The organism is Pseudomonas syringae, from assembly GCF_023278085.1.
Taxonomy (GTDB): domain Bacteria; phylum Pseudomonadota; class Gammaproteobacteria; order Pseudomonadales; family Pseudomonadaceae; genus Aquipseudomonas; species Aquipseudomonas syringae_Q.
The window spans coordinates 4268425-4325772 of sequence record NZ_CP066265.1 but is presented as its reverse complement, the minus strand read 5'-3'; the positions used below and the strand labels follow the sequence as shown (position 1 = coordinate 4325772).

At 56.8% G+C, this 57348-nt stretch carries 50 protein-coding genes and 1 tRNA gene (1 of these 51 only partly in view); 17 read left to right on the top strand and 34 right to left on the bottom strand.

Annotated elements, in window-relative coordinates; translation table 11 throughout:
* From I9H07_RS19300 to I9H07_RS19270, 7 genes are all read right to left on the bottom strand, one after another.
* Positions 1-3582 carry the 5' portion of a glycoside hydrolase family 99-like domain-containing protein gene (locus I9H07_RS19300; protein WP_236432237.1) on the bottom strand. It extends 207 nt beyond the left edge of the window, so the window shows 3582 of its 3789 coding nt (coding positions 1-3582); the start codon lies at positions 3580-3582; the stop codon falls past the left edge of the window.
* A gap of 185 nt (positions 3583-3767) precedes the next feature.
* On the bottom strand, positions 3768-5219 hold the full coding sequence (locus I9H07_RS19295) for a hypothetical protein (protein ID WP_236427051.1): 1452 nt from the start codon (positions 5217-5219) through the stop codon (positions 3768-3770).
* Between the two features lie 243 nt (positions 5220-5462).
* Positions 5463-5981, bottom strand: a complete 519-nt coding sequence (locus I9H07_RS19290) for a transcriptional activator RfaH (RefSeq protein ID WP_236423447.1) — start codon at positions 5979-5981, stop codon at positions 5463-5465.
* Positions 5982-6081: 100 nt separating this feature from the next.
* A complete protein-coding gene (locus tag I9H07_RS19285; protein WP_236423445.1) occupies positions 6082-8502 on the bottom strand; it encodes a glycosyltransferase family 2 protein in 2421 nt (806 codons plus the stop codon).
* Positions 8502-10949 carry a glycosyltransferase family 2 protein gene (locus I9H07_RS19280; protein WP_236423443.1) on the bottom strand — a complete coding sequence of 816 codons (2448 nt, stop codon included), beginning with the start codon at positions 10947-10949 and terminating at the stop codon, positions 8502-8504. Before I9H07_RS19280 ends, I9H07_RS19285 begins: the two co-directional genes overlap by 1 nt.
* Positions 10950-11094: 145 nt before the next feature.
* Positions 11095-12555: a DUF4214 domain-containing protein gene (locus I9H07_RS19275; RefSeq protein WP_236423442.1), complete on the bottom strand. Its 1461-nt coding sequence runs from the start codon at positions 12553-12555 to the stop codon at positions 11095-11097.
* A 17-nt stretch (positions 12556-12572) separates the two neighbouring features.
* Positions 12573-13391 (bottom strand): hypothetical protein, encoded by an 819-nt coding sequence (locus I9H07_RS19270; protein ID WP_236423450.1) that lies wholly within the window; start codon positions 13389-13391, stop codon positions 12573-12575.
* Between the two features lie 816 nt (positions 13392-14207).
* Between I9H07_RS19270 and I9H07_RS19265 the strand changes: the two genes are divergently transcribed.
* Genes I9H07_RS19265 through I9H07_RS19255 form a run of 3 tightly spaced genes read left to right on the top strand, consistent with a single transcriptional unit; the run spans position 14208 to position 18692 of the window.
* Positions 14208-15953, top strand: coding sequence for a type I secretion system permease/ATPase (locus I9H07_RS19265; RefSeq protein ID WP_236423440.1), 1746 nt, complete (start codon positions 14208-14210; stop codon positions 15951-15953).
* 13 nt (positions 15954-15966) lie between these two features.
* Entirely contained in the window at positions 15967-17289 is a 1323-nt protein-coding gene (locus I9H07_RS19260; RefSeq protein WP_236423439.1) for an HlyD family type I secretion periplasmic adaptor subunit, read from the top strand.
* Entirely contained in the window at positions 17286-18692 is a 1407-nt protein-coding gene (locus I9H07_RS19255) for a TolC family outer membrane protein (protein ID WP_058825340.1), read from the top strand. Before I9H07_RS19260 ends, I9H07_RS19255 begins: the two co-directional genes overlap by 4 nt.
* An 11-nt stretch (positions 18693-18703) precedes the next feature.
* On the opposite strand, the gene I9H07_RS19250 is transcribed toward I9H07_RS19255, so the two are convergent.
* Positions 18704-19852, bottom strand: a complete 1149-nt coding sequence (locus I9H07_RS19250; protein ID WP_236423437.1) for a glycosyltransferase family 4 protein — start codon at positions 19850-19852, stop codon at positions 18704-18706.
* A gap of 276 nt (positions 19853-20128) precedes the next feature.
* Between I9H07_RS19250 and I9H07_RS19245 the strand changes: the two genes are divergently transcribed.
* On the top strand, positions 20129-21547 hold the full coding sequence (locus tag I9H07_RS19245) for a mannose-1-phosphate guanylyltransferase/mannose-6-phosphate isomerase (protein WP_236423436.1): 1419 nt from the start codon (positions 20129-20131) through the stop codon (positions 21545-21547).
* Between the two features lie 207 nt (positions 21548-21754).
* Here the strand turns inward: I9H07_RS19245 and ychF are convergent, their stop codons facing one another.
* The 8 genes from ychF to I9H07_RS19205 form a co-directional block, all read right to left on the bottom strand.
* Positions 21755-22855 (bottom strand): redox-regulated ATPase YchF, encoded by a 1101-nt coding sequence (gene ychF / locus I9H07_RS19240; protein ID WP_058825337.1) that lies wholly within the window; start codon positions 22853-22855, stop codon positions 21755-21757.
* Between the two features lie 21 nt (positions 22856-22876).
* On the bottom strand, positions 22877-23461 hold the full coding sequence (gene pth, locus I9H07_RS19235) for an aminoacyl-tRNA hydrolase (protein ID WP_024645458.1): 585 nt from the start codon (positions 23459-23461) through the stop codon (positions 22877-22879).
* A 163-nt stretch (positions 23462-23624) separates the two neighbouring features.
* Positions 23625-24236, bottom strand: coding sequence for a 50S ribosomal protein L25/general stress protein Ctc (locus I9H07_RS19230; RefSeq protein WP_024674198.1), 612 nt, complete (start codon positions 24234-24236; stop codon positions 23625-23627).
* 138 nt (positions 24237-24374) lie between these two features.
* Complete coding sequence (locus I9H07_RS19225) at positions 24375-25316, bottom strand: ribose-phosphate pyrophosphokinase (protein WP_003317125.1); 942 nt, start codon at positions 25314-25316, stop codon at positions 24375-24377.
* A 45-nt stretch (positions 25317-25361) separates the two neighbouring features.
* A tRNA-Gln gene (locus I9H07_RS19220) sits at positions 25362-25436 on the bottom strand.
* A gap of 38 nt (positions 25437-25474) precedes the next feature.
* Positions 25475-26323 (bottom strand): 4-(cytidine 5'-diphospho)-2-C-methyl-D-erythritol kinase, encoded by an 849-nt coding sequence (gene ispE, locus I9H07_RS19215; protein ID WP_024674199.1) that lies wholly within the window; start codon positions 26321-26323, stop codon positions 25475-25477.
* A 2-nt stretch (positions 26324-26325) separates the two neighbouring features.
* The gene (gene lolB, locus I9H07_RS19210) at positions 26326-26943 is read right to left on the bottom strand and encodes a lipoprotein insertase outer membrane protein LolB (RefSeq protein ID WP_024674200.1); all 618 of its coding nucleotides are present in this window, start codon (positions 26941-26943) and stop codon (positions 26326-26328) included.
* A gap of 4 nt (positions 26944-26947) precedes the next feature.
* Entirely contained in the window at positions 26948-28675 is a 1728-nt protein-coding gene (locus tag I9H07_RS19205; protein WP_080266613.1) for a tetratricopeptide repeat protein, read from the bottom strand.
* A 226-nt stretch (positions 28676-28901) separates the two neighbouring features.
* Between I9H07_RS19205 and hemA the strand changes: the two genes are divergently transcribed.
* From hemA to I9H07_RS19175, 6 genes are all read left to right on the top strand, one after another.
* Positions 28902-30179, top strand: a complete 1278-nt coding sequence (hemA, locus tag I9H07_RS19200; RefSeq protein ID WP_024645453.1) for a glutamyl-tRNA reductase — start codon at positions 28902-28904, stop codon at positions 30177-30179.
* On the top strand, positions 30176-31258 hold the full coding sequence (gene prfA, locus I9H07_RS19195; RefSeq protein WP_024645452.1) for a peptide chain release factor 1: 1083 nt from the start codon (positions 30176-30178) through the stop codon (positions 31256-31258). Before hemA ends, prfA begins: the two co-directional genes overlap by 4 nt.
* The gene (gene prmC / locus I9H07_RS19190) at positions 31259-32092 is read left to right on the top strand and encodes a peptide chain release factor N(5)-glutamine methyltransferase (RefSeq protein WP_236423434.1); all 834 of its coding nucleotides are present in this window, start codon (positions 31259-31261) and stop codon (positions 32090-32092) included.
* Entirely contained in the window at positions 32086-32856 is a 771-nt protein-coding gene (locus I9H07_RS19185) for a molybdopterin-synthase adenylyltransferase MoeB (RefSeq protein ID WP_236423432.1), read from the top strand. Before prmC ends, I9H07_RS19185 begins: the two co-directional genes overlap by 7 nt.
* A complete protein-coding gene (gene murI / locus I9H07_RS19180) occupies positions 32849-33664 on the top strand; it encodes a glutamate racemase (RefSeq protein WP_236423431.1) in 816 nt (271 codons plus the stop codon). Before I9H07_RS19185 ends, murI begins: the two co-directional genes overlap by 8 nt.
* Before the next feature lie 118 nt (positions 33665-33782).
* On the top strand, positions 33783-34301 hold the full coding sequence (locus I9H07_RS19175; protein ID WP_024674205.1) for an acyloxyacyl hydrolase: 519 nt from the start codon (positions 33783-33785) through the stop codon (positions 34299-34301).
* A gap of 409 nt (positions 34302-34710) precedes the next feature.
* On the opposite strand, the gene I9H07_RS19170 is transcribed toward I9H07_RS19175, so the two are convergent.
* From I9H07_RS19170 to I9H07_RS19115, 12 genes are all read right to left on the bottom strand, one after another.
* A complete protein-coding gene (locus tag I9H07_RS19170; RefSeq protein WP_032606082.1) occupies positions 34711-35025 on the bottom strand; it encodes a YkgJ family cysteine cluster protein in 315 nt (104 codons plus the stop codon).
* A gap of 17 nt (positions 35026-35042) precedes the next feature.
* Complete coding sequence (locus I9H07_RS19165; protein ID WP_058392486.1) at positions 35043-35543, bottom strand: DUF2878 domain-containing protein; 501 nt, start codon at positions 35541-35543, stop codon at positions 35043-35045.
* Positions 35536-36804, bottom strand: a complete 1269-nt coding sequence (locus I9H07_RS19160) for an SAM-dependent methyltransferase (RefSeq protein WP_058392487.1) — start codon at positions 36802-36804, stop codon at positions 35536-35538. The genes I9H07_RS19165 and I9H07_RS19160 overlap by 8 nt, the downstream gene beginning before the upstream one ends.
* Positions 36791-37591, bottom strand: coding sequence for a DUF1365 domain-containing protein (locus I9H07_RS19155; protein WP_058392488.1), 801 nt, complete (start codon positions 37589-37591; stop codon positions 36791-36793). The genes I9H07_RS19160 and I9H07_RS19155 overlap by 14 nt, the downstream gene beginning before the upstream one ends.
* A complete protein-coding gene (locus I9H07_RS19150; RefSeq protein ID WP_236423429.1) occupies positions 37588-38835 on the bottom strand; it encodes an NAD(P)/FAD-dependent oxidoreductase in 1248 nt (415 codons plus the stop codon). Before I9H07_RS19150 ends, I9H07_RS19155 begins: the two co-directional genes overlap by 4 nt.
* Entirely contained in the window at positions 38832-39620 is a 789-nt protein-coding gene (locus I9H07_RS19145) for an SDR family NAD(P)-dependent oxidoreductase (protein WP_024672196.1), read from the bottom strand. Before I9H07_RS19145 ends, I9H07_RS19150 begins: the two co-directional genes overlap by 4 nt.
* A complete protein-coding gene (locus tag I9H07_RS19140; RefSeq protein ID WP_024672195.1) occupies positions 39617-40039 on the bottom strand; it encodes a nuclear transport factor 2 family protein in 423 nt (140 codons plus the stop codon). The genes I9H07_RS19145 and I9H07_RS19140 overlap by 4 nt, the downstream gene beginning before the upstream one ends.
* The gene (phrB, locus tag I9H07_RS19135; protein ID WP_058392490.1) at positions 40032-41480 is read right to left on the bottom strand and encodes a deoxyribodipyrimidine photo-lyase; all 1449 of its coding nucleotides are present in this window, start codon (positions 41478-41480) and stop codon (positions 40032-40034) included. Before phrB ends, I9H07_RS19140 begins: the two co-directional genes overlap by 8 nt.
* Positions 41481-41489: 9 nt before the next feature.
* Positions 41490-42404 (bottom strand): MerR family transcriptional regulator, encoded by a 915-nt coding sequence (locus tag I9H07_RS19130; protein WP_058392491.1) that lies wholly within the window; start codon positions 42402-42404, stop codon positions 41490-41492.
* Positions 42405-42409: 5 nt separating this feature from the next.
* Positions 42410-43366: a YbgA family protein gene (locus I9H07_RS19125; RefSeq protein WP_024672192.1), complete on the bottom strand. Its 957-nt coding sequence runs from the start codon at positions 43364-43366 to the stop codon at positions 42410-42412.
* A 184-nt stretch (positions 43367-43550) separates the two neighbouring features.
* Positions 43551-43766, bottom strand: a complete 216-nt coding sequence (locus I9H07_RS19120) for a TIGR02450 family Trp-rich protein (RefSeq protein ID WP_058392492.1) — start codon at positions 43764-43766, stop codon at positions 43551-43553.
* A complete protein-coding gene (locus I9H07_RS19115; protein ID WP_058392493.1) occupies positions 43763-44749 on the bottom strand; it encodes an NAD(P)/FAD-dependent oxidoreductase in 987 nt (328 codons plus the stop codon). The genes I9H07_RS19120 and I9H07_RS19115 overlap by 4 nt, the downstream gene beginning before the upstream one ends.
* A 277-nt stretch (positions 44750-45026) precedes the next feature.
* Between I9H07_RS19115 and I9H07_RS19110 the strand changes: the two genes are divergently transcribed.
* Together I9H07_RS19110 and hemH are read left to right on the top strand one after the other, a co-directional pair.
* On the top strand, positions 45027-45929 hold the full coding sequence (locus tag I9H07_RS19110) for a TIGR01777 family oxidoreductase (RefSeq protein ID WP_236423427.1): 903 nt from the start codon (positions 45027-45029) through the stop codon (positions 45927-45929).
* A gap of 23 nt (positions 45930-45952) precedes the next feature.
* Positions 45953-46975 carry a ferrochelatase gene (hemH, locus tag I9H07_RS19105; protein ID WP_024672188.1) on the top strand — a complete coding sequence of 341 codons (1023 nt, stop codon included), beginning with the start codon at positions 45953-45955 and terminating at the stop codon, positions 46973-46975.
* 236 nt (positions 46976-47211) lie between these two features.
* On the opposite strand, the gene I9H07_RS19100 is transcribed toward hemH, so the two are convergent.
* Positions 47212-48489, bottom strand: a complete 1278-nt coding sequence (locus tag I9H07_RS19100; protein ID WP_236423426.1) for a uracil-xanthine permease family protein — start codon at positions 48487-48489, stop codon at positions 47212-47214.
* 4 nt (positions 48490-48493) lie between these two features.
* A complete protein-coding gene (upp, locus tag I9H07_RS19095; protein WP_002552170.1) occupies positions 48494-49132 on the bottom strand; it encodes a uracil phosphoribosyltransferase in 639 nt (212 codons plus the stop codon).
* Positions 49133-49340: 208 nt separating this feature from the next.
* Between upp and I9H07_RS19090 the strand changes: the two genes are divergently transcribed.
* The 3 genes from I9H07_RS19090 to I9H07_RS19080 all read left to right on the top strand — a co-directional run bounded on the left by I9H07_RS19090 (position 49341) and on the right by I9H07_RS19080 (position 50821).
* Positions 49341-49898: a hypoxanthine-guanine phosphoribosyltransferase gene (locus tag I9H07_RS19090; protein WP_024647582.1), complete on the top strand. Its 558-nt coding sequence runs from the start codon at positions 49341-49343 to the stop codon at positions 49896-49898.
* 68 nt (positions 49899-49966) lie between these two features.
* Entirely contained in the window at positions 49967-50467 is a 501-nt protein-coding gene (locus I9H07_RS19085; protein WP_024671884.1) for a hypothetical protein, read from the top strand.
* Positions 50468-50533: 66 nt separating this feature from the next.
* Positions 50534-50821, top strand: a complete 288-nt coding sequence (locus I9H07_RS19080) for a PA4642 family protein (protein ID WP_004419120.1) — start codon at positions 50534-50536, stop codon at positions 50819-50821.
* A 468-nt stretch (positions 50822-51289) separates the two neighbouring features.
* On the opposite strand, the gene I9H07_RS19075 is transcribed toward I9H07_RS19080, so the two are convergent.
* Together I9H07_RS19075 and I9H07_RS19070 are read right to left on the bottom strand one after the other, a co-directional pair.
* Complete coding sequence (locus I9H07_RS19075) at positions 51290-52123, bottom strand: amino acid ABC transporter permease (RefSeq protein WP_024671882.1); 834 nt, start codon at positions 52121-52123, stop codon at positions 51290-51292.
* Entirely contained in the window at positions 52120-52941 is an 822-nt protein-coding gene (locus tag I9H07_RS19070) for an ABC transporter substrate-binding protein (RefSeq protein WP_024671881.1), read from the bottom strand. The genes I9H07_RS19075 and I9H07_RS19070 overlap by 4 nt, the downstream gene beginning before the upstream one ends.
* 110 nt (positions 52942-53051) lie before the next feature.
* Here I9H07_RS19070 and I9H07_RS19065 point away from each other — a divergent pair, with 110 nt between their 5' ends.
* Positions 53052-53948 carry a homocysteine S-methyltransferase family protein gene (locus I9H07_RS19065; RefSeq protein ID WP_024671880.1) on the top strand — a complete coding sequence of 299 codons (897 nt, stop codon included), beginning with the start codon at positions 53052-53054 and terminating at the stop codon, positions 53946-53948.
* Positions 53949-54046: 98 nt separating this feature from the next.
* Here I9H07_RS19065 and mqo read toward each other — a convergent pair whose 3' ends face one another.
* Together mqo and I9H07_RS19055 are read right to left on the bottom strand one after the other, a co-directional pair.
* A complete protein-coding gene (gene mqo / locus I9H07_RS19060; protein WP_024671879.1) occupies positions 54047-55555 on the bottom strand; it encodes a malate dehydrogenase (quinone) in 1509 nt (502 codons plus the stop codon).
* Between the two features lie 720 nt (positions 55556-56275).
* Entirely contained in the window at positions 56276-56509 is a 234-nt protein-coding gene (locus I9H07_RS19055) for a hypothetical protein (RefSeq protein ID WP_058823885.1), read from the bottom strand.
* A 211-nt stretch (positions 56510-56720) separates the two neighbouring features.
* On the opposite strand from I9H07_RS19055, the gene I9H07_RS19050 reads away from it, so the two are divergent.
* A complete protein-coding gene (locus I9H07_RS19050) occupies positions 56721-57302 on the top strand; it encodes a YajG family lipoprotein (RefSeq protein ID WP_024643628.1) in 582 nt (193 codons plus the stop codon).
* Positions 57303-57348: the final 46 nt, after the last annotated feature.

Here is a 57348-nt window from a genome sequence, read left to right as displayed (position 1 = left end):
AATCTGCAGGGTCAGGTAATAATCTTCCATAAACTTCTGGTCTTCAAAGTAGTGAATGCTTGAGATATCTACTTTGGTAGTGTCCATCAAGAAGCTGTGGAGCGGTGCATGGTTCACGTCCAGAAAATCATTGTACGTGAATCCGTATTCATACGTTTTGTTTCGCTTGATAAGCTTTTCTTTATTGGACTCATAAGCGGTATCGTAAACCCTGCCAAAGCTAACCGCCTTTCCTGTAATGTTCAGGCGATTGACCAGGTAAGCGTATGAGTTACACATCATCAAGTCATCATGGTCAAGAAAAGCGACGTACCGGGACTCCGCAGCCTTCAATCCCTCGTGAAGCAACTTTGCACGAATATCACCGTTGTTATTGCTTGAGAAAAATTTATTTATCTTTACATCCGTAAAGCTTTTGTACTCGAATTTTGCACACAGTTCTGTTAGCTCTTTCAGCTGATGGGGCTTGAGGTCTTGAGCACAAATGACAGGTTTTACAACGCAAGAATGCACTGCTGAAAGACTGAGCAGCGCATTTTTCAACTCAAGGATACTGTCATTTTTATGGAATCTTATGACCGTTGTTATTTCTGGCATTTCAGCACTAGGGAGTGTCGATGTCTGAGTGGAAAAGGCTCGTGCTTTATGGCTTATCTTGTACGTGTCCGATTTTCTGTCGCTGGGTATCAGTATGACGGAGTTTTCATACGCACTTTCTCGTGTGACAGAGTCCAGCCCATAATACTCTTGAAGTATATGATGACGTCCGTATTCATTGGAGATAATGACCGAGTCCTTGAAGGAGTTATGAGTCTTCAGTATTTCCGTAATAAACGTATCACTGATCAAAGCCAGCTGTCGGAATTGTAACGTGCAATCTATTTTTTTCGGAGGATTATCTTTTACGTTACATTTGAGTTCTTTCAAGCGTTTTACGGCTTCGGTATTTTTGATGAAGACGGTAAGTTTGTAATTCTTTATGGCTTCGGCCAAGTGCCGAAAAAACTTGGCGCTGACAAATTTGTCATGGTTCAGATTATTGGTGAGATATTCGGGTAACTCAATTTCAACAACAAGCTTGGTATTGGCTACGGCCGCTGTGGGTTTATCATCCTGGTATTTGATTCCGGAAAGCGCTCGTCCCACGCTGTTCAAATAGGCGTAACCTGAATAGGTGTCGGGCTCAAGATGGGCGCCTTCTGCCCATTCGTTCCAAGCGTTAATGACCACCAGATGCCTGTCTTCAGGCAAGTTAGCTTTAGTGAACGCGATGGACTGTTCCAGCCACCCTTGAAATTTTTCAGGTGTGCTTTCATGTACCACATAGGATTCAGACCCATACCGTGCGGTGTTGTCCCACGTTGGTACGAGACTCCTGAAGTACTCAAACTCTTTTGAAGCATCCTGTTTTGCGTAGTAGGTAGCGACATCACCATAGTCCAAAACACTGCCATTAACGGGCCAGTATTTTTGTAGCGAATCCTTGATTTCGGATGTATTTCCGCCAGTCCAATCATGAAGCACTCGTTCCAAAGCCCCGTCCATACCATAGTCTCTAGGGTCATGCGCGCCCCTTGTGAGAATTGCAGTTATATAAAGAGGGGGAATGCCATGTTGAGCACAGATTTTATTCCATATATCGATGTACAGATGCGGGTCAGGAATGGAGGAGGGGCGGTAGATATAAAGTACGGGTCTGCCGGCTATCTTGATGTAGCGTTCATCTTTAAGAAACGGAATCAGGTAGTTTATAAAGTCTCTGGCATCCGACGCGCTATAGTGTTGGGCGAGCAACACCTCTGCGTCATTGCCATCCCAGCGTTTTGTCCAGTTTTCATTTGCCCAGCAAAAGCAGAACGGCATCTCAACGTCTTTGTTTTCCAACAGTATTTTTACCGGTTCTTCCAGAATCAGTTTTCCTGAAAACCAGTAATGATAGAAAATCTGACCGTGGACACCCGCATCGCGCATCAGGCTTGCTTGTTTTTTTAGAATAGCCGGTGAGTCCAGAAGGTAGTACCCAATGTCTTCATGGGGCCTGTGCTGTTGGTAGTGGCCTTTGAATAATGGGGTGGAGGCTTTTACTTTGGTCCACTCAGTAAAGCCTTTGCCGTGCCATTCGTCGTTTTCAGGAATGGGGTGGAATTGCGGTAAGTAAAAAGAAAGAATTTTTACGGTGTTCTCTTTGATTTTGCCTACGTACGACTTCTTATTTTCAAAATAAATTTTGTTATTTAGATAATCGTTTTTAATTAATTTGAATATTCGGCCTGGTGCTGCGCATGAACTGATAAGTATTATTCTTTCAAGGGCGTGTGCCAATGTGCCATCTGTAGGGATGGGTTCTTCAGGAAAGTCATCCCAATCAAGAGGGATATTTAAAAACGACTGAATACCTTCTTGGCGAGCCCAAAACATAGAGCCTTCTGGGAACTCTGTTTTGGGGAAATTGGAAATATCAGTATCGAGGTGGTCGCTTAAAATATGCGTGGCTATCTCACGATTCTCGGACCATCCAGTTGGGTCCTTCATATAATAATTTTGTCCGTCTGGATAAATTATTTTTGCATCGCCTTTTAAAAGAGTCAGGATTTTTTTCACGCCTTCGCGTGACCCAAGCAACGAGTCTAGGATGTCATCCCCCCACTCTGAAAGCGCCTTGGTATGTTCACTTTTTTTAGTGTGGATATGGCAGATTGCATCATAAGCCTGAAGCTCGTTACCGAACTCAATGATAAATGGAGCAACGTCCCTGCCTCGATTAGGAACACGTTTGATCTGTATTCCTTTGACGTGTGTGACGCTATCCCACACTACGTTTTTGAGTGCTTCATGGTCTACGTCGTGGGGGGTTGATATAAATAAATCAAAGTCTATTGGGATGTTGTTGAGGTGCTGACTGATGACGTTCAGAAGGTCGGTGTAGTAAAGGTGTAGATGCACCCCGACCCTCATGCCTTCTATGGACTCATTTAGGTTTATATGGCTGGTGTTTTCAAGATAGAAAGGAACAGCGGCAATGTTATAATTTTCAACCGTCTCATCCAGCAGCGTTGGCCATTCATCTTGATTGAACAGGCTCTCAATAGCTATGAACTCTGCTTTTAAGACGTTCAGCTCTTGCTTTAACTTGTCGATGTAGCTTTGGTAGGAATGAACGCGGCTTTCATTTTTTCCGAACATCTCATAATGTTGTTTGGCTGAGGTGAAAACGTGCTCATTAATAGCACTTTCAATATCGGGGTACATCGCGAGATAGACTGAACTGTTAAAAGCTTTTTTATCACCAGCGCTGCGCTCGATTATCTTGAGAGTCAATTCTTTATCGTGTATAGAGTTTTTCAGCGCGGTGATTATTTTTTTGCGTTGCTTGCTGATTTTTTTAAATAGCTTGTCGTGGGGTGTCTCTATTATTTTGCTTTTGTCTTTTAGTTTTCGCTTGGCGTAATCAATATTGTAACTTGTGATTTTTTCTAGTTTTGGGTTTTCATTGCGGGCCAGCTTATAATAGTTGATGGCCTCTTTTAACTTCCCGAGTTTGAATTTTTCGTTGGCTATTGAGAGTAGGCTCTTGTCATTCATAGGAATTAAGTTTCACATGATCAATGAGTTGGGATGCAGGGGTGCTTAATTTGTGGGGCAGGTCTTGTCTGGAGATGTCATATTCTAGGGAGGATTTTTTGTATTATGCCCTGGTGTAAAGCTGGTCTTCCACGATGTATATCGAACATTGTGTCGATTCCTGAAGTGACGAATTCATTGGCGTATCAGACTTTCTGCAGCTTCTGACTCTCAGTGCTTTTGCGAGTAAGAATGGTTTTTATTGAGCTGCCGAGATACCGCCATGATTGCCAATCATTGCGTGCGGAACTATATTTCTGTTGAAGCTCCATCATCTGGGTATCAAGGCTGGCAATCAAGGAAACAATGAAGAGTCGATCATCGCCATCCAAAGCATTCCAGACACGTGTATCTATCATATTTGGCTGAGCAAAGCGCAGCTCTAGCCGATCGCCATGTTCGTCCTCGATTTCTGCGAACCAGCTCTTTAGCACTTCAGAAGCTTTTTCTGGAAACTCAAGGCGAGGATGCTGATCGAACGATTTTCCAGGTTCGCTAACAGTGGCCAAGCGGTAGTCGAGATGCTTCCATGAACAGTCACCGAGTTGCAGGGATTTCAAACGAATTCCAATGCTGTGGTAATTGCCCGTCTCCAGAGAGTTATACAAATCAATGGTGTCATAACGAAGTACATTGGGCCATTTGGTCAATATATCTTTGAACTCGATGAGCCCATCTTTCAATTCGCCAGCCTCTAGCCCTTCTGGAAGCTTGCAGTCTGAACGTGCTAACAGCTCAATGAGTCGACCTGTCAGTGCCTGTATCATGTTCCAGTCAGAAGAACCCAATATATTAAATACATTGTCGCTTCCGTGCGCGCCGGAGGCTCTGGATACCACGCACGGTAGCTCGTAATGCTGCGCATAGGTAGTTGGCCAACGCACCAGCGGTGAAGATAACGATTGATCGGCCCGCTGAATAATTATTCCAACAATACCGTTCGATAATACTGTTCTAAAACGAAGTTTGGAAATCAGGCGCTTATCGAGATTGACGTCAGTCAGGCACCATTGCGCAACCTGATAGTCGTCATCCGTTATGGCGTGGGATATTTCCAGCGTGTCAAATTCCCACAATGCTGGATGACGCTCAAGTAAACGATTTAAACGCCTTTGCCCCGCATCACTAGCTTCCTGCGCAAAAAAAGAGCGCTCTAGCTCTTCTTGAGCATCGTGCAATGCAGTCAATAGCTGCTGGTTTTCTTTTTCTTTTTCGCCCAGCATCATTTTGTATTGCTGCTGTTCCATAGCAACAGTATGCAACTTGTTTTTCAGCTCTGCTTTTTCAGATTCCCATTCGACGACTTCAGCGTCTTCACGCTCCAGCAATGTAAGTTGCTCAAAACGCTCTTGCAATTCGTGCAGTTCTGAAATGAGATCGTTCACTTCTGAGTTGTGTTTTTCCTGGGTTAACACAGGCACGACTTTTGAGTGGTTATTATTGATGAGGGCGTCTATCTGTTTTTCCAGCGTCACTTTTTCAGCGATCAAGCCGGCCAGTATTGAAGCATTTGCTTCGTCAGCAATCAACAGTCGTTCGAAATCTTCCTGAAGCTCGTGAAATTGGCTAATCAAAGGAAAGCTGTTATCTGTTTTCATGTACCTATGCCTTCTTTCAAGATTAGCAGTTGGCTCTGATAGAGTGTTCAAGTCTTAAATATGTTGCGGGTTAACGTGTTGTTTAATTCGGCGGCTTTTTGGCACGCTACCGCCCCAGGATTTATTGTTCTTTCCTGACGACGGTTAAAATCAAGATCCTGATGTGAGGGATCTTATATGTTAAGTATAAAGCGGTTCAGTGCTTTGTACTTTTTGACGCCCTGAATCGACGTCATGAAATCTTCATTTTTTCAGGCTTTCACTGTGAAGAAAACTAACCAGTAGCAAGGTTCGCTCCTCATGACTTTTGGCGGATAAAACAGTTGTTATCTCACTGCTGCTGTAGCCCGAAACTGCTTTTTCATTTTCTGGGTTTACGGGTTTTAAACTGTTTAAAAACCTTGCTCGATTCTTTATGTCCTGAATGATTTCGTTTTTCACAGCATGGGCTCGACCGCCAAATTTGACTACGGTCAAAACACCTTTAGTCGAACGTATAGGCTCCCAATTATCAGCCGTGCTGAGGTGTATAAATAGATAGCCTGGAAATAACGACTGAGGGTGCTTAAAGTTCGTGCCAGAATGGTTTGAGTTGTTAATTATTGGTCTGAAATTAGTATAGCCTTGGGCAGTGAGATTCTCTTCCGCACGACTGTCCTGTCCAGATTTGCATTGAACTAAATACCATTCTTTCTTTGCTTTTTTTTCCAAAGGCAAACCTTCAGGCTTCTCGGAATAAGACCCTGAAAATTCGCCATCCATAGCGCGTTTATCCCTCAAGTATGTGCGGCTCAGTAAGCTTCTTTTTGAGTTCATTTTTCTCGCCAGTCACTTTGGAATCGTTAGCTGTATGGTACCTATGCTAAGCATGTATTTGTTCACTACTTCTTGGCGCTTTAAGAGCCGTAACGGCATTCCTTTTGGACCCACTCCTTGGCGGCATCGCCAACCCCCCATAAGGCCCACTCAGATAATCCAGACTCAGCGCCGGGTGATAGTAAGGGTCGCTTTGACCAGACTGTGCCCAGTGCTCAATAAAGCCTTGTTGCTCACGTTGACCTCGTGCGCGCTTCTCCGGCGTCTGGTCTTTGCCTCGGCTGGCCGACTCGGCATGAATCAGTTCTGCGAAAGGCGTCCATATCAGGTTCAAGCCTTTCTGGCGAATACGCAGGCACAAGTCAACGTCGTTGAACGCGACCGGGAAGGCTTGCTCGTCCAGCCCCTGCAGCTCGTCGAAGACCGATTTTCGTAATAACAGACACGCTGCCGTGACCGCACTTTGGCGTCGAGTGATCTGATTCATGCCCAGATAGCCTGGGTCGCGTTGTTCCAGGTTGTTGCCGGTGTGCGCAGCCAGCCCATTAACGCCCACCACCACACCGCCGTGCTGCACCATTCTATTTGGCCACAACAGTTTGGCACCCACTGCGCCAACCCTTGGACGTATCAACTGGCTGACCATTTCCTTCAACCAGCCAGCATCAATGATTTCAATGTCGTTGTTGACCAGGCCAATCAGCTCACCTGTTGCGTGGGTAACCGCATAGTTATTGATCGCCGAGTAGTTGAACGCATGAGGGTAGGGCAGCACCCTTACGCCGCGCTCGGACAACTGCTCCAGATAGGTGAGGGTTTGCGGGTCGCTGGACTGGTTGTCGACAACGATGATTTCCACATCTGGATAGTCAGTCGCGGTCAGCAGCCCTTCGATGCAGGCGTGCAGCAGCGCAAACTGGTCGCGGGTCGGAACAATCAGGCTGACGCGAGGCAGGCTGACGGGTAAGGGCCATTGCGCGCGAAGCAGCGCTGGAAACTGGTGCAATGGAGCGACGTTGACGCCCGGCGTGAGGGTCTCGCAGAGCCAGGTGATGGCCTGCAGACGTTGCGCAGAAGGTTCGGCCTGCTCCGGGCTTGCCGGGGCGGAGTGGTTGCGATGGTAAAGCACGTGTGGCAAGTGCGTCACAACAGCCTGGCTATTTTCAGTAGCGAGGGCGATGGCTGCAATCAGGTGATACCCATCGAGCGTTTGCTGCCTGTCCGCCGGCAGCAACATCAATGCCTGGTCGATGATTGCTGCGCTGAAGATCGCGCCGGGGGTGAAGATATCGGCACCGATAAACAGGTCTATGTCCCAGACCGGTTTCATCCACGGCAGGCTGCGCTCCCCCTGTGGCCCGTCGCGATCACAATCTGCATAGCCCCAGCTGCTGCCGTCTTTGAGTAGCGTGCTGAAGTGCTCCAGTGCGTGCGGGCTCAAATGGTCGCCGGCCATTACCGGGATCACGGCTTCACATCCGGCCTGAAGCAAGTGCTTGAGCGCAGGCATCAGATCACTTGCAGAAGCTGTGGCCCGTTGATGAGGCAATGATCGTTGCGCTTCAAGGCTGGCCAGGCTGATGGCCTCCAGCGCAGTATCGCCTTCGCTGACCAGCAACAGGCCGATCTTGGTCTGCACCGGTTGATCGTCTGTCGGGGCGGCAGGCCGGAACCGTTCAAACCACTCCGGGTAATGATGAAAGCCTGCGCTTTTTGGCAAGCGCATTGATTGGTCTTTGGCCAGTTGCGTCAGCAACGCCAGATTCTGTTGGGTGGGCGCTCGCTCCTGTTCTTTAAGCAAGCCTTCCAGCCCGTCGTGCCAGCAGCATAAGGTGACCGGGCTGCCTGATAACGGCTGTCCAAGGTCGTTTTCGATCTCCAGGGTATGCAACTTGCCATCGGCCAGTTCCCAGGGAAGGTCGACACTGAAACCGTGGTCACTGGTCGTGCGATAGACCAGTGCCTGGTGATGGGTGTCGCAGGTCACCTGGCCCAGTACCCGGCTGCCTTCACGTATGGTGATCTGTACGTGACGTTGCGGGGCATCAGGGTCCCATGACCAGCCGCCGATTCGCAGTCCGCCACTGTGCCAGACCTGGGAGGCAATCGGTGCCGGCTCCTTGCTGGGCGCGGCAGGCAGATGCAGATCACCCATTAGCCAGGCGTCGCTGTTGGCCACCCGGGCACTGATGTGTTTTGCGTCGTCCAGCCAGCCTTGTCGAAGCTGGACGCCAAAGCCGTTGAACTGGTCGCCTGCTTCTGCGCCAGGGTGAAACTGGTCAGCCCGTACCAGTGAAACACAGGCGCCGTCGATATAGACCTCGACCACCAGGCGCTCATCCGGTTGCGCGGTATTCAACGCCCATCCTTGCAGAACGTCGCCATACAGGCCGGTTATTGCGCCGCTGAAGCGCGTGTCATTGAAATGATGCCCTGCTTCAGGCGTATTCAGCGTGTGTTCTGACATCAGGTCCGACTCAACGAAATAAGGAGTGTGTCGATGGGTAATGCTCCAGCTTCATGGGCGATCGAACCAGCCGGAGCATACAAGGGCAGACCCAGCTCTGCCGCCAGACCTGGTGCATGCCATGAGGCGCCGGGGTTCTGCTCCAGGCTCAGTGCGCAATTGCATCCGGCCAGCAGGAGGCAGTCGCTCAGGCTCAGTCCTTGTGTGGTTGGCAATGCATGAATTGCGCCAGTGCTTAACAGCTGTTTGACCCACGGGCCGTCGCCATGCACCAGCAACAGCACAGGTTGTTTTTCGCGCGTGATGCGCCTGCCCAGCTCGACCCATTGCCCGGCAATGTCAGGGTTTGAAAGATCGTCTGCAATCAGCAGTGTGCCTGATGTCGCCTGGTTTGCCGGCAAAGCCGGATCGGCCTGCTCGATGAGAATATTGGCTGCAGGCAGAACGGCTGCATAACGCTCGCGCAGCCCGTTCCATGGCAACTGAACACTGTGTGCGCGCTGAGCGAAGTCTGGCCAATCGCAGCGAGTATTCGGCTTCAGCAGTTCATCGTCGCGGCAGATGATTCGATAGGGCTTATCAAGTTGGGTAGGCAGCGCGTAAAAACCGACTGGGCAATTCGCCAGGTTCTGGTAGATCAGTTCGTCCAGTGGCAGGTTGCGCAGGTCCTTTAGCAGTTGCTCGTTATCGGCAGGCAACTCGTAATCCAGGCTGAAGGCCAGCGGTATCAGTTTGGCCTGTAGCGTTGCCTGGGCATGCTGGCCTTTGTTCCGCCAGGTCAGGCTTAAGGGCGCTTCTGGCGCTGAGTTATCACCGATATGCAGTTGCTTCAGCTGCGGTGTCGACAGCTGTTCGGCCAGTTGAGTAAAGCGCGCGCGTTGCAAGGCCTGACGGGCTGGCCTTATAGGGTCACGCAGGCAGAAGTTTTCGTAGCGTGCCGGCGCGTCCGGGTAGCGACGCTTGAGGATGGCATTGTTATGCGCCACCCGCAGCGCCTTCTCGGCACCAAATGAAATCCCGCCCTGGTGCGCAACGAATACAGTCGGTGCGCCCACGTGTCGCCAACCCAGGTTGCGTGCTCTCAGGCACCAGTCGGTTTCTTCGCCATAGCCGCGCAGCAGTTCGACCTCGTCCAGATAGCCGACGCTGTCGAGGGCGCTGCGTTTGATATACAGACAAAAGCCGCAGCCGGTTTCGATTTCCATGGCCGGGCTGTCGGTCTGCTTTGCCAGATCATCCAGTTGCGCCTGTTCGCCCGCATTGGGCATGGGATGGCTGAAGCGGCTCTCTGGAAAGCTCATCAGTTCGCCGTTATTGGTGAAGGGCGTAACCGAGGCAATGGCTTTGTCGCTGTAGGCGACGTTGCGCAAACGGTCCAGCCAATCGCCATGCACGCGGGTGTCGGCGTTCAGCCAGATGACGTCCTGCTTCGGGCTCAGCGCCATTGCACGATTCATGCTGCGGATGAAGCCCAGATTGATGGGGTTCTGGACCAGCGTGATCTTGCCTTTGCCGGCGAGAACCTTGAGGGCTTTGCGCAGCGCGGGCACCGGCGTTGCGTCTTCGATCACCACCAGGCGGTGGGGCGTACGGTTTTGCTTGCGCGCCTCCAGTGCACTGTTAATGCAATCGAGGGTTTCCTCCAGTCCGTCGTACACCGGAATCAACACGTCCACCGGCTGTTTCTCACCCACCTTCGGTGCAGGTGGCGGTGCCACGAAGACCGGCATGGCCGACACGGGGCTGCCCAGCAGCGCAGAGCCGTTATCGAAACAAATCTGCACGACAGGCGTGCCATCAGGCACTTTGATACGGATACCGCCATGAGTTGCAGGCAATCCGGCAGCCGTCAGCAGCGGGTGTGGCGCGCTGGCAAGCATGTTCAGCAAATGCCCGTTGGCTTCCAGTTTCAGTGATACAGCCACCTGCGGGTTGTGCACATCGATGGCCCAGCCGTGGATTTCCTGAAGCTTTGGCAGATAGCGCACCACACCCAGCGTGCCCGCTGTCTGGGTTTGTTCAGCCAGCAGTTTGAGCACCAGAGCTAGCTCGTTGGGAGCAGTGATGTCGGGTAAGTGCGCCAGAATGATGCGCCGCAGGTGTGCGGGCGTTTCCGATTGGCTGCGCGCCTGCCAGAGGGTCATGCGCACGGACGGATCATCAGGCAGTTTCTGCCAGACGCCCGTCAGGTACTGACTGGCAAGCGAATGTTGACCCTGGGCAATGATGCTGCGGCCGAGCAGGGCATGGATGTCCGCGCGTAAAGGAAACGCATGGGCGGCGTTGAGCAAATAAATAAAGGCAAGCTTCGGGTCCTGTGGCAGGGCCTCGATACCTTTCCAGACAAGTGCTTCCGGACGGTATTCAGGGGTCTGCAGTGCACACTCGAGTGCCGTGGCGGCAAGGCCAGGTTCATCGGCCTGTCGATGGCGATGAAACATATCCATGAGCGTTTCTCGCTCACGGTCGAGGTGTCTGGACATAAGCTGGCGTGTTCACTTCAAAAATAAAAGAAGGGCGACCCGAAAGTCGCCCCTTTTTGCATACCCCCGGCCTTGCGGCCGGGTGCATTTGTTACAACGACGGGGTTAGTTACACCGCGCCGTGCAGCACGATAACGTTGTCGTTATGGGCTACAGCTTCTTGCGAACCAACGATAGCGATAGCTACGTCAGCGTGGGTGCCACCGTTAGCCAGAACTTCAGTCCAGGTGGCTTTGCCGCCTGCATCAGAAGCGCGACCGGTAGCGGTCAGGTACAGGTTGTCGATGAAGTCGCTGTCTGCCTTGGCTGCTGCTTCCTGCGAACCAACGATACCCTGAGCCACTTCTGCACGGCTGGTGCCGTTGAACAGTTGGGAGACCCAATTGTCCAGGCCGCCTTGGTCAGCGTTACGGCCCAGTGCCGCAGTGTACAGGTCGCGAACGAAGTCACCGTTCGACTGGTCAAGGGCTTGAGCTTCGGCGGAGACAGCAATGCCAGCAGCTACGTCAGCCAGAGTACCGCCATTAGCCAGCAGTGCCTGCCAGTTGGCCAAGCCGCTAGAGTCCGCGCCACCAGTACGACCCAACAGCTCGGTGTACAGGCTGTTGATAGGTGCAGCAGTCGAATTGTCCGAGAACTCGGCAGAGTTCAGGAAGGTGTTGGCGATGTCAGTCAGCGAAGTGCCGGCATTAGCCTGGCCCGCGAAGGCTTGAGCGCCACCCAGATCTGCGTCACGACCCAGGATACCTTCGTACAGACGCAGAGCCGATGCTTCAGTCTCGTTCTGTGCCAGAACAACTGTTTCGACAGCATCAGTAGTGGTGTTGACGAACGTCAGGAACTCAGCGCCAGTGATCGATGCAGTTTGTGCACCAGTCAGGTTGACGTTGAAGTTGTTGCCAGCAGTGAAGGTGTAGTCAGAAACCGAACCGTCCAGCTGTACAACGTCGTAGCCAGCGCCAGCGTTGACGACGTCTGCGTGGTTAGTGCCACTCAGAACGATAGTGTCGTTACCGGTACCGGTGATGACGTTGTTGTTACCAGCGCCAGCGATAACAGTGTTGTTACCGTTGCCAGTGATAATGGTGTCGTTGCCGGCACCGGCGTCGATGAAGTTGTTCTGATTGCCATTGACAATGATCACGTCATCGCCCGAACCAGTGGTCAGCAAGAAATCGGTGGTAGCGGTAGCGTCGGCAGAAACAGCAACGCGAGCCAGCGAAGAAACGTCGGAAGCGGCGTTAGTAGCAACGGTCGGAGTGATGTTGACGTTCAGGTTAGCCTGGCTGTCCAGAATGATTGCCTTGGCTGCAGCAACGTCGGCAGTAACATTCAGGGTAACCAGGTCACCACGTGCGCCAGCGATGGTGCCGGTGATCACGTCGGTGGTACCGGTTTGGCCGGTAGGGATTTCGAGAGCGTTCACGCCATCCCAGCTAGCCAGGTTGACCGAAGTAGCGGTGTCCAGGTTCAGCAGGGTGCTGATGGCAGCAGTGGTGCTGTCAGTCAGGGCGGTAGCGGTCAAAAAGGTGCTGAACTCAGATGTAGTTACCGGGGCATCATATTGCATGGGAAATTCCTGTTACTTCAGGCCGTCTGGCCTGTGCTGCTAATTTTCTGCGTCAATGCAGAGTTTTCCCACGGAGACTTATAGCGGGCAGCGTTCATCTTCGTAGCGGGTGCGATGCAAATGTGTAACGCCACCAGGGGCTCTGTGCCGGTGGGGCCGTACATCATTTGATTGGCGACAATGACCTGCGGTGCGGACCCGCGGAATACAAGGTGGCCAGATAATTCGTAAAAATGCCGGTCGGGTCCTACCAGGCTGAAGCCTGCAGACACCAGAGGCAAAGACTTGCCACGGGTGCCTGTAAAGGCACCGGTAGCGACATTCGGGCTTGGGCCTGAACCCGCCACAGTCGAGGTGTAAACCAGATCTACACCGGCGGGCTTGTCAGCCCACACCACCGAAAATCCTTCGAGGCGCCGGGTACCTTCAGGCTCACCCGCCCAGCCTTCTGTCGATTCGACATCACCTGCTCCTTGCAGATGCGCAACCAGCTTCAGTGCAACAGGCATTGGGGTTGAGACGATTCCCACACTTGGCTCTGCCGCTGTGACAATGGCGAAATTACGCATGATTGCAGGTGAGGTGTCGATACGGTCGATACGCAAGTCGATAGGGTCGATGGTTGCGTCGAACATATGGTATTCGGTAATCAGTATTGTTGTAGTGCCACCCTTGACGCGGGCCACGATGGTGTCACCAAGCCGGGTCAGCATGTTCTTGCTGACGCCTTCGGCCGGGAAAAAATCAATCGAGCCTTTGCCAAGCGGCGCTTGCTGCAATGCGATGCACACCGGCTTGTTAGCAGGCGGCTGCGACGCATAACGGAAAATGTACATTCCCGGCTCCAGCAGCGTGACGCGGGAGCTGATTTTTAGCCCTTCAAGTTCTGGAGACTGCACCCAACAAGCTTCCTTCTTATCCTGAGCTGCCATACTTTTTGGTTTTTTCGAACACCCCAAAAAGCGCTGACTGGCATCGCGTCACCTACTTGGTGGCTCTATACCGGGCGAGCTTGTCGAGATTAATCCTTTGGCTAGAAAAGTCAATTTGATTTGTAGGAAATCTCTTGGAGTTGGTTGGGAGATTTCTTGAGTTCCATCGATGTGCAGAGGCGAATGACAAAAACAATGGGTGGGGCGTTGCTATAGAACTCTTGGCACTATGCTTAGTGCTCAAAATAATGATTCCAAATGTGTCTGTCCGAGTAGGCGCAGGATGGGCGGTCAGGCGTTGTAAGGCATTGATATTATTTACTAATAAATCATAGGGGTTTCCTTGCGCAGTATGATCTGCCCATGTCGTTTTCAGTTTGGCCGTGTCGGCATCATTGTCGTCAGCGGTTAAGCATGGGGAATGTTTGAATTTCTAGATGCCACTGACAATAACGATGCGTTAAAAAGTGGGAGCCTTGTTTATGACACTTTCCCTGTCATTATTTTTTTTATATTTTGGTCGCTCAACTTGAACTTTTGGCTCTTGTGTTAACTGCGTGCATTAAAGTCTGGATGCTTCGGAACGTCCAGGTACAGGAAGGCTTCACTTGTGTTTACTCAGAATTTGGGTAATTTGATGGCGCTATAATGCTGCGTTGCCCTAAACGTGGGTGCTACACTGCTGCGCTTTCTACCGTTTTTCTCATCAGTACGGATTCTATGAGTCGTTCACACGAAAATAATTTGCAGATAGCCCTCAAAGCGTGCAAAAGCAGCTTTATCTCGGTCGGTTTTTTCAGCCTGTTTGTAAATGCCCTGATGCTGGTGCCCACGCTGTACATGATCCAGATATCCGGGCGGGTGGTGCCCAGTAGCAGCGTCCCGACTTTGATTATGCTGACCTTGATTCTGACCGTACTGATGATCACCATGGGGGCGTTGGAATGGGTTCGGTCCAGAATCATGGTTCGTATCAGCAACCGGTTAGACATTCTGCTAAGTCGCGACGTCTACCGTGCTAGCTTCAGGAAGGCCTTGAGAAGCGGAGGTATGGATGCTTCGGCCCAGTCGCTGAATGACTTGACTTCATTGCGCCAGTTCCTCACCGGTAATGGCCTGTTCGCGTTTTTTGATGCTCCTTGGCTGCCAATCTACACTGCGGTAATGTTTTTGTTTCACCCTTGGTTTGGATGGATGACTGTGGGATCTGCAATAGTTCTCATAATTCTGGCGTATCTGAACCATCGCTTTACTGGTAAAGCGATAGCCCAAGCTAACCAGCAGAGCGTGGTTGCTAATCTGGTAACCACCAAGAATCTACGTAACGCTGAAGTCATCGAATCGATGGGAATGCTCGATACCTTGATGGCTCGCTGGGGTGTGCGTCAGCGCAGGGTACTAGTGCTGCAGTCTGATGCCAGCGACAAGGGTGGTATTGTGACTTCGATTTCAAAGACGTTCAGGAGTTGGTCACAGTCGATTATGTTGGCGCTGGGGGCCTACCTGGTAATCACCCATCAAATGAATCCCGGTTTAATGATGGCTGGCTCATTGCTTTTGGGGCGCGCACTTTCACCTGTTGATCAAATCATTGGTAGCTGGAAAGGCTTTGTAGCTGCCCGCGTTCAGTACGGCCGTCTAAATGAGACGCTCGAAAAACTAAATGCTGAGCCAGAACGTATGGCACTGCCTGATCCAGAAGGGCACATACAGGTAGAAAATCTGGTCGTCGCTCCTCCGGGCGCCAAAGCGCCGGTCATTCGTAACATAAGCTTCGTGGCACCCGCTGGCACCATTGTCGGTATTGTTGGGCCGAGCGCAGCCGGCAAATCGACTCTGGTCAGGGCTCTGCTGGGAATCTGGCCTGCGCAGCACGGCACAGTGCGCCTCGATGGCGCGGATATCAGTGCATGGGACAAGCAAAAGCTTGGTCCGCATCTGGGTTACCTGCCGCAGGACATCGAGTTGTTCGAAGGCAGCATCAGCGACAATATTGCCCGCTTCACCAAAGTGGACCCCGAGAAGGTCGTCCTCGCCGCGCGAACTGCGGGTGTGCATGAAATGATTCTGCAGTTGCCTGATGGTTACGACACGGTTATTGGCAGCGAAGGTGTCAACCTGTCCGGTGGGCAACGTCAACGCATCGGTCTGGCTCGCGCCATATATGGCAGCCCCCGACTGATCGTGCTCGATGAACCTAACTCGAACCTTGATGAAGTGGGTGAGCGTGCCCTGAGTGTTGCCTTGCAACTGATCAAAGAGTCAGGCGCCACAGTGTTCATCGTTTCTCACCGCCCTAATATTCTGTCGCGCCTTGACCGGGTCATGGTCATGAACGCCGGCACCATCACCCTGTATGGCGCGCGTGATCAGGTCATTGCCGAGCTTGCCCAGCAACAGGCCAAGGCCCAGCAACGGGTTGCTCCGGCAGCCACCGGTGTTGCCCCTGCGCAACCCGGCGCGTGAAAGGAATTCATGAATGAGTATTAAGACAATCGCCACGCTCGACGAGCATTCGGATGATATGCCGACCTCCGACCGTGGCATTCGCCGTGTCGGTGTGGCCATCGTACTGGTCACGTTTGGTTTGTTCGGCACTTGGGCGGCACTGGCTCCGCTGGGCAACGCGGTTTATGGCTCAGGCGTCGTGATGGTGCAGAGTTACCGCAAGACGGTTCAGCATCTAGAGGGCGGTATCGTCAAAGAGTTGCTGGCCCGCGATGGTGACACCGTTCATAAGGGTGATCCGCTGATCGTGCTGGATGACTCGCAACTGCGCTCGCAATTTGAATCCACCCGTAATCAGCTGATCTCGACCCAGGCCCGTGAGGCACGTCTGCGTGCTGAGCGTGACGACTTGCCTACGATTCCGCCGCTAACTATTGTTGGTACTGACAGCGAGAGGGCGAAGGAAGCCATCGAAGGCGAGGAGCAGGTCTTCAGAACCCGGAAAAACTCCCGTGCGACTGAAATATCGGTCCAGCGTGAGCGTATTGGGCAATTGAAGCAGCAGATCATTGGTCTTCGGGACATGATTCGTACCAAGGTCAGCCTGGAAAGGTCATACAGTAGTGAAATCACCGAGTTGAAGGATCTGCTGGCCCAGGGTTTCGTCGATAAGCAACGCTTGCTTGAGCAGGAGCGCAAGCTCGATATGCTTAAGTCCGAGGTCGCCGATCATGAATCCACCATTACCAAGACCCAGTTGCAGATCAGCGAGACCGAACTGCAGATTATCCAGTTGAACAAGAATTTCAGTTCCGAAGTCGCTAAAGACTTGAGTGATGTGCAGGCCAAAGTATTCGACCTGCAGGAAACGGCCGCCGCCCTTCAGGATCGTCTGTCCCGCATTGTCATCCGCGCCCCGGAAGACGGTATGGTATTGGACATGAAAGTCCACACCGTCGGAGGCGTGATCAGTGCTGGCACACCATTGCTGGATATCGTGCCGAAGTCTTCCGAACTGGTGGTTGAAGCCCACGTTTCAATCAATGATATTGACCGGATCGCCATCGGCAAACTTACGGATGTTCGGTTCAATGCATTCAACAGTGCAACCACTCCGGTCATCGAGGGTGTAGTAACCGGTATTTCCGCTGACAGGCTGAAAGATGAGGCAGGTGAACCTTATTATCTGGTGCGGGTAAAACTCACCGAGAAAGGTTTGAAACGTCTGGACGGCCGAAAGTTGCAGCCTGGCATGCCTGCGGATGTGCTGATTAATGCTGGCGACCGGACCATGCTTCAATATTTGTTGAAGCCCGCGTCCAACGTGTTCATCAAATCGATGATCGAGGAATGATCGTGCTGCGCTTTGTTCCTGTCTTCATTTCCCTGGGGCTGGTCAGCGTGCAGGCGCAGGCTGACGCTACCCAGCCCGCCGCCCCGCAGGTCACCAGCGCGTCGGCGTACTCCACCGATCTCATGGGGCTGTACCGCGAAGCGCGGCTTGAAGACCCGCGCGTACTGTCTGCTTATTTGCGCGCCCAGTCGGCAGTGGACAGCGAGCGCGATGCGTTTGGCGGGCTGTTGCCGCAGGTGACTGCGAATGGCAGCTACAATCGGATCTTGCGCAAGGACGATACGCAGCGGGAGATCTACAACAACTCCAGCTACTCGCTCAACCTGACTCAGTACCTGTACAACAAGCAGGCGTGGGAGGCGTACCAGAAAGCCAAGAGCACGACAGAGCAAAAAGGCCACCAGGCAGAAGATGCTCAGGCTGAAGCCACTGTCGATCTGGCCAAGCGTTACTTTCTGGCCCTGTCGGCAGATGACGAACTTGAACTGATCATGGCCGAGCGCCGGGCGACGCAGAAGAGTCTGGATCGCGTCAGTGCGATGTACGACAAGAAGATGGCTGTGGTCACCGATCTTCTGGACCTCAAGGCCCGAGTCGATCTGCTTGCCGCGCAGGAAGTGGATGCGCGTAATCAGATCAGGCTCAGCCGGGCTGCGCTGTCTGAAATCGTCGGCCGGCCGATCACCGAGCCGTTGAGCCGGATCAGAAACGATATCGCGTTGCAGGCACCGGAAAAATCCATGGACACCTGGGTGGCTCAGGCCATCGACAGCAACCCGCTGCTCAAGTCTCGGGAAAGCAGTCTGGAAGTCGCCAATGCTGCGGTGCGAGAAGGCAAGGGCGGGCACTATCCGACGCTGACGTTCACCCTCGGTGCCCAGCAAAGTGACGTGGGTTACGACAACACGCTGTCGCCACGCAGCGACAGCTATGTGGCGACCATTGGTGTGCGGGTGCCGATCTACAGCGGTGGTTCGACGTCTGCTCGTGTACGCGGTCTGTACAACGAGCAACTGGCGACTGAGCAGGATGTGGAGAGCGTGCGCCGTCAGGTGGTCAAAGAGACTACCAATGCTTACCTGACCGCGTTTTCCAGCGTCGAAAAGATCCGCGCCAACAAGAACGCGTTGAGCTCGGCAGAGCAGTCGAGCATTGCTGCTCAGAAGGCTTTTTCCTACGGCGTGGTGAATGCGGTCGATGTATTGACCAGCGTGCAGAATGAATTCAAGGCCCGACGTGACTTGCTGAAGGCCCAATACGATTTCATTACCAATCTGTTCATTCTCAACCGATGGGCCGGTCGGCCACCTCAGGAGAGCGTTGACAGTGTCAACGTCTGGCTTGGCGGTGCCAACCCGGCAGTGGAGCAGGCGGCTGCTTCGGCGTTGAAGAAGAAGCCCTGATTGCTCAGGGCTTATCGCCGGTTAGCGAGTACCTTGCGATAGATATCCAGCGTGTTCTGCGCACAGGTGTCCCAGTCGAATAGACGCGCACGTTCCAGCCCAAGCTGGACCTTGCGCTCGCGTTCTTCAGGTTGTTCCAGCACGTCACGCATTGCCTTGCTGATACTGTCCACGCTGTGTGGGTCGACAGGCCAGGCGGCATCGCCTGTCACTTCCGGCAGCGACGAATTGCTGGATGCGATCAACGGGCACTGAGCGGCGAACGCTTCGATGGCAGGCAATCCGAACCCTTCATACAGTGATGCGAAGACCAGAGCGCCAGCGCTTTGCAGCAGAGAAAACACGTCCTTCTGCGGCAGGTAACTCAACCAGCGGCCTTCGCCGCGTTGCTCCAGTGCTTCCAGCTGAGGCAGCAGTTCCTTATTGCTCCAGCCGTCGCGCCCGACAATCACCAACGGGTGTTCCTTGCGTACTTGTGGCGGTAATTGCTGGAAGGCTTCAAGGACACGTTGCAGGTTCTTGCGCGGTTGCAGTGTGCCCACCGCGAGGAAAAACCCTGGTTTGAGACCGTGCCTTGCGAGCACCTGGTCACGCTCGGCAATCTCGATGCGCTCAAAGTACACCGGGTCCACACCCAGCGGCGTCACGCTGATACGTTCTGGCGCAATGCCCAGGTGCCGAACCATGTCCTGCTTGCTGTATTCGGAGATGGTAATGATGTGGTCGGCGCGTTCGATGCTGGTGCTGAACAGCCAGCTTTTCAGGTGCTTGAGGTCCTGCTTGATCCACTCGGGGTGGATCACAGGAATCACATCCATGATTGTAGCCACGACGGGCACGCCCCGAATCAGGGGAATGTGGTGGTCTGTGGCGTGAAACAGTTCGACATTTCGGGCAATGGCCGCAGAGTTGTGCAAGGGCAGTTTGAGCACTCCGCTGAGCACGGCATGAATACGATAATCCTTGGTCAGCACGCCAGGCGAGCCGCAGGGCAGGGCAGGCAGGTCGGTGCCAAAGGCGTAAGGTTTCACGCGGATATCGTGGGTCTGACTCAGTTTGTTCAAGCCTTGCCAGAGTGCTCTGGAATAGATTCCGATACCGTCCAGATGCCCGGCGCGTTCGCCTTTTGACCAGACTGTGCAGCTCAAACCTATGTCCATGTTCGATCTTTCTCTGCTTCGATCAGTTGCATGACGTTTCAATGGCGTACTCGGGGAGCGGATGTGAACTGTCGTGTTACATATCTACGGGGTAGAGCTTGAATCGGGCGCGCAGATTAACATGAGTCAGCCCGACGAACACTGAGAGGTTGGCAGTCGTGGCACGGGAGTTTCCGAGCGGCAGGCATTTGTAGTGGCCTTCATGTTGCATAGCGGCTGTGGCACCCGGATAATAACGCCTTCGCTACGCCTTTGTGGCCCAAGACTGGAGCTTCTATGTTCACCCCTGTAATCCTGGCTGGCGGTAACGGTTCGCGTTTATGGCCGTTGTCGCGGCAGAGTTTCCCCAAACAGTTTCTTGCCCTTGACGGCCAGGATCAGGGAACCATGTTTCAGCGCACGCTGGCTCGCCTGCAAGGCCTTGAGCACTCGCCTGCGGTGGTTGTCAGTAACGAAAACCATCGCTTCATCGTTGCCGAGCAACTGCGTGTGGCAAAGATGGGCAGCCGTCGCGTCATTCTTGAACCGTTGGCTCGCAACACTGCGCCGGCCATTGCTCTGGCTGCGCTGGAAGCGACCGCTGATGGCACTGACCCGATTCTGCTGGTACTGGCTGCCGACCATCATATCCATAATGAAGAGGCCTTCCGTGAGGCCGTTCAGGTGGCTCAGGTGCATGCCGAGGCGGGTCGTTTGGTGACCTTCGGGATCACTCCGACTCACGCTGAAACAGGCTTTGGCTACATCCAGTGCGGCAATTCCATTGGCGAAGGTGGTTTCGCCATCGAAGCGTTCAAGGAAAAACCTTCGCCGGAGATGGCTGCCGAATACCTTTCTTCGGGTACTTACCTGTGGAACAGCGGCATGTTCATGTTCCGCGCCTCGGTGTTCCTGGCTGAGCTGAAAAAGCATCGCTCCGACATACTGTCTGCGTGCCGCATGGCACTGGCAGACTCCGAGGCAGACAACTACTTCCTCCACGTCTCGGCCGACAAGTTCGCCCTGTGCGCCGATGAGTCGGTGGACTACGCCGTCATGGAGCACACGGATGTCGGGCTTGTTGTGCCGCTGGACGCTGGCTGGAATGATCTGGGCAGTTGGGCAGCAATCTGGGACGTTGGTCCGCACGATGCTGACTCCAACCGTCTGGAAGGCGACGTGATGGCAATCGACACGCACGGATGTCTTGTGCAGTCTCACCATCGGCTGGTGGCCACCGTTGGCGTCGAAGACCTGATCGTCATCGAAACCAAGGACGCAGTCCTGGTTGCCAACAAAAATAACAGCCAGCAGGTCAAGGATGTGGTCAAGCGTCTGCAAGCCGAAGAGCGTCCCGAGTTCGTGACCCATCCTTTGGTCAATCGTCCATGGGGTCACTACGACACCATCGACCTTGGCGAGCGCTATCAGGTCAAGCGCATCAGCGTACTGCCGGGCGAATGCCTGTCGCTGCAGATGCACTACCACCGCGCCGAACACTGGATTGTGGTGTCGGGTACTGCGAAGGTTATTTGCGACGACAAGGAACTGATCCTCTCCGAGAACCAGTCCACTTACATCCCGCTGGGCGTCAAGCACTCGCTGGCCAACCCGGGCAAGGTGCCGTTGGAGCTGATCGAAGTGCAATCCGGTTCGTACCTGGGTGAAGATGACATCGTACGTTTTGAAGACCGTTACGGGCGCTTGAAGAAGTAAGTCTTCTGAAATAACGCCACGCGCTTCACTGAACGCCCCGCAAGCTTGCTTGCGGGGCGTTTTCGTTGAGGTGGCACGGTCGATTTTCGCTTAGACCGTTAATGCCGCAGTCAAATCGCGGGCACAAAAAAGCCCTGGTATGCAGGGCTTTTGAGTGTCGAAGGTCAGATAAGCTAAGTCGCTTCTTCTGATGATGCGAGTGGGGTGTTAGACGTTAAACCTGAAATGCATCACATCGCCGTCTTTAACGATGTATTCCTTGCCTTCCAGACGCCACTTCCCGGCTTCCTTGGCACCGGCTTCGCCCTTGAACTGGATGAAGTCGTCATACGCCACCACTTCGGCGCGGATGAAGCCTTTTTCGAAGTCGGTGTGGATCACGCCTGCGGCTTGTGGTGCGGTAGCGCCTACGCGGACGGTCCAGGCGCGGACTTCTTCGACGCCTGCGGTGAAGTAAGTCTGCAGGTGGAGCATTTCATAGCCGGCGCGAATCACGCGGTTCAGGCCGGGTTCTTCGAGGCCCAGGGCTTCGAGGAACATGTCTTTTTCTTCGCCGTCATCCAGCTCGGCGATTTCTGCTTCGATCTTGTTGCAGACTGGCACCAGCATCGCGCCTTCTTCTTCGGCGATGGCGCGAACCACGTCCAGCAGCGGGTTGTTTTCGAAACCGTCTTCAGCGACGTTGGCGATGTACATGACCGGCTTGGTGGTCAGCAGGTGGAAGCCGCGAATGACGGCTTTGTCGTCATTGCTCATGCTCTTCATCAGGCTGCGCGCCGGCTTGCCTTCGCTGAAGTGTGCAATCAGTTTTTCAAGCAGGCCTTTCTGGACCACTGCGTCCTTGTCGCCGCCCTTGGCGTTACGCGTGACCTTTTGCAGTTGCTTTTCGCAGCTGTCGAGGTCGGCGAAGATCAGTTCCAGGTCGATGATCTCGATGTCGCGCTTGGGATCGACGCTGTTGGAAACGTGGATCACGTTCTCGTCTTCAAAGCAGCGCACCACGTGGGCGATGGCGTCGGTCTCGCGAATATTGGCGAGGAACTTGTTACCCAGGCCTTCGCCCTTGGAGGCACCTGCCACGAGGCCGGCGATGTCGACGAACTCCATGGTGGTTGGCAAGATGCGCTTGGGGTTGACGATGGCTGCCAGGGCCGCCAGACGCGGATCGGGCATCGGCACGATACCGGTGTTCGGCTCGATGGTGCAGAAGGGGAAGTTCTCGGCCGCAATACCGGATTTGGTCAGGGCGTTGAACAGGGTGGACTTGCCGACGTTAGGCAGGCCGACGATGCCGCAATTGAATCCCATGGTGTTTCCCCTCGAGTGATGTCAGGCCTTCTGGCTGTGCAGGTTTTTCATCGCCCGGTTCCATTCACCGGCGAAGATATCCGGCAGCACGCCGAGGGCAAAGTCGATACTGGCGTCCAGTTTTTCCTGTTCGGCGCGTGGCGCTCGACCCAGGACAAAACCGGATACCTTGCTGGCATCGCCCGGGTGGCCAATGCCAAGCCGCAAGCGATGAAAAGTGTTCTGGTTGCCGAGCTGCGCGATGATGTCGCGCAGGCCGTTATGACCGCCATGGCCGCCGCCTACTTTGAGTTTGGCAACGCCCGGAGGCAGATCAAGTTCGTCATGCGCCACCAGAATCGACTCGACCGGAATCCGATAGAAACCGGCGAGTGCCGCCACGGCCTGGCCGCTGCGGTTCATGTAGGTGGTGGGGATCAGCAGACGAACATCCTGACCCTGATGCGTGAAGCGTCCGGTCAGGCCGAAGAATTTGCGCTCGGGAACGAGATTGACTCGTTGCGCCGCAGCAATACGCTCAACGAAAAGAGCCCCTGCGTTATGCCGGGTCTGTTCGTATTCAGCACCTGGATTTCCCAGGCCAACGATCAGTTGTATGGCGGTCACGACAGGGGCTCTTCCTTTGGAGTTGGGGTTAGACCGCTGGCGACAGCGGCAATGTGGACGAAAACTGCTCATTTACCATGATGTAAACTCCGCGATCCCGCCCGCTTTGCCTGCTATCGCTCGCGGTGTTTCCTGAGCAACTCCGACGTTGCCAAGTAAATGATTACTCGGCAGCGCCTTCTTCACCTTCTTCGGTTTCATCTGCAACGATACGCGGTGCGTGGACGTTGGCGATTGCCAGGTCATTGCCGTGTGCCAGTGCAACGAACTCAACGCCTTTAGGGGCTTTCAGTTCGGACAGGTGAACGTTATCACCGGTTTCCAGCGCGCCCAGATCAACTTCGATGAACTCAGGCAGGTCTTTCGGCAGGCAGGTCACTTCCAGTTCAGTGGTAGTGTGCGAAATCTCGCCGCCTTTCTTGACCGGAGCTTCTTCGTTCAGGAAGTGAATCGGTACGATTGCGGTCAGTTTCTGACCAGCAACAACGCGCACGAAGTCAGCGTGCAGCACGTGGCCTTTAGCCGGGTGACGTTGCAGTGCCTTGATGATGACGTTTTGCTTCTGGCCGCCAACGTTCAGTTCGATGATGTGGCTATAAGCCGCGTCGTTTTCGAGCAGTTTGGCAACTTCTTTGGCCAGCATGCTGATGGACTCAGGGGCTTTGTCACCGCCGTAGACGACAGCTGGAACCAGGCTAGCGAGACGACGCAGGCGGCGGCTCGCACCTTTCCCCAGGTCGGAACGCTGTTCTGCATTCAGGGTAAATTCGTTCATGTTGTATCTCCAAATTAACCACATCCGCCGTTGCGTTTGCGACCAGCGCTAGGACGGTATGGGCAAAAAAGCCCCGCCCTGACCGGATGTCAGGGCGGGGCGCTTTTCGTCAGCGAAATGCAGGCCAGGGGCGAACCCTTAGCGGAACATCGCGCTGATCGATTCTTCGTTGCTGATGCGGCGAACCGCTTCGGCGACTACCGGGGCAATATCCAGTTGACGGATACGGCCACAGGCTTGAGCCGCGGCGGACAACGGGATGGTATTGGTAACCACCAGTTCGTCCAGCACGGAGTTTTCAATGTTTTCGATCGCCCGACCCGACAGCACAGGGTGTGTGCAGTAAGCAAAGACCTTGGCAGCGCCATGCTCTTTCAGGGCCTTGGCCGCGTGGCACAGAGTGCCTGCGGTATCGACCATGTCATCAACCAGAATACAGGTACGGCCTTCGACATCACCGATGATATGCATCACTTCGGAGTGATTGGCTTTCTCGCGGCGCTTGTCGATGATCCCGAGATCGACGCCCAGGGATTTGGCAACAGCACGTGCACGCACGACGCCGCCGATATCCGGGGAAACGATCATCAGGTTTTCAAAGCGCTGGTCTTCGATGTCATCCACCAGAACGGGGGAGCCGTAGATGTTATCTACCGGAATATCGAAGAAACCCTGAATCTGGTCAGCATGAAGATCAACCGTGAGTACACGGTCGATTCCCACCACGGTGAGCATATCGGCAACGACTTTCGCGCTGATGGCAACACGTGCGGAACGCGGACGGCGATCCTGGCGGGCATAACCAAAGTAAGGAATCACAGCAGTGATTCGGGACGCTGAGGAGCGGCGGAAGGCATCAGCCATCACGACGAGTTCCATCAGGTTATCGTTCGTCGGAGCGCAGGTCGGCTGAATGATGAAGACGTCTTTACCGCGGACGTTTTCATTAATCTCAGTGCTGATTTCGCCGTCGGAAAATTTTCCAACAGAAACATCACCCAGTGGGATATGCAGCTGACGTACTACACGCCGAGCGAGATCGGGGTTGGCATTCCCCGTAAAGACCATCATCTTGGACACGCGCAGTACCTAGAGGCTGAGGGTAACCTGGATGAGTATAGAAAATGGCAGGGGCGGCTGGATTCGAACCAACGCATGGCAGGATCAAAACCTGCTGCCTTACCGCTTGGCGACGCCCCTGTAATTGAATCAATCGAGTGTTTCGCACTCAATTCCTGCTACAGAATTTGCAGCTTGCGATGCAACATCGAAATGTTACTTCCTTTCGCTACGAACCCCGTAAGGGTCTCTGCAAGAAGGGCCGAGACTTTATCAGCTTCAGCTTTGTTTGGGAAGGCCCCAAACACACAACTTCCAGTTCCGGTTAATTTTGCTTCGGTAAAATTACCTAACAAATTCAAAGCGTTACGTACTTCCGGGTAACGCCTCTCTACAACCGCTTTACAGTCATTTCGACTGTTTCCCTTGGGAACGGGGCGCACTTTAATGGGCGGAGTGTCGCGTGTCAACAACGGATCTGAAAAAATTTCTGCTGTACTTACAGCGACTTGCGGCACGAGCACCAAATACCACGGTTCTTCAGGGTTTTCCGGGGTCAGGATTTCACCGATACCCTCAGCAAACGCGGCACGACCCCGCACAAAAACAGGCACGTCGGCACCCAGTGTCAGGCCCAGCGCGGCGAGGCGATCTTCATCCCAACCCAGTTGCCACAAATGATTCAGGCCGAGCAGGGTGGTGGCTGCATCCGAACTGCCGCCACCGATGCCGCCACCCATGGGCAGGCGTTTTTCCAGCCAGATGTCCATGCCCAGCGTACAACCTGACTGTTGCTGCAGGGCGCGGGCGGCTTTGACGATCAGGTTGCTGTCGTGTGGAACGCCGGGGACGTCGGTCTGCAAGCGGATTTCGCCGTCTTCGCGCACGGCGAAGCCGAGTTCGTCGCCATGATCGAGAAACTGAAACAGGGTTTGCAGTTCGTGGTAACCGTCTGGGCGACGACCCAGAATGTGCAGCATCAGGTTCAGCTTGGCCGGGGCAGGCAGTACCAGTTGTGGCGTACCCATGCTCATTGCCCCAGTTTGCGCGGCTGCCAGTCCTTGATGACCAGCGTGACGTCGAGGTCCTGACCGTGCAGCTTGATGCGCTCAGGCAGCCAGTAGCCGTTCTGTTCGACATAACTGAGGTATTCCACCTGCCAGCCATCCTGCACAAGACTCGCCAGACGGCTGTCGCCATCCAGCGTCACGCTGCTCTTGCTGTCGGGAGCGGGCAAACCGCGGACCCACCACACGAGATGCGAAACGGGCAGCTTCCAGCCTAACTGATCCTGCAGCAGCGACTCCGGTGTCGCGGCCTCGTAGCGACCCTGATTGGCCACTTCCAGTGCCACGGCACCCGGCCGGCCAGTCAGTCGCGCAGCCCCCCGGCCCAACGGCCCGGACAGACGAATATCGTAGTAGTCCTGACGCTGTAGCCAGAACAGCGTGCCACTGCCGGAGTCTTTCGGTGCACGAATGCCGACCTTGCCGTTGATCTGCCAGCCATCGAGGCTGCTCAGTTGCTGTTTGTGTTCGCGCCATTGCGCGGGGTCGCCCTTGCCCTGAACGGCTTCGCGGGAGGTGAGTCCGGCGCAGCCGGTGAGCAGGGCGATGAGGCTGAATACGATTACGTGGCGCAAAAACATAACGTCAAAGGTTCTCTGATCCGGTCAAGCGCTGCAGGGTGCTGCGCAGAATAGGGCTGTCGGGTTGCTGTTCCAGGGCTTTGGCCCAGACTTTACGGGCTTCGCGCTGCTCGCCTTTGGCCCAGAGTACTTCACCCAGATGCGCTGCCACTTCATGGTCGGGAAAGCGCTCAAGGGCCTGGCGCAGATAGCGCTCGGCGGCGTCCAGATTGCCCATGCGATAGTTCACCCAGCCAAGGCTGTCGAGTACCGCCGGATCATCGGGGTTGATCTTGTGGGCTTTCTCGATCAGTTCACGGGCTTCGGCATAGCGGGTCGTGCGGTCCGAAAGGGTGTAGCCCAGCGCGTTCAACGCCATGGCGTTTTCCGGTTCGCGCTTTATGATGGTGCGCAGGTCTTTTTCCATCTGGGTCAGATCGTTGCGCTTTTCTGCCAGCATGGCCCGCGTGTAAAGCAGATTGACGTCGTCCGGATATTGCTTGAGCGCCTGGCTCAGGACCTGCCAGCCACGATCCAGTTGATCATTGCTGGTCAGCGTCTCGGCTTCGATGAGGTACAGCTGAATCGCGTAATCCGGCTCTTCGGCACGTGCCTCGGACAGCCGTTTGGCGGCTTCCGCACCGTTGCCATTGCTGACCAGAATATCGGCCTGGCGCAACTGTGCGGCGAGAAAGTCCGGCCCGGGGCCGACTTGAGCGTATTCATTGAGCGCGCTTTGCGGGTCTTCGCGCTCCTCGTGAATGCGCCCCAGATTCAAATGCGCCGAATCCACATGCGCGCCTCGGGCGATCAGTTCTTCCAGGTAGCCCGCCGCTTCATCCCAGGCCTTGGCCTCGAGGCAGACCAGCGCCAGCGAGAAGCGCAACTCGTCGTCATCGGGGTACTGCTGCAACAGCGCAGCGAACTGCACTTTGGCGTCCTGCATGCGGTTCTGTTCGACCAGCATGCGTGCATACGTCAGGCGCAGACGCTTGTCGTCCGGGTATTTCTTGATGCTTTTTTCCAGCAGGGGCACCGCTTCCTTGCCGCGATTCATGCTTTGCAGCAAGCGCGCGTGCAGCAGAATAGGCGCGACTTCACCTTCTTTCGGCGGGTTGTCTTCAAGCAGTTTAAGCGACTGCTCGGCATCGCCGTTCTGCTGGAGCAGCAGCGCCTTGCCGAAAATCAGCTGGCCGTTGTTGGGGTATTTGCCCAGCAACCGGTCGAAACTTTTCAGCAGACCATTGCGGGTGTCCGGGTCGGTCTCTGCTGCGGACAGGGCCAGGAAGTCAAAATGGGTATCGCCCTGACCTTGCAGGACTCTCTCCATGTACACCAGAGAGTCGTCATAACGCCCGGCACGCGCCAGCTGGATTGCAGCGGCACGTTGTGCCTCGAGATTCTTCGGATCGTTCTTTGCCCAGATCAGCGCGGTTTGCAGTGCGGACTGGTCCGCGCCCATGTACTCGGCGATACGGTAGGCACGCTCCGACACTCCAGGGTCCTGAGTCTTGATCGCCTGGGTCACGTAGTTATCCAGAGCGATGTCGAAACGGTTGCGCTGGCCCGCCAGCTCCGCGCTCAACAGGCTGACCAGGGTTTCCTGAGTGAACGAGCCGTAGACCTGAGGCTTGGCTTCAGGCGCGGGAGGTGCATCTTTCTGGGCTGTCACGGGTTGCGACGTGGCGGGGGCCATGGACTGGCAGCCACCTAGAAAGGCAAGAGCTAGGAACAACGCGGAGGATCTATTCATATATAAGAAGGGCGGCTTACCTGCGGTGTGAGCATCATGACACAAGGCTGTCGGCAAAACCCACAGCCGTCGGAAAAACTGATGCAATGCTGATGTTTGCTGCGTTGCCGGCCTCAAAGCGCTGCCGACAACGTGCGATTGTAGTGGGACAATAATATGCGGTGGTTGTTCTGAACCTATCGAAGTAGGACAATTACCGGCTTCATGTCACCACTTGCGACCCTGAATGGCCTTCCTTGCACTCGGTATCAATCATAAGACCGCCTCGGTCGACGTTCGCGAGCGTGTGGCATTTACCCCGGAACAGCTGGTCGAGGCGCTGCAACAGCTCTGTCGCCTGACCGACAGTCGTGAGGCTGCGATTCTCTCGACGTGCAATCGCAGCGAACTGTACATCGAACATGACCACCTTGCGGCCGACAGCATTCTGGCCTGGCTTGCCAATTACCATCACCTCAGCCTGGAAGAACTGCGCGCCAGTGCCTATGTGCATGAGGATGATGCGGCTGTGCGCCACATGATGCGCGTGGCGTCGGGGCTGGACTCGCTGGTGCTGGGCGAGCCGCAGATTCTTGGTCAGATGAAGTCTGCGTATGCCGTTGCCCGCGAAGCCGGAACGGTCGGGCCGTTGCTCGGTCGCCTGTTTCAGGCCACGTTCAGCGCCGCCAAACAGGTGCGCACCGATACCGCAATCGGTGAAAACCCGGTTTCAGTGGCGTTTGCCGCCGTCAGCCTGGCGAAACAGATTTTCAGTGACCTGCAACGCAGTCAGGCCTTGTTGATCGGTGCGGGCGAGACCATTACTCTGGTCGCCCGGCATCTGCATGACCTTGGCGTCAAGCGAATCGTGGTGGCCAACCGAACCCTGGAGCGCGCCAGCATGCTGGCCGCCGAATTTGGCGCCCATGCGGTGCTGCTCTCGGACATTCCTGCTGAACTGGTCAACAGTGACATTGTGATCAGCTCTACCGCCAGTCAGTTGCCGATTCTGGGCAAGGGCGCGGTAGAAAGTGCGCTGAAGCTGCGCAAGCACAAACCGATTTTCATGGTCGACATCGCCGTACCGCGCGATATCGAACCGGAAGTCGGCGAGCTGGACGACGTTTACCTGTACAGCGTCGATGATCTGCATGAAGTGGTGGCAGAAAATCTCAAGAGCCGTCAGGGTGCGGCACTGGCTGCCGAACAATTGGTCAGTGTCGGTGCCGAAGACTTCATGTCGCGCCTGCGCGAGCTGGCGGCGGTCGATGTATTGCGCGCTTACCGTCAGCAGAGCGAGCGGTTGCGCGATGAAGAATTGAGCAAGGCGCAACGCATGTTGGCCAACGGCAGCAATGCCGAAGAGGTGCTGATCCAGCTGGCGCGCGGGCTGACCAACAAATTGCTGCACGCGCCCAGTGTGCAGCTCAAGAAGCTGTCTGCCGAAGGTCGCGTCGACGCGCTGGCCATGGCCCAGGAACTTTTTGCCCTCGGTGAGGGCTCGACGGATAAACCCCCGCAATGAAAGCTTCACTGCTCAATAAGCTGGATGTACTCAGCGACCGTTTCGAGGAACTGACCGCGCTGCTAGGCGACGCGGAAGTCATCAGCGATCAGACACGTTTTCGCGCCTATTCCCGTGAGTACGCCGAGGTGGAGCCGGTTGTTGCGCTCTACACACAGCTGCTCAAAGTGCAGGGCGATCTTGACGGCGCACAGGCTCTGCTCAAAGACAGCGACCCGGACATGCGCGAAATGGCCGTCGAGGAAGTTCGCGAGACAAAACAGCAACTGGTCGAGCTGGAAGCTCAGCTGCAACGCATGCTGCTGCCCAAGGACCCGAACGACGGTCGCAACGTGTTTCTGGAAATCCGTGCGGGCACCGGCGGTGACGAGGCGGCGATCTTCTCCGGCGACCTGTTTCGCATGTACTCGCGTTACGCCGAGCGACGTGGCTGGCGGGTCGAAATACTCTCTGAAAACGAGGGCGAGCACGGCGGTTACAAAGAAGTCATCGCTCGGGTCGAGGGGGACAGTGTTTACGGCAAACTGAAGTTCGAGTCCGGCGCGCACCGGGTGCAGCGTGTGCCCGAGACCGAATCCCAGGGCCGCATCCATACGTCGGCCTGTACCGTTGCCGTCCTGCCGGAGCCTGATGAGCAGCAAGCGATCGAAATCAATCCGGCCGACCTGCGCGTCGACACCTATCGTTCGTCGGGGGCCGGTGGTCAGCACGTCAACAAGACTGACTCGGCGATCCGTATCACCCACTTGCCATCGGGTATCGTGGTCGAGTGTCAGGAAGAGCGTTCGCAGCACAAGAACAGAGCCCGGGCAATGTCCTGGTTATCTGCCAAACTGAATGATCAACAGACCAGCGCGGCTGCCAATGCCATCGCCAGCGAGCGCAAATTGCTCGTCGGGTCTGGCGATCGTTCGGAGCGTATCCGCACGTACAATTTCCCTCAGGGGCGAGTGACGGATCACCGCGTCAATCTGACGTTGTATTCGCTGGATGAAGTTCTGGCGGGTGGAGTCGATGCAGTGATAGAGCCGCTACTCGCTGAATATCAGGCTGATCAACTTGCGGCACTGGGTGATTAAATGACCATCATCGCAAGTGTGTTAAGAAGCGCAGAGCTTCCCGATTCACCGACTGCACGGCTTGATGTCGAGCTGCTGCTCGCGGCAGCGCTGGGCAAACCGCGGAGCTTTCTGCACACCTGGCCCGAGCGTATCGTCAGCACTGAAGCTGCAGTGGCATTTGCAGGCTATCTGGAGCGTCGACGCAAGGGCGAACCAGTGGCTTACATTCTTGGTCAGCAAGGCTTCTGGAAGCTGGACCTGGAAGTCGCACCGCACACGTTGATACCGCGTCCGGAGACTGAAATGCTGGTAGAAGCGGCGCTGGAACTGGTGCCCGCTTTTGCATCTGCCCAGGTGCTGGATCTGGGCACCGGCACCGGTGCAATCGGTCTGGCGCTAGCCCACGATCGCCAGCAGTGGAAGGTGACTGCGGTTGACCGCGTCGCCGAAGCCGTGGCGCTGGCCGAGCGTAATCGACAGCGCCTGCAACTGAACAACGCCGAAGTCTTCGAAAGCCACTGGTTCAGTGGCCTGCAAGGTCGACAGTTCGATCTGATCATTAGCAACCCGCCCTATATCGCCGACACCGATCCGCATCTGGCGGCCGGTGACGTGCGTTTCGAACCGAGCAGCGCGCTGGTCGCCGGTTCCGACGGGCTGGACGACCTGCGGACGATCATCGAGCAGGCGCCTGCTCATCTGAATGCCGAAGGCTGGTTGCTGCTGGAGCATGGTTATGATCAGGGCGCTGCCGTGCGCGAGCTGCTGATTCGCCAGGGCTTCGAGCGTATCCAGACCCGACGCGATCTGGGCGAGCACGAGCGCATTACGTTCGGATGCAAGCCGTGCTGAGTGATCAGGAACTGCTGCGCTACAGCCGGCAGATTCTGTTGCAACATGTCGACATCGACGGTCAGCTGCGCCTCAAGCGGAGCCGTGCGCTGGTCGTGGGCGTGGGTGGGCTTGGATCGCCAGTGGCGCTGTATCTGGCTGCTGCCGGGGTGGGCGAGCTGCACCTGGCGGACTTCGACCATGTCGATCTGACCAATCTACAGCGCCAGATCATCCACGATACGCCTGGCATCGGACTTTCCAAAGTCGACTCGGCCATGGCCCGACTCAGCGCCATCAATCCCGAAATCACCCTGATCGCCCACCGTACGGCGCTGGACGCCGACTCTCTGAACGCAGCGGTAAATGCCGTGGATCTGGTGCTCGATTGTTCCGACAACTTCGCCACGCGCGAGGCGGTCAATGCGGCCTGCGTTTTGGCGCGCAAACCCTTGGTCAGCGGCGCAGCGATCCGTCTTGAGGGCCAGCTGTCGGTGTTCGATCCACGTCGTGACGACAGCCCTTGCTACCACTGCCTGTATGGCCATGGCAGCGAAGCCGAACTGACCTGCAGCGAAGCCGGTGTGATCGGGCCGCTGGTGGGGCTGGTCGGCAGCCTGCAAGCGCTGGAAGCCTTGAAGCTCCTGGCCGGGTTCGGTGAGCCGCTGGTCGGGCGCCTGTTATTGATCGATGCCCTCAGCTCCCGTTTCCGTGAGCTGAAAGTCAAACGCGATCCGGCGTGCAGCGTATGCGGTCCGGCAAACGGGCAGGGCGGGCATGCCTGACATCCATATGAGCCACAGCAGTGATGCGCCGGTCGGGATCTTTGACTCCGGGGTGGGCGGGCTTTCGGTGCTGAATGAAATTCGCCAGTTATTGCCCAGCGAGTCGCTGTTGTACCTGGCGGACTGTGGGCATATTCCTTATGGCGAAAAAAGCCCTGAATTCATCATCGAGCGCTGCCTGACGATTGCCGGATTTTTCCGCGAGCAAGGGGCCAAAGCGCTGGTCGTTGCCTGCAATACCGCCACGGCTGCGGGTGTGGCGCATATTCGTCAGCGCTATCCGGACTGGCCGATTGTAGGCATGGAGCCTGCGGTAAAACCCGCGGCCGAGGCCACGCGCAGTGGCGTGGTCGGCGTGCTGGCGACCACCGGGACACTGCAAAGCGCCAGATTCGCTGCACTGCTGGATCGTTTTGCCAGTGACGTGCAGGTAGTGACGCAGCCTTGTCCGGGGCTGGTCGAGCTGATCGAAACCGGCGATCTGGCCAGCCCGCAGATTCGTGAGCTGTTGGCGCGCTATGTCGAGCCTTTGCTGGCAGCGCGCTGTGACACTGTGATTCTGGGCTGTACTCACTATCCGTTTCTCAAGCCGCTGCTGCGAGAGATGCTTCCGGAATCGGTCACCCTGATCGATACCGGTGCTGCGGTGGCGCGCCAGTTACAGCGTCTTTTGTCCCGCTCCAGTCTGCTTGCACGCGGTCCTGCGCGGGATACTGTGTACTGGTCTAGTGACATACCGGACAATTTCAGAAAAATCCTACGTTTTCTGTCGCAAAGTGCCGGCAATGTGAGAAGCTTCCGTTTGTAAAAAAAACGTGAAAAAAGGCGTTTCGAGGCTGAACTTACCTTGTGCCGCTGGCTTCTATTATTGCGGTTAACGAATTCCAACACTTTCTTACAAACTCATACAATTTAGGACGTTTCTCATGAAGAGACTCTTTTGCCTGGCCGTGCTCTCGGCCCTCATGGCAGGCCAGGCTTCACTGGCGCAGGCCGACGGCGTTGAATTTTCGGTTGGGCAGACCGGCGAGTCCACCATGACTTATCGCTTGGGTGTGCAGTTCGACTGGGATAAGACCTGGCTGCAAAGCGACATTGGCCGTCTGACCGGTTATTGGGACGGCGCCTACACCTACTGGGATGGCAAGGACTACAAGGATAACCACAGCCTGTCGTTCTCCCCGGTTCTGGTGTACGAATTCGGCAACAGCAGCGTGAAGCCTTACGTCGAAGCGGGTATCGGTGTTTCGGTGTTCTCCAACACTCAGGTTGAAGATCGCAAGTTCGGCTCGGCATTCAACTTCGAAGACCGCATCGGTTTCGGCCTGCGCTTCGCTGGCGGACATGAAGTCGGCATCCGTGCCACTCATTACTCCAACGCCGGCATCAAGCAGCCGAACGACGGTATCGAAAGCTACGCCCTGCATTACAAGATGCCGTTCTGATTTGATCGACTCTGGTGCGGCACAACGTCATACCTGGTCTATAGCTACTGCCAGCGGGTGCTTTTTCTAACGCAATGGCACTGACGACACAGATTGCGACGTAAGTGACGGCTGAGTCCTGGCGCTGATCCGGGGGTAGCCTGGCAGGACGCCAGGCTAGCCGCACCGGGCCATGGATGGCCCGTTGCGGCGGCCCCCGGATCAGTGTCAGGGCGAAGGAACCCGACGAAGTCGGGCCGGAAACAGGAGCGGGGACTTTGCCTACTTTGGTCCTTCAAAGTAGGGCGCCGTAAAGGCGCAAAGGTGACCTGAGTCGAAGACAGGTACAACTGCGTTCGCAGGAACGATGCGTGATGCGGAGCGTCACGAACTGCATTCCCACGCAAAGCGTGGGGACGATAGTGATGAATCAAAGATAAGCCGTCGCAATCCCTTTGCGTTCGTTCAGGCAATCTTCCGCTCCTGCTTCGAACTCACGACAGATCAAGGGACGCTTTTCGTAGATCGTGCACATCATGGTGTTGCGATCCAGCGCTGCGCACCAGCCGTCATCCAGCCGCAACATCACCTCGCCACCCCATTCGTCGTTATCGATATAGCGCTCAGGCACGCCCGTGTCGGTGATCAGCATCACTTCCAGTTGGCAGCAGCAGGCCGCACAGGTTGAGCAGGTGACTTCCGTTTCGCTGTGAATATCGGCGAGCGGAATAAGTGTGGCGTCCAGAGCGGGTCTCCCGAGTGTCAGGCTGAAGGGCGCGTTGTGCGGCCGGCCAGCCATTGCAACAGGGGGAAAACACCTGCCCAGACCAGCCCCAGCAGCAGCATGCTCGGCCACATTCCAAGTGGAAGGTGAACCTGCGCCAGTTGCGAGCCGGCATAGTACGACATCGGGCCGCCGATAGCGCCAAGAACGGCTGCACGCCACAGCGGTCTGGCAGTCCAGGCCAGGCAATGATTAAGCGTAGTGGCCATGACCGCCCACAACAAAGCCAGCCACAAGGGCAACAGGTAGCCACTGACGCCGAAGTCGAACACGCCCAGAGTCATCAGCAGGCTGTCGATCAATGCGCCGATCAGCGTAACGGTAATCACCAGTCGACCTTCTGCGGCCCACGAACTGATCCACACAAAGTGGATGACCAGCACGCCCAGTGCAATCAGCAACCAATAGCTGTTGCCGCCCAGCACACAGGCAAACCAGCCGATCTGAAAAAGTAGCGCGTTGGCGATGGTTTTAAGCATTGAAGCGCCCAAGCAGTGGTTCGCGTAACGCGTCCGGCTTGGCCAGCAGCAGTTGCGCGGTGCCGATGGTCCGCTCCAGGAAGCCCCCTTCGCAGTAGCACAGGTAAAACTCCCAAAGCCGCAAAAAGTACTCGTCGTAACCCAGTTCGGTCAGTTTGCCGTGGGCGTTTCTGAAATTGTCGTACCACAGGCGCAATGTGCGGGCGTAATGCAGGCCGAAGTCTTCCATGTGCAGCAGGTTCATATCGGTGTCATTGCCGACGATTTCGAGCATCTTTGCCACCGAGGGCAGCGCGCCGCCGGGGAAAATATAGCGCTGGATGAAGTCCACATTGCGCTTGGCCTGGGTATAGCGTTGTTCGCGAATGGTGATTGCCTGCAGCAGCATCATGCCGTTGCTCTTCAGCAAGCTGGCGCATTGCTTGAAGTAGGTTGGCAGGAAACGGTGGCCGACCGCCTCGATCATTTCGATGGACACCAGCTTGTCGTACTCACCGGTCAGGTCCCGGTAGTCGGTCAGCAGCAACGTCACGCGATCCTGCAGGCCCAGTTCGACCAGCTTCTGCTGCGTGTAAGCGAACTGCTCTTTGGACAGCGTGGTGGTGGTCACCTGGCAGCCATAATGCTGCGCAGCGTAAATGGCCATACTGCCCCAGCCGGTGCCGATTTCCAGCAGGTGATCTTCGGGTTTCAGGGCCAGCTTCTGGCAGATACGCTCCAGCTTGTTCAGTTGCGCCTGTTCAAGTGTGTCGTTTTCATTCAGGAACTGTGCCGCCGAATACATCATGGTCGGATCGAGAAACTGTTCAAACAGTGTGTTGCCCAGGTCATAGTGAGCCGCGATGTTTTTCTGCGAGCCTTTGCGGGTGTTGCGGTTAAGCCAGTGCAGACCGTGAATCAAAGGCCGGGTCAGCCGCGCCACACCGCCTTCCATTGCGTCGAGAACATCCAGATTGCTGACAAATACCCGCACCACCGCTGTCAGGTCAGGCGTGGTCCAGTAACCATGGATGAACGCCTCGCCAGCACCGATCGAGCCACTGCTGGCGATCATGCCCCAGGCCGCCGAATCCAGGATGTGGACTTCGGCCTGGATCAGCGCATCGCTCTTGCCGAACATATGGCGTCGGCCTCCTTCAACGACCACCAACTGACCGTTGCGCAGGCCTGCCACCTGCCGTAAAACGCCTCGGCGCAGGATATCTGCAGTCAGACCATTGGTCCCCAGATTGGCAGAAAAACTGCTGCTACTGCTTTTCATGGTGCGAGTCCTTGGGTTGCGCGGCGGCGGCACGGTATTCGCCGTCGGCGGCCTGATGGGAAAAAATAGGAATGCGTTTGACCAGCAAGCGCATGGCTTGCCAATAGATGGCCAGACAGGTTTTCGCAGTCATCCACGGGAACGCCATCAGGTGACGGTGCAACGTCTGGCGATTGAGGTCTTGCCGAGTCAGGTTGAGCGTGGCGTCGAACATCTTCAGATCGCCCTGCCAGTCCGCCATATGCACCCCGATACGCTCCGCAGGCTGGCTGAAGCTCATGCGGTACTCAAGGTCGCGGGGCAGAAACGGTGAGACATGAAAAGCTTTGGCCACGGCAAAATGCTGATGGCCTTCACCCGTCGCTGGCAGTACATAACTGTAGCGCTCGCCCCACGGCGTATTGGTGACTTCGCAGAGGATGGCGGCCAGCGTACCGTCTACCTCATGGCAGTAGAAAAAACTGACCGGGTTGAACGACAACCCCCAACTGCGCGCTTGCGTCAGCAGGCAGACACGGCCCAGCGGCATATGCCCCAGCGCTTTGCCTGCCAGCTCGCGTGCCGCTTCTATCAGCGGCACGCCACGCCCGGTCAGTTTCGGCAGATAGTCGCGCTCGCGGAATGAAAACGCGGCGAAACGTCCGTTTCCCGCCAGCGGCGAGAGCCCGAATACGTGCTCTTGCTCATCCAGATCCAGATAGAGCAGACCAATGCGATAGGTGAACGCATGCGAGCGTGGCGAAAATCGACGGTGGCTGATCCAACCACTGTAGAGGGCGCTGTTCACAGGGTTTCACCGAACGCCTGAGCCACGCGCAAGCCACTGACGACGCCGTCTTCGTGGAAGCCGTTAGCCCAGTAAGCACCGCAATACCAGGTGTGGTCGACGCCATTGATTTCCTGCCAGCGCGCTTGCGCGGCTATCGCCTCAAGGCTGTATTGCGGATGCGAATAGCGGTAGCGACCAAGAATGGTCGCCGGGTCGATAGCCGCAGTCTGATTCAGACTCACGCAGAACGTGGTGTCGCTGTCGATGCCTTGCAGGATGTTCATGTCGTACGTGACGGCTGCCAACTGTTTAGCATCGCCGCCAAGACGATAGTTCCAGCTGGCCCAGGCCAGACGGCGGTCGGGCAGCAGACGGGTATCAGTATGCAACACCACATCGTTTTCGGCGTAGCGCAGCGCGCCAAGCACCGATTGTTCGGCGCTCGACGGTTCGGCCAGCAATGCCAGGGCCTGATCGCTATGGCAGGCAAACACCACCTGGTCGAAACGCTCACTGCCCTCGGCGCTATGTACCGTGACACCTTTGCTGTCGCGTTCCACGCGGGTGACCGGGCATGACAGGCGAATTCGCTCCCGGAACGACGCAGTCAGGGGCTCGACATAACTTCTGGAGCCGCCTTCTATCACGCACCATTGCGGCCGGTTGGTGACCGACAGCAGGCCGTGGTTCTTGAAGAAGCGCACGAAGAATTGCAGCGGAAAGCCGAGCATTTCCGCCAGCGACATTGACCAGATCGCCGCGCCCATCGGCACGATGTAGTGGTCGACGAAGCGTTGCCCGTAAGCGCCTTTTTTCAAGTACTCGCCGAGCGTGGTGTCCGCCGCAATACGCTGGTTTTCCAGGTCCTCGACGGACTGGCGGTTGAAGCGCAGGATATCGCGCAGCATGCCCCAGAACCTTGGCGACAGCAGGTTGCTGCGTTGGGCAAACAGGCTGTTGAGGTTGTTGCCGTTATATTCGACGCCAGTGCGCGGATCGTGCACCGAAAAGCTCATTTCAGCGGGTTTGAAGCCCACGCCCAGCTGGCCCAGCAGGCGAATGAAATTCGGGTAGGTCCAGTCATTGAACACAATGAAACCGGTGTCGATGGCATAGGCGCGACCCTCGACCTGCACATCGACGGTGTGGGTATGCCCGCCAATCCAGTCCGAGGACTCGAATACCGTGACCTCATGCTTGCGATTGAGCAGATAGGCACTGGTCAACCCGGCGATCCCGCTGCCAATAACTGCGACTTTCATTGGTTGTCCTTATGGCCCGTTTCGTTGCGGGCCATGCGCTTGCCGATGGCGAATCTGACGCGCGCCGGGAACAGGGCCAACAGTTTCATACTGAGGATGAAGGCCGTCGGGAAGGCGATTTCAAGCGGTCGCCGTGCGCGGTTGAGGTTCTCGGCAATGTACTGTGCGGCCTTTTCGACGGGCCAGCGCATCGGCATTGGAAAATCGTTTTTTTGCGTCAGCGGGGTATCTACAAACCCAGGGCTGACGATGGTTACATCGATGTTTTCGCTGGCCAGATCAATGCGCAGGGCTTCAAACAGATAGCGCAGCCCGGCTTTCGACGCGCCGTAGGCTTCTGCGCGAGGCAGTGCCAGGAACGTCACTGCGCTGGCGACACCGACCAGGTGCGGCTGCTCGCCCTTGCGCAACAACGGTAGCGCTTCCTGAATGCAGTAACTGCTGGCCAGCAGATTGGTGCGCACTACGCGCTCGACCATGGCCGCTTCGAAGTTGCGGGCGTCAATATATTCGCAAGTCCCGGCATTGAGGATCGCAGTGTCCAGAGCGCCCCATTCCTGAGCGATGCGGTCGCCCATGGATTTCACTTGCAAGCCATCAGTGATATCACCGGTGACCAGCAGCACCTGCTCCGGGTAGAGGGTCGCCAGATTCTGTAGCGGTTCCAGGGTTCTGGCCGTCAATGCCAGCCGATGCCCGGCGTCGAGTAATTCCTTTGCCAAAGCGAGACCGATGCCACTGCTGGCGCCGGTCAACCAGATACGTCGTGCGCCAGGAGTGCTCATCCCAACCTCTTCTTCAGCCAATTGATGACTCGGCCCATGATGGGCAGATGTTCGTAGAGCAGCGCACCGGCATCGAAATAGTCGCGGTGCCGGTAAACCTTTTCATGCCATTTGAGGTGCGAACAGCCTTCGACCCGGATGGTCTGGCCAGCGGCCAGGCGTGGGTGCGAGTAGCTCATGGTCCAGACCAGATAGCCTTCGCCGGGCCGGACCTCGTCGAAGGCGTGAAAATCGAAATGCAGATCCCGAACGTTGGCGTACAGCTCGGCGAAATAACGCTGCATGGCAGGCAGGCCATGAATGTCGTGCAGCGGGTCGCTGAACGACACGTCTTCGCTGTACAGCTGGGCAACCTGATCAAGGTTGTCCTTGTTCAGTGCGGCAAAGCGCTGAGCGAAGCTGTGCAGGAAGTCAGCCATGGTCAGCCCCTGCGGCGGGCACGCGGGTTGGCAGCGCCTTGAATGCTGCCAGCGCGCGGGCGCGGCTTTTGCTCAAGTCGACGATGGGTGTCGGGTAATCGGCTACGCCAAATAGCCCGCCGACAGAGGCGGGGTCATGAATCTGCTTTTTGTTCAGGCCTGCCAGCTCCGGCAGCCAGCGCTTGATGAACACGCCCTCGGGGTCGAATCTTTCCGATTGTGACAAGGGGTTGAAGATACGGAAATACGGGGCCGAGTCGGTGCCGGTGGACGAGCTCCACTGCCAGCCGCCGTTATTCGACGCCAGGTCGCCGTCGATCAGGTGGCGCATGAAAAAGCGCTCGCCTTCCCGCCAGTCGATCAACAGGTTTTTCGTGAGAAACATGGCAACGACCATCCTTAGCCGATTGTGCATCCATCCGGTTTCCAGCAATTGACGCATGGCGGCGTCAATGATCGGCAGGCCGGTGCGCGCTTCCTGCCATGCCAACAGCTCTTCAGGGGCGTTGCGCCATTGCAGTGCTTCGGTTTCGGGTCTGAAAGCGCGATGACGTGAAACACGAGGGTAGCCTACCAGCGTGTGCTTGTAGAATTCTCGCCACAACAGTTCGTTGATCCAGGTCACGGTGCCCACGTCGCCGGTCTCGAATTCCCCATGATTGCTGCTCAAGGCAGCGTGCAGGCACTGGCGGGGCGAAATGACCCCGGCGGCGAGATAGGCCGAAAGCTGGCTGGTGCCGGGCTTGGCCGGGAAGTCCCGCTCGTCCTTGTAGTAGCTGATCTGCTCGTCTGCGAAAGCGTCCATGCGGCGACTGGCCTCACCCTCGCCAGCCGGCCACAGGGCGCGTAACGCATCCGGCGGCGTGGCAAAACCCTTCACCTGGTGCGGAACCCGGTCGCTTTTTATCGACAGCGCCTGCTGTGCAGCGGGGGTACGCACGAGAGGCGGCATGGCGGCGTGCAGCCGGGTGTAGCAGGCCTTCTTGAACTGGGTGAATACCTGAAAGTAGTTGCCGGACTTGGTCAGGATGCTGCCCGGCTTGAACAGCAGTTGATCCAGGTAACTGTTGAAATGCACACCGTCGTCTTCAAGCGCCTTGTGCACGGCCAGGTCACGGTTGGTTTCGTTGATGCCGTATTCCTGATTGAGGTGCAGGCCCTCGACCTTGAACTCCCTGCACAGGGTCGACAGCACCTCAGGTGCCTCGTCCCAGGTGTCAGCCTCGCGAATCAGCAGCGGCACGTTCAGTTTGCCAAGGGCTTTTTCCAGCTCGACCAGGTTGCGCAGCCAGAAATCGACTTTACAGTCGGCATCGTCATGACTTCGCCACTGCGCAGGGCTGAGCAGGTACACCGCCAGCGTCGGACCACGCTGCAGGGCGGCGGTCAGGGCGGTGTTGTCGTGAACGCGCAGGTCGCTACGCAGCCAGATCAGTTGCATGAGAAGTCCTTAGATAAGTCCGAGCTTGCCCAGCTCGATCTGAGCGCTGAGCGCGTCGTTGGCAAGGGTCAAGCCAGCTATCTCGCTTGCCTGTACGAGCAGATCGGCTTTATGGATCTGTACCGTTGGTCCACCGAGCACCACAGGGCAGGTGATATTGGCCAGCAAACGGGGGAGTTGGGCGATATTCAGTGCCTTGCTGGAGTACAGCAGGATGCCGCGAGGCTTCAGGTATTCGGCGGCCAGCGCCAGTTCACCGACCGGCAGCGGCCAGTCGAACACCTCGACCGGGCAGTCGGCGCTGCTGACCAGCCACGCCGCGAGCCACAGGTGCGGTTCAAGCGGCAGATCGGACTGATTGACCAGCAGCAACGGGCTCCCATTGAGCTGACGGTTGTTGTGATAGATGCGCGCGCCGAACTTGCTGCGCAGCCATGAATAGAAAAACGTGCGCTCCAGTTGAGCACCGAACTTGCCTTGCCAGCGCTGTTCCAGCTCGGCCAGCAGTGGCAGCAGCAGTTGTTCACACAGGGTGCGCGGCGGATACAGCGCCATGGCCTGATTGAATACGTCATCCACGCGACGTTCGGCCAGTTCGCCAATCGCTGCCAACAGCGTCTGACGCAGGGCGTCCCAGTCATTGGTCGGGGGCAGGGCGTCCGCACGGTTGTCGTCGATCAGGTTTTTGACCTGGCTGACCGACACGCCACGGTTGAGCCACGTCAGGATTTTCATGACCCGCTGGACATGTTCTTCCGAATACAGCCGATGCCCCTTGGCCGTGCGGTGCGGAACGATCAAACCATAACGGCGCTCCCAGGCGCGCAGGGTCACAGCATTGACGCCGGTCTGCCGTGCAACTTCCCGGATGGGCAGCCATTCGCCCGGCACCTCTGGATCGGTAGCTGTTTCTACTTCATTCATGAGTATCAAATCGCATTTCGCAGGCTGAGATTTTCCGGATGGGGTTGCATGTACACCTGAAGCGCCACATACGGGTCCGGATGTTGGCGAAAATGATGCTTGAGCAGGGTCAGCGGTACGATCAGCGGCACGATGCCTTGATGGTACTGGCTGATCACTTGCTGGATTTCCTGCTTGTCTTCACTGCTGATGGTCTGCTTGAGGTAGCCGCACAGGTGTTGCAGGACATTGGTGTGAGTGCTGCGGGTGGCGCACTTTTTCAATGCCGCCATCAGCTCGCTGAAATACAGCGGGGCGATTTCGTTAGGATCACTGCGGCCCATGCTGCCAAGCATTTTGCCCAGTGCCTTGTACTGCACCGGATCGTTGGCCATCAGCTGATATTTGTAGCGCGAGTGGAATTCGGTCAGGGCGCGACGCGTGATGCCGTCTTTCAACAACTGCTGCCAGGCGGCGTAGGCAAACACGCGGGTCACGAAGTTCTCGCGCAGCACGGCGTCATTCAGACGCCCGTCTTCCTCGACGGGCAGGTTCGGATGGCGCTCGCAAAAAGCCTGTGCATAGATGCCGCGCCCGCCGCCATCGACCGGCGCACCGTTTTCACGGTAGACCTTGACCCGCTCCAGACCACACGACGGGGACTTCTGCATAAAGATGTAACCGCAGATATCGCCCAGCTCATCGGCCATCTGTACACCGTATTCAGCCAGTGCTGCGGTCACATCCAGGTCGCGATTGACCGTGCCGAGCGCCTTGGGGTTGTCTGCATCACCGACCAGTCTGATCGGCTCACGCGGGATGCCCATGCCGATCGCGACTTCAGGGCATGCCTGGACGAAATCGAAATACTTGCTCAACGCCTGGGTGCACAAATGAGACTCTTTGTGTCCACCATTGAAACGGACTTCGGCGCCCATCAGGCAGGCACTGATACCGAGTTTCGGTTTTTCGATTGCGGGCATGAGCATCAACCACCTCTACAGAAGACTTGTACAGATAAGGCGCTCTGTACAACTTGTCTTCATCATAGGTGTGTAGCTGTACAAGTCAAATTCTTTGTAGAGGATTTTGAAGGCCGCTCCCCACGGGCTCGGACTCTCGTTCCGCACGCTCTGCGTGAGAATCATCGTCAAGACGTAAGCCCAGCTACTTCCAGCCCATGCGCCATGTGTCCGCTTGTTGCAAAACCTGCCACGGCAGCCGCTCGCTGCGCTGGGTCAGCACGGCCTGCAGTTCGATTTCCAGCACCGTGCCTTCTTCGTCCTTGAACAGTTCGGTGACCAGAAAGTGCTTTTCGCGATTGACCGGGTTGGCTGCTGTCCACTTGGACAGCAGCAGTTTGCGCGGATTGATCTGGTTCATTGCATGTGTTCCAGCAACCGGCGTGCCGCTTCCTGGCCACTCAACCATGCGCCCTCCACTCGACCCGACAGGCACCAGTCACCGCAGACATAAATGCCCAGGTCGGCATCTGACAGCGCGCCCCATTCGTGGGAGCCGGCAGGCCTTGCATACAGCCAGCGATGCGCCAGGCTGAATACCGGGGCGGGCATGCTGCAGTCGATCAATTCGGCAAAAGCACCATGCAGATGCTCAATGACCTGCTCTTTGGAGGCATCGAGATGCTGTCGGCTCCATTGGCTGGTGGCATGCAGCACCCAGGTATCAAGGGTGTCATCACGTTCGGGTTTACTGCGATTGCGTGCCAGCCAGTCCAGCGGGCTGTCCTGCACGAAGCAACCCTGCATAAGCGTTTGCAGCGGCGTCTCGAAGGCCAGCGCGACTGCCCATGTCGGCTCCATCTTGACGCCTGCGACCACGCTCGCCAGTTTCGGTGCGTCGGCCAGCAATGCGGTGGCCTGTGGTGCCGGGGTTGCGATGATCACATGACTGAACGGGCCGTGGTTTTCACCCTCGGCGTCCAGCAGATTCCAGTGTTCTTCCCCGCGAAACACTTCAGTGATACGGCAAGAAAATGATACTGGAAGGTCGCCGCGCATGGCTCGGGTAATGGCGCTCATGCCCGGCTTGCCGACCCAGCGCACTTGCTCGTCGGGAGAAGGGGTGAGTCTGCCGCCGTGAAAGTTGTAGAGCGATGGCGTCCACTCGGCGACATGCCCTTGCGCCTGCCATTGCTTGACGGCAGTCGCGAAGCGTCGATCTCGTGCGGTGAAATACTGTGCGCCCATGTCCAGCGAGCCCGCGTCGCTGCGCTTGCTCGACATTCGACCGCCGCTGCCGCGGCTTTTGTCGAAGAGGTGCACCTGATGCCCGGCGTCTGTGAGCGCCCGGGCTGCTGAAAGTCCGGCGATACCGGTACCGATGATTGCGATTGGGACAGTCATAGGGGCCTCGTTACCTTGTCTGTACAGACTACGCCGTAGTTAAAACCTGTACAATCTTCTTGTCTGGTATAAGTTGCAGAGGTTTTCGGGTCTGCACAGTGAGTCACATTGCTACCTGCAAGGTCGAACCCATCAGCCACCCGGTCAGGGCGTTCAATACTGCGACCTGTTCAGGTGTGGCCTATGGTTCAGTAAACAGTTTCGTTTTTTCTGACGAGCGAAGCTGTTGAAAATAAGACAACTCAATTGTCATGCACGCCACGCGAGGTTACCTGCCATGCACATATTGCTGACCGGTGGTACTGGTTTGATCGGAAGAGCGCTCTGTCGTCTGTGGTCTGCCCAAGGCCATGAACTGACCGTGTGGAGCCGCCAGCCTGCCGACGTGGCCCAATTATGCGGCCCCGCAGTGCGCGGCATTGCCCGTCTCGACGAGCTGGGCGAGCAGGCGGTGGATGCCATCATCAACCTGGCTGGCGCACCGATTGCGGATCGTCCGTGGACGCGCAAACGCCGACTGTTGTTGTGGGAAAGCCGTATCGGTCTGACGGAACAACTGCTGACGTGGCTGGGTAGCCGTTTGCAAAAGCCTGCGCTGATGATTTCCGGCTCTGCGGTCGGTTGGTATGGCGACAGCAGCGAGCGCGAAATCGACGAAACGTCGCCACCTGCCAAAGAAGACTTCGCCAGCCAGCTGTGCAATGCCTGGGAAGAAACCGCGCAGCGTGCCGAAGCGCTGGGCGTGCGTGTCGTGCTGTTGCGCACCGGTCTGGTGTTGTCGGATCGCGGCGGCTTTTTGCAGCGCCTGTTGCCGCCTTTCAAGTTCGGTATGGGTGGCCCGATTGGCAACGGTCGGCAATGGATGCCATGGGTTCACATTCAGGATCAAATTGCCGCGATTGATTTTCTGTTGAATCTGAATGAAGCAAAGGGTCCTTATAATATCTGTGCACCGTCGCCGGTTCGCAATCGTCAGTTTGCCAAGACGCTGGCAGGCATTCTGCATCGGCCTGCGTTCATGCCCATGCCTGCACTGGCACTGAGAGCGCTGCTGGGCGAATTGTCGGTCTTGCTGCTGGGCGGCCAGCGCGCCCGGCCTGCACGTTTGCAGCAAGCCGGTTTCACATTCAAGTACACCGAACTCGATACTGCCCTGCAGGATTTGCTGGGTCGCCACTGAAAGCCATTGAAATAGGATGTTGCATGACCGATCACGCTTTGTTGCTGGTCAATCTGGGTTCGCCTGCTTCTACTCAAGTGGCAGACGTGCGCAGTTACCTGAACCAGTTCCTGATGGATCCGTATGTAATCGATCTGCCATGGCCGGTGCGCCGGCTGCTGGTGTCGCTGATTCTGATCAAGCGGCCCGAACAGTCGGCGCATGCCTATGCCTCCATCTGGTGGGATGAAGGCTCGCCGCTGGTGGTGCTGAGCAAGCGTCTTCAGGCCGCGGTGAAAAAAGAGTGGTCGCATGGGCCGGTGGAACTGGCGATGCGTTATGGCGAGCCGTCGGTTGAAACCGTGCTGACGCGTCTGGCAGAGCAGGGCTTCAAGAAGGTCACGCTTGCGCCGCTGTATCCGCAGTTTGCCGACAGTACGGTGACCACCGTCATCGAAGAGGCCAAGCGCGTCGTGCGCGCCAAATCGTTGAAGATGCAGTTCTCGGTACTCCAGCCGTTCTACGATCAGCCTGAGTACCTCAGTGCACTGGTAGAAAGCGTGCGCCCGCATCTGGAACAGTCCTACGATCACCTGCTGCTGAGTTTTCACGGCCTGCCCGAGCGGCATCTGCACAAGCTCGACCCGACCGGCAAGCACTGCCTCAAGGACGATTGCTGCATGACTGCGCCAGCCGAAGTGCTCGCCACCTGCTATCGCGCCCAATGCATACAATCGGCTGCGGCGTTTGCCAAGCGCATGGGCATTCCTGATGGCAAATGGTCGGTGTCGTTCCAGTCGCGACTGGGGCGCGCCAAGTGGATCGAACCCTACACCGAGGCGCGCCTGGACGAACTGGCGGCGAAAGGCGTGAAGAAGCTGCTGGTGATGTGCCCGGCGTTCGTGGCTGACTGCATCGAGACGCTGGAAGAGATCGGCGACCGTGGTGCCGAGCAGTTCAAGGAAGCGGGGGGAGAGGAGCTGATCCTGATCCCTTGCCTGAACGACGACCCGAACTGGGCAAAAGAACTTAGCAGACTGTGCGAGCGTGCGCCGTTGATGTTGTGATGCGCTGAACATCAAAAGCGGACGCAGAGCGTCCAGAACGGCATGCCCACGCGGAGCATGGGCACGATAGTCCAGACGCTTATCGTTCCTCACGCTCCAGCGTGGGAATGCCTTGGGTGACGCTCCGCGTCACAAATCTGCGTCGCACCGCACCCTCAGGATCGGACGCAGAACGTCCAGAACCGCACGTCAACGTGGAGCATTGGCACCATAGTCAAGCCCACTCCAGCCAGGTCTTACGGCAACTGATCATCCAGTTGCTTGTTCTTCCAGCTGTCATTACCCGGCAAAATCAGGTTCAGGACGATAGCGGTAATGGCGCAGAGGGCGATGCCTTTCAGGCCAAAATCGTTCGGACCGTTGCCGGTGCCGATCAGCACGCCGCCGATGCCGAACACCAGCGTTACCGAAACGATCACCAGGTTGCGTGCTTCGGCCAGGTCGATCTTGTGGCGGATCAACGTGTTCATGCCGACCGCCGCAATTGAACCGAACAGCAGGCACAGAATCCCGCCCATCACCGGCACCGGGATGCTTTGCAGCAGTGCGCCGAACTTGCCGATGAACGCCAGGATGATCGCAAAGAACGACGCCCAGATCATGATTTGCGGGTTGTAGTTCTTGGTCAGCATCACTGCGCCAGTGACTTCGGCGTAGGTGGTGTTGGGCGGTCCGCCGAACAGGCCAGCCATGGTCGTTGCCACGCCATCACCGAACAGCGTGCGATGCAGGCCCGGTTTTTTCAGGTAATCGCGTCCGGTCACGCTGCCGACTGCAATCACGCCGCCGATGTGCTCGATGGCCGGCGCCAGCGCCACCGGGACAATGAACAGAATCGCCTGCCAGTTGAATTCCGGTGCCGTGAAGTGCGGCAGGGCCAGCCAGGACGCGTCGGCGATCTTCTGGGTATCGACCACGCCGAAGTAGAACGACAGGGCAAACCCCACCAGCACACCGGAGATGATCGGCACCAGACGGAAAATACCTTTGCCGAACACGGCCACGATCAAGGTGGTCAGCAACGCAGGCATCGAAATCAGCATGGCGGTTTGATACGGGATCAGCTGCACGCCATCGCCGGTCTTGCCCATCGCCATGTTGGCCGCAATCGGCGCCATGGCCAGACCGATCGAGATGATCACCGGCCCGATGACCACCGGTGGCAGCAAGCGGTCAATGAACCCGGTGCCTTTGATCTTCACCGCCAGACCGAGAAAGGTATAGACGAAGCCTGCTGCCATCACGCCGCCCATGGTCGCGGCCAGGCCGAACTGACCTTTGGCGAGAATGATCGGGGTGATGAAAGCAAAGCTCGAGGCCAGAAACACCGGCACCTGACGGCCGGTGATGATCTGGAACAACAGCGTGCCAAGCCCTGCGGTAAACAGCGCGACATTAGGATCGAGCCCGGTAATCAGCGGCATCAGCACCAGCGCGCCGAACGCCACGAACAGCATTTGCGCACCGGAAAGGATCGTGCGCCACAGTGGATCGTTGAACTCCTGCTGCGTCATCGGGTTACGCGTCCTTCTGTTTGGTGCCGAAAATCTTGTCACCGGCATCGCCCAGGCCCGGAATGATGTAGCCGTGTTCGTTGAGGCGTTCGTCGATGGAGGCGGTGTAGATCATCACATCCGGGTGGGCCTTTTCCACCGCCGCAATGCCTTCGGGCGCGGCGACCAGTACCATGGCGCGGATTTCCTTGCAGCCGGCTTTCTTGAGCAGGTCGATAGTCGCGACCATGGAGCTGCCGGTAGCCAGCATCGGATCGATGATCATGGCCAGACGCTCGTCGATTTCCGGAACCAGCTTTTCCAGGTACGTGTGTGCTTGCAGGGTTTCTTCGTTGCGGGCCACGCCCACGGCACTGACCTTGGCGCCCGGAATCAGGCTGAGCACGCCGTCGAGCATGCCGATACCGGCGCGCAGGATGGGCACTACGGTAATTTTCTTGCCGGCGATTTTCTCGACCGACACCGTACCGGCCCAACCCTGGATATCGTAGTTTTCCAGCGTAAGGTCAGCCGTTGCTTCATACGTCAGCAGCGCGCCGACTTCCTGAGCCAGCTCACGGAAATTCTTGGTGCTGATGTCGGCGCGGCGCATCAGGCCGAGCTTGTGGCGGATCAGCGGATGACGGATTTCACGAATGGGCATGGGGAAAAGCTCCAGCGGGGCAAAAAATCGGCCTAGGTTAATCTATTCAGCTGTTACTGTCTTAAAGCGCGTGCAGTATCAGCTGGAAGCTTCGACGTTCGCGGCTTTTAGAAGACACTCGCAACGTTAGTCCAGAATCGCTTGCTCTGGCTTGAACGGATGCGTACCTTTGCCCGCTTTTCTTGAACTGCCTTACCTGGAGAGCGTCATGTCCGCTGATCTCGAGCATATCCGTCAAATCATGCGCGAAGCTGACTGCCTGTATACCGAGGCGCAAGTTGATGCTGCCATCGCTCGCGTCGGTGCGCAGATCAATGCCGAACTGGCAGATCGCAACCCGGTTGTGTTCTGCGTGATGAACGGCGGCCTGATTTTTTCGGGCAAACTGCTGACTCATCTGAACTTCCCGCTGGAAGCGTCTTACCTGCACGCGACGCGTTATCGCAATGAAACCACGGGCGGCGATCTGTTCTGGAAAGCCAAGCCTGAAGTCTCGTTCATTGATCGTGACGTGCTGATCATCGACGACATCCTCGATGAGGGTCACACCCTGGGCGCTATCATCGATTTCTGCAAACACGCCGGTGCCCGCGCTGTACACACCGCCGTGCTGATTGACAAGGATCACGACCGCAAGGCACGCCCGGACCTGAAAGCCGACTATGTGGGCTTGCCGTGTATCGACCGTTACATCTTCGGTTTCGGCATGGACTACAAAGGCTACTGGCGCAATGCTGCTGGCATCTATGCGGTCAAAGGGATGTAAGGCATTCTGACGGCCGCCTCTTCTTGAAAGAGCGCGGCCGTCGATTCGCAATTATCTGGAAACCCTCAATGAAGTTACCGATTTCCGGCGCTCTGGCGTTGGTGCTGTTGTCTGGTCAGGCATTCGCGGCACCGGCCGCGCCGGTGTCGGCCAGCCCCATGCACGAGCAATACCTGCCGCCTGACGACCTGAGCCTGCGCGAAGGTGCGCCGGAGCAGCAACAGTTGATGCAGGTGACCGAGTACACGATTGTTGCCGGTAATCAGAGGCAATCCAGTCAGCAGCCCATCCCGGTGACCTCACCTTTATCGCTGCGCCTCAAAGGCAAGTCGCTGAACAAAGGCGCGTCGATCTCGCAGGTGCTGGTGCATTTTGATGGCGGCGAAAACAAAAGCCTGAAGAAGCCGACTTACGATGAAGCATCCCGCACGCTGACGCTGTATTACCCGCTGTCTCAGTACCGGATACTGATTGACCTGCTGCGCAACGAGAAGGTGTATTGCCAGTACCTGAGCTACGCCAACGGCCACATCTGGGCCGATCTGCATACGACTGCACATGCGCGTTGAGCCCTGCGCTCGCCGGGGGGTAAACTGCCCGCCCGTTAAAGTGTCTGCGACAAGCCGGAGCCTGTAATGCGTAAAGACAAAAAGCAGTTGATTGGGGATGAGATCGGCGATGAGCAGATCAAGTTGTTCCTCAACTTCGAACCGTATGATGCTACCTCGCCGTCGCTGCACAAACTGATCAAGGCCTACCGTGGCCTGCGCATCAACGATTTCGAGCGCTTTCTGGTGTTCTTCAAGGAAGCGGGCCATGACTTCGATGGCAAGGACGAGCACGGCAACGACTTCATCGCCCTGATCAAGGATCAGCGTAATGCCGACGAGTACATCGAACTGATCGAGAAAGCCCGCGGCTGACTATCGTGCCAATGCTCCGCGTCATCAGGGCTGGACGCAGAGCGTCCGGAACTGCATTCCCACGCGGAGCGTGAGGAACGAGAGGTGTGTAAGGGAACACCTATCGTTCCAGAGCTGGACGCAGAGCGTCCGGAACTGCATTCCCACGCGGAGCGTGAGGAACGAGAGGCGTGCAAGGGAACACCTATCGTGCCAGAGCTGGACGCAGAGCGTCCGGAACTGCATTCCCACGCGGAGCGTGAGGAACGAGAGGCGTGCAGGAGAACACCTATCGTGCCAGAGCTGGACGCAGAGCGTCCGGAACTGCATTCCCACGCGGAGCGTGAGGAACGAGAGGCGTACAAGAGAACGCCTATCGTGCCAATGCTCCGCGTTGGCATGCATTTCGTGACGCTCTGCGTCACACAGCCACGCTGCACAGCACATCGAGCCGTATTCCCACACGGAGCTTAATACGAACCGCTGCAGCTACTTCCGCGCCTGATACGCCTTGCCGTAATGCTTTTCCAGCCGCGACTGCAACAGCTCCAGCCCGATCGACATGATCCAGTACAGCACCGCTGCGGTGGTCAGCATTTCGATGTAGCGGTAGCTGGACCGGCCATAGGACTGGGCCAGAAACATCACTTCCCAGACGCCCATCACCGAGATCAGTGACGAGTCCTTGAGCATGGAGATGAACTGGTTGGTGGTCGGCGGGATGATGGTGCGCATGGCCTGGGGCAGGGTGACGCGCCAGAAGATCTGGGCCGGACGCAGCGCCAGGGCCAGGGCTGCTTCACGCTGCCCGGCCGCGACGCCGATGATCCCGGCACGGAAGATTTCGCTCAGATAGGCCCCGTAGTTGAGCGACAAGGCAATAACCCCCGCCATGATCGCACCCGGCACAATACCCACCTGCGGCAAGCCCAGATAGATCAGCAGAATCTGGATCAGTAACGGCGTACCGCGAAAGAACGAGGCGTAAAAGCTGGCGATGCCGAATGCGACAGCACTGCTGGAGAGCCTCGCCAGCGCGGTGACAAAGCCCAGCACCACCGAAACCGCAATCGAACACACCGACACAAACAACGTCAGTGCCGCGCCCTGCAGAAAGCCGTTGGGCGCCAGATGCAGGCCGATCAGGTTGGGCAGTTTGTCGATAATGATCGACAGCTTCAGATCGAAACTCAGGAAAAACCCGGCAAACAGCACAAACATGACCAGCCAGGTCAGGTAAAGCCGCGTGCGGAAACCGAAGACTCGCTTGAGCAAGCCTTGATCGGCCTGCTCGGGTGGGCGTTGGGGCTGGAAAGAAGTCATTTGCTGATATCAGCACCGATCCACTTTTGCGACAACTTGCTCAAGGTGCCGTCTTTCTTTAGTTCAGCGAAGACTTCGCGGACCTTGGCGTCCCATTCCGGATCGTCTTTCTCGATGGCCACCGAGTTGGGTTCTTCGTACAGCGTCTCACCGGCCAGTTTGAAGCGCTTGTCCTGATCCAGACGCGGCTTTGCCGTCACCAGATTGGTGAGGATAGCGTCCAGCCGCTTGCCAGCGCCGAGACCGAGGTCCTGAAAGGCCACGTTATCGTTGTCATACGGGGCGATCTGCACGTCTTCGAACGGGTACTGCAAAGGCTTGTCTTCCGCGCCGTCGATGACCAGGTTCTTGTTCAGGTAACTTTCGTAACTGGAGGCGCTGGTCAGGCCGACTTTCTTGCCGCTCAAGTCCTTGGCCGAGTGGATACGGTCGTCTGTTGCGTTGACCACAATCACCGCAGGCGAAGCGTAGTACTCGACCGGGAAGTTGAAGACTTCAGCGCGGGCCTTGCTTGGGGTCATCGAGCAGACGCAGATGTCATAACGGCCGCTCCAGTGGCCTGCGGCGATCACGTCCCAGGAGGGCGTTTCGAGGCGCAATTTGACGCCTAGCTTCTGCGCCACGGCCTTGGCGACGTCCACGTCGAAGCCGTCCAGTTCGTTCTTGTCATTCAGGAAAGAGAAGGGCGGGTAACTTTCCATCAGGACGTTGACCAACTCTTTGTTTTTCTGCACGCGATCCAGCGTGGCGCCGGCCAGAGCTTGAGTGGAGGCAGCCAGAGTGACCAGGCCAATGCCTAGCAGAGCGCGATAATTCACAGATATCCCCTGAAAAAGTGTTTGTAGTTTGATTAAAGGGACGTATTAAATACGGTATACAAGACTGACTCATAATGAGTTTTTTTCATATACATATAAGCAGATCACATATGACCCAGGGCACAACTGTAATTCTCGATGGCGGCATGGGCCGCGAACTACAGCGTCGCGGTGCGCCGTTTCGTCAGCCTGAATGGTCGGCGCTGGCATTAAGCGAAGCGCCTGAGGCGGTCAGTGCGGTACACGCCGCTTATATCGAAAGTGGCGCGCAGGTCATTACCAGCAACAGTTACGCGGTTGTACCGTTTCACATTGGCGAAGAGCGCTTCGCACGCGAAGGTCAGGCGCTGGCGGCACTGGCCGGGCGACTGGCGCGTGAGTCGGCCGATGCGTCGGGCGGTCGTGCGCGCGTCGCCGGTTCGATCCCGCCGCTGTTCGGCTCCTATCGCCCGGACCTGTATAAGCCTGAACTGGCCGCTGATGTGCTGAAACCGCTGGTTGCCGGCTTGTCGCCTTACGTCGACCTGTGGCTGGCCGAAACACAGAGCTGCATCCTCGAAGCGCAGACCATCCGCGCCGGTCTGCCCGCTGATGGCAAACCGTTCTGGTTGTCGTTTACCTTGCAGGACGAAGACACCGATGCAGTTCCGCGCCTGCGTTCCGGCGAGCCGGTTGCCGACGCGGCAAGGGCTGCGGCAGAGATGGGTGTCGCGACCCTGCTGTTCAACTGCAGTCAGCCGGAAGTGATTGGCGGTGCGATCGACGCGGCGCGTGAGGTATTTGAGTCATTGGGTGTCGATATCGCCATTGGCGCCTACGCCAACGCCTTCCCGCCGCAGCCCAAGGATGCCAAGGCCAACGACGGTCTGGACGAGTTGCGTGAAGACCTCGACCCGCAGGGTTATCAGCAGTGGGCGGCGGACTGGGTCAAGCGCGGTGCCACGCACATTGGCGGTTGCTGCGGGATTGGCCCGGAACATATCGCGGTGCTGTCGAAAAGCCTCTGACAGGCGCTAATAAAAAGCCCCGTGGCTCGAAAGAGCTCACGGGGCTTTTGGTTTTTACAGCGTATGGTTTTTACAACCTGTTCACGCAGCAGAAATCATCAGGCAAACGTCTGTTCCTGATTGCTCTTCTCGACCAGTTCCAGGGCCTCGTCGTTCTGGCTGCTGATGCGTTCGTAGAGCTGCGCATCGGTTTCCAGAATCTTCTCGCGAGCCGGGAAAATCTCGTTGAGCTTCGCGGCCCATTCAGTACGGGTTTTTTCCGGGAAGCAGCGCTCAAGCAACTCCAGCATGATCGAAACCGTCACCGACGCACCTGGCGAGGCGCCGAGCAACGCGGCCAGCGAACCATCCTGCGCAGAAACCAGTTCGGTGCCGAATTGCAGAACGCCGCCTTTTTTCGGGTCTTTCTTGATGATCTGTACCCGTTGCCCTGCCACTTCCAGACGCCAGTCTTCGGCTTTCGCCTGCGGATAAAAGCGCCGCAGCGATTCCAGACGTTGCTCCATCGACTGCATCACTTCGCTGACCAGGTACTTGGTCAGGTCCATGTTGTCGCGCGCCACAGCCAGCATCGGCTTGATGTTGGCGATACGCACAGAGAGCGGCAGGTCGAGGAACGATCCGTGTTTCAGGAACTTGGTGGTAAAGCCGGCATAAGGCCCGAACAACAGGGATTTCTTGCCGTCGACCACACGGGTGTCCAGGTGCGGCACCGACATCGGTGGCGAACCGACCGCTGCCTGGCTGTAGACCTTGGCCTGATGGTGCCTGACCACTTCCGGGTTGTCACAACGCAGCCACTGGCCGCTGACCGGGAAGCCGCCAAACCCTTTGCTTTCTTCGATGCCCGAGAGCTGCAACAGCGGCAGTGCTGCGCCACCTGCGCCAAGGAACACGAATTTTGCGTCGATCTGCCGCGTGCCGCCGCCGTTCACGTCCTTGACGGTCACGGTCCAGCCAGCACCCTTGCGGGTCAGATCAGTGACACGGCTGCGGTACTTGATCTGCGCGTCCGCAGAGCGGGAGAGGTGAGTGAGCAACTGATTGGTCAGCGCACCGAAATTGACGTCAGTGCCGTTCATCATGCGCGTTGCCGCGATTTTTTCGTCGGCCGGACGTCCGGGCATCATCAGCGGCATCCACTCGGCCAGCCTGGCCTTGTCTTCGGTGTATTCCATCGAAGAGAACGCGTGATGCTTGCTCATCGCCTCAAAACGGGTCTTGAGGAACGAGATGCCTTTTTCGCCCTGCACGAAGCTCAGGTGCGGGACCTGATTGATGAACGACTTCGCCGAACCGAAGGTGCCCTTGCGTGCCAGGTAGGCCCAGAACTGCTTCGAGACCTCGAACTGGGTATTGATGTGTACGGCTTTCTTGATGTCGATGGAGCCATCGGCGGCGGGCGGCGTGTAGTTCAGCTCGCACAGACCGGCATGACCGGTGCCGGCGTTGTTCCACGGGTTGGAACTCTCCGCAGCGCCGGAATCCATCAGCTCAACGACTTCCAGCTTCAGGCCGGGGTCGAGCTCTTTGAGCAATACCGCCAGCGTGGCACTCATGATGCCCGCTCCGACCAGTACTACGTCGACTGCTTCGTTATGCGCCATTAACGCGTCTCCAAAATCTGCAGCACCAAATTGACGGCATACGATCCTGAGGCTGATTGCCGGGTGTGCGGGGCGTGGATCAAGGTGGTGCCCTCATTTCCCGGCCAGGATCGCCTGTCCGATTCTTCGCAATTCTTCGCTTCCAAAGCGCAGGTCCCGGTCAGGCTCAATCATGGTTCATCAGGCCAGCATGAACTCATTTTCAAGCCCGCAGGGCCATTCTACCATCGTCAGGGAGCCTGCTATCGCAAAGGCTCCCGGCGATGGCGTCAGGCTCCGGTGATGGAGGCGCAGCTGCGGTCAGTCCTGTGCAAAAGGGCCGGTTCAGACACTGATGGTGCATTTACAAACGCGTACCTATTCATTTGCTCGCCACACTCTTGTGAAGTAGTGAAACCCGTTTTTCACGTCCTTTTGGGAACGTGAACCAAACCTCAAAATGGCTGCGATGACAGCGCTGGCAGGTCAGGTGCATAAAGAGTGAGGCGCTGTCAGGCGAGAAAGGTTCGATACGATTCGAGCATTCTGCACCGTTCATCGAGCACACCCGTGCGCAAATGACCTGTGTGGGCGGCTCTCTGTGGGCAGTACGAAGGAGCTAATACGAGGATTAGCGATGCTGCGAGGCCCGATCAGGAGACGTCCTTATAATCGGGGGGAGATTATAGCGATGAAATGACAGGAATTGATCGGTTTAAATGACTTTTATTCGCCATCGGGTCAGGCGGTGAGCAACTGGCCGCGACTCGAACGCACGCGAGGCTGCGTCACTCTGGCGCTGGCGGGCAGTGGCTGGTTCAACCAGCCCAGTCGTTGCTCGGTCACTTCGACCCATTCGACGCCGGAAGGGCGCTGCGCGCAGTGCTTGAATGCCCGGCAGATGCCTGCCTGATCAACGCGCGCGTAATGGCGGAATTGGCGGCGTGCCGAGAACAGGGAACGGAACAGATTCATGGCGCAGCTCCTGTGACGTGGATGAGCGTCTGTGCGATGAGGGCGAGTCTGCCGCGCGGATGTTACGTCCTGATTACATTGCGCCGCCTCAGCGGTTGGCGGCTATCGGCCTTCCGGGTTTACCGCTCAGCGGCCACTGGCTACTGGTGGGCGGGTGACGCCCGCCGCTATACTGCTGCACATTCAGTGTCTGGCCCATGGAGAAATGAGCATGCTGCGTCGCATTTTGTTCGGTTTGCTTGCTGTAAGCAGTTTGACCCTGGTGGGCTGCGCCCACAGTCCGCAACAATTGAGCCCTACCCCCAAGATCAACGCACAGCTTGCTCCGGTTGGTCGTGGTCAGCCGGTGGTTGTACGTGTGGTTGACGGCCGTCCTGGTCCGACGCTGGGTACGCGTGGCGGTATGTACCCGGAAACCAGCGCCATTAGCGTCAACGGTGCTGACATTGTTCCGAAACTGCAGGCTCAGGCTGAAGCAGCGGTGCGCCTGCTGGGCTTCACCCCGACCCAGAGCGGCAATGCTCCGCAGTTGACGGTCACGCTGGCGGACCTGAAGTACCAGTCGCCGAAAGAAGGCCTGTACGTGACCGAAGCCACCATCAGCTCGACATTCCGTGCTGACGTGCGCAACAACGGCCGTACCTACAGCGGTCGTTACGCAGCATCGCTGGATCAGCGTTTCGGCATGGCGCCGAACCAGGAAACCAACACCAAGCTGGTCAGCGACGTGTTGAGCGACGCGCTGACCCGCGTTTTCCAGGACGCAACCATCGGTTCGACCCTGTCGCAGTAAATCCTGCAGTCATTAAAAAGCCCGGCCCCTGTTGAAGAGGCCGGGC

What these genes read in the sequence shown, in the direction of transcription:
- lolB (WP_024674200.1), bottom strand. Translation starts at nt 26,943, where the DNA reads ATGTTTTTGCGCCACGTAATCGTATTCAGCCTCATCGCCCTGCTCACC.
- I9H07_RS19160 (WP_058392487.1), bottom strand. Translation starts at nt 36,804, where the DNA reads ATGAAAAGCAGTAGCAGCAGTTTTTCTGCCAATCTGGGGACCAATGGT.
- I9H07_RS19280 (WP_236423443.1), bottom strand. Translation starts at nt 10,949, where the DNA reads ATGGATATGTTTCATCGCCATCGACAGGCCGATGAACCTGGCCTTGCC.
- hemA (WP_024645453.1), top strand. Translation starts at nt 28,902, where the DNA reads ATGGCCTTCCTTGCACTCGGTATCAATCATAAGACCGCCTCGGTCGAC.
- I9H07_RS19270 (WP_236423450.1), bottom strand. Translation starts at nt 13,391, where the DNA reads ATGTACATTTTCCGTTATGCGTCGCAGCCGCCTGCTAACAAGCCGGTG.
- I9H07_RS19125 (WP_024672192.1), bottom strand. Translation starts at nt 43,366, where the DNA reads ATGCCCGCAATCGAAAAACCGAAACTCGGTATCAGTGCCTGCCTGATG.
- ychF (WP_058825337.1), bottom strand. Translation starts at nt 22,855, where the DNA reads ATGGGATTCAATTGCGGCATCGTCGGCCTGCCTAACGTCGGCAAGTCC.
- prmC (WP_236423434.1), top strand. Translation starts at nt 31,259, where the DNA reads ATGACCATCATCGCAAGTGTGTTAAGAAGCGCAGAGCTTCCCGATTCA.
- I9H07_RS19050 (WP_024643628.1), top strand. Translation starts at nt 56,721, where the DNA reads ATGCTGCGTCGCATTTTGTTCGGTTTGCTTGCTGTAAGCAGTTTGACC.
- I9H07_RS19090 (WP_024647582.1), top strand. Translation starts at nt 49,341, where the DNA reads ATGTCCGCTGATCTCGAGCATATCCGTCAAATCATGCGCGAAGCTGAC.
- I9H07_RS19245 (WP_236423436.1), top strand. Translation starts at nt 20,129, where the DNA reads ATGTTCACCCCTGTAATCCTGGCTGGCGGTAACGGTTCGCGTTTATGG.
- I9H07_RS19260 (WP_236423439.1), top strand. Translation starts at nt 15,967, where the DNA reads ATGAGTATTAAGACAATCGCCACGCTCGACGAGCATTCGGATGATATG.
- I9H07_RS19295 (WP_236427051.1), bottom strand. Translation starts at nt 5,219, where the DNA reads ATGAAAACAGATAACAGCTTTCCTTTGATTAGCCAATTTCACGAGCTT.
- hemH (WP_024672188.1), top strand. Translation starts at nt 45,953, where the DNA reads ATGACCGATCACGCTTTGTTGCTGGTCAATCTGGGTTCGCCTGCTTCT.
- I9H07_RS19230 (WP_024674198.1), bottom strand. Translation starts at nt 24,236, where the DNA reads ATGAACGAATTTACCCTGAATGCAGAACAGCGTTCCGACCTGGGGAAA.
- I9H07_RS19255 (WP_058825340.1), top strand. Translation starts at nt 17,286, where the DNA reads ATGATCGTGCTGCGCTTTGTTCCTGTCTTCATTTCCCTGGGGCTGGTC.
- I9H07_RS19110 (WP_236423427.1), top strand. Translation starts at nt 45,027, where the DNA reads ATGCACATATTGCTGACCGGTGGTACTGGTTTGATCGGAAGAGCGCTC.
- phrB (WP_058392490.1), bottom strand. Translation starts at nt 41,480, where the DNA reads ATGCAACTGATCTGGCTGCGTAGCGACCTGCGCGTTCACGACAACACC.
- I9H07_RS19120 (WP_058392492.1), bottom strand. Translation starts at nt 43,766, where the DNA reads ATGAACCAGATCAATCCGCGCAAACTGCTGCTGTCCAAGTGGACAGCA.
- I9H07_RS19150 (WP_236423429.1), bottom strand. Translation starts at nt 38,835, where the DNA reads ATGAAAGTCGCAGTTATTGGCAGCGGGATCGCCGGGTTGACCAGTGCC.
- I9H07_RS19130 (WP_058392491.1), bottom strand. Translation starts at nt 42,404, where the DNA reads ATGAATGAAGTAGAAACAGCTACCGATCCAGAGGTGCCGGGCGAATGG.
- I9H07_RS19065 (WP_024671880.1), top strand. Translation starts at nt 53,052, where the DNA reads ATGACCCAGGGCACAACTGTAATTCTCGATGGCGGCATGGGCCGCGAA.
- I9H07_RS19080 (WP_004419120.1), top strand. Translation starts at nt 50,534, where the DNA reads ATGCGTAAAGACAAAAAGCAGTTGATTGGGGATGAGATCGGCGATGAG.
- I9H07_RS19285 (WP_236423445.1), bottom strand. Translation starts at nt 8,502, where the DNA reads ATGTCAGAACACACGCTGAATACGCCTGAAGCAGGGCATCATTTCAAT.
- I9H07_RS19055 (WP_058823885.1), bottom strand. Translation starts at nt 56,509, where the DNA reads ATGAATCTGTTCCGTTCCCTGTTCTCGGCACGCCGCCAATTCCGCCAT.
- I9H07_RS19165 (WP_058392486.1), bottom strand. Translation starts at nt 35,543, where the DNA reads ATGCTTAAAACCATCGCCAACGCGCTACTTTTTCAGATCGGCTGGTTT.
- I9H07_RS19100 (WP_236423426.1), bottom strand. Translation starts at nt 48,489, where the DNA reads ATGACGCAGCAGGAGTTCAACGATCCACTGTGGCGCACGATCCTTTCC.
- I9H07_RS19115 (WP_058392493.1), bottom strand. Translation starts at nt 44,749, where the DNA reads ATGACTGTCCCAATCGCAATCATCGGTACCGGTATCGCCGGACTTTCA.
- ispE (WP_024674199.1), bottom strand. Translation starts at nt 26,323, where the DNA reads ATGGGTACGCCACAACTGGTACTGCCTGCCCCGGCCAAGCTGAACCTG.
- I9H07_RS19085 (WP_024671884.1), top strand. Translation starts at nt 49,967, where the DNA reads ATGAAGTTACCGATTTCCGGCGCTCTGGCGTTGGTGCTGTTGTCTGGT.
- I9H07_RS19075 (WP_024671882.1), bottom strand. Translation starts at nt 52,123, where the DNA reads ATGACTTCTTTCCAGCCCCAACGCCCACCCGAGCAGGCCGATCAAGGC.
- I9H07_RS19275 (WP_236423442.1), bottom strand. Translation starts at nt 12,555, where the DNA reads ATGCAATATGATGCCCCGGTAACTACATCTGAGTTCAGCACCTTTTTG.
- mqo (WP_024671879.1), bottom strand. Translation starts at nt 55,555, where the DNA reads ATGGCGCATAACGAAGCAGTCGACGTAGTACTGGTCGGAGCGGGCATC.
- I9H07_RS19145 (WP_024672196.1), bottom strand. Translation starts at nt 39,620, where the DNA reads ATGAGCACTCCTGGCGCACGACGTATCTGGTTGACCGGCGCCAGCAGT.
- I9H07_RS19140 (WP_024672195.1), bottom strand. Translation starts at nt 40,039, where the DNA reads ATGGCTGACTTCCTGCACAGCTTCGCTCAGCGCTTTGCCGCACTGAAC.
- prfA (WP_024645452.1), top strand. Translation starts at nt 30,176, where the DNA reads ATGAAAGCTTCACTGCTCAATAAGCTGGATGTACTCAGCGACCGTTTC.
- upp (WP_002552170.1), bottom strand. Translation starts at nt 49,132, where the DNA reads ATGCCCATTCGTGAAATCCGTCATCCGCTGATCCGCCACAAGCTCGGC.
- I9H07_RS19175 (WP_024674205.1), top strand. Translation starts at nt 33,783, where the DNA reads ATGAAGAGACTCTTTTGCCTGGCCGTGCTCTCGGCCCTCATGGCAGGC.
- I9H07_RS19290 (WP_236423447.1), bottom strand. Translation starts at nt 5,981, where the DNA reads ATGGATGGCGAATTTTCAGGGTCTTATTCCGAGAAGCCTGAAGGTTTG.
- I9H07_RS19250 (WP_236423437.1), bottom strand. Translation starts at nt 19,852, where the DNA reads ATGGACATAGGTTTGAGCTGCACAGTCTGGTCAAAAGGCGAACGCGCC.
- I9H07_RS19265 (WP_236423440.1), top strand. Translation starts at nt 14,208, where the DNA reads ATGAGTCGTTCACACGAAAATAATTTGCAGATAGCCCTCAAAGCGTGC.
- murI (WP_236423431.1), top strand. Translation starts at nt 32,849, where the DNA reads ATGCCTGACATCCATATGAGCCACAGCAGTGATGCGCCGGTCGGGATC.
- I9H07_RS19205 (WP_080266613.1), bottom strand. Translation starts at nt 28,675, where the DNA reads ATGAATAGATCCTCCGCGTTGTTCCTAGCTCTTGCCTTTCTAGGTGGC.